The sequence below is a fragment of the Intrasporangium oryzae NRRL B-24470 genome (assembly GCF_000576595.1).
Taxonomy (GTDB): domain Bacteria; phylum Actinomycetota; class Actinomycetes; order Actinomycetales; family Dermatophilaceae; genus Intrasporangium_C; species Intrasporangium_C oryzae.
Genome location: NZ_AWSA01000037.1, coordinates 1 through 48,952, shown reverse-complemented (window position 1 = coordinate 48,952; position 48,952 = coordinate 1). Strand labels below are relative to the sequence as shown.

42 protein-coding genes, 1 tRNA gene, 1 pseudogene and 1 riboswitch are annotated in these 48,952 nt (G+C 70.8%); of the genes and pseudogenes, 26 read left to right on the top strand and 18 right to left on the bottom strand.

Features of this window, described 5'->3' with window-relative positions:
* Positions 1 to 7 precede the first annotated feature (7 nt).
* From N865_RS15650 to N865_RS23065, 3 genes are all read right to left on the bottom strand, one after another.
* Positions 8 to 1,501, bottom strand: coding sequence for an amino acid permease (locus tag N865_RS15650; protein ID WP_034807882.1), 1,494 nt, complete (start codon positions 1,499 to 1,501; stop codon positions 8 to 10).
* A 113-nt stretch (positions 1,502 to 1,614) separates the two neighbouring features.
* The gene (locus N865_RS21905) at positions 1,615 to 2,535 is read right to left on the bottom strand and encodes a PH domain-containing protein (RefSeq protein WP_051510711.1); all 921 of its coding nucleotides are present in this window, start codon (positions 2,533 to 2,535) and stop codon (positions 1,615 to 1,617) included.
* 24 nt (positions 2,536 to 2,559) lie between these two features.
* On the bottom strand, positions 2,560 to 2,727 hold the full coding sequence (locus N865_RS23065; RefSeq protein ID WP_169735754.1) for a hypothetical protein: 168 nt from the start codon (positions 2,725 to 2,727) through the stop codon (positions 2,560 to 2,562).
* Positions 2,728 to 2,875: 148 nt separating this feature from the next.
* Between N865_RS23065 and N865_RS15640 the strand changes: the two genes are divergently transcribed.
* Positions 2,876 to 3,925: a small ribosomal subunit Rsm22 family protein gene (locus N865_RS15640; protein WP_245603793.1), complete on the top strand. Its 1,050-nt coding sequence runs from the start codon at positions 2,876 to 2,878 to the stop codon at positions 3,923 to 3,925.
* A gap of 34 nt (positions 3,926 to 3,959) precedes the next feature.
* Here N865_RS15640 and upp read toward each other — a convergent pair whose 3' ends face one another.
* Entirely contained in the window at positions 3,960 to 4,598 is a 639-nt protein-coding gene (gene upp, locus N865_RS15635; RefSeq protein ID WP_034807878.1) for a uracil phosphoribosyltransferase, read from the bottom strand.
* Positions 4,599 to 4,615: 17 nt separating this feature from the next.
* Here upp and N865_RS15630 point away from each other — a divergent pair, with 17 nt between their 5' ends.
* The 3 genes and pseudogenes from N865_RS15630 (at position 4,616) to N865_RS15620 (ending at position 6,936) form a co-directional block, all read left to right on the top strand.
* Positions 4,616 to 5,110 carry a nucleoside deaminase gene (locus tag N865_RS15630; RefSeq protein ID WP_034807876.1) on the top strand — a complete coding sequence of 165 codons (495 nt, stop codon included), beginning with the start codon at positions 4,616 to 4,618 and terminating at the stop codon, positions 5,108 to 5,110.
* A 10-nt stretch (positions 5,111 to 5,120) separates the two neighbouring features.
* A tRNA-Ser gene (locus N865_RS15625) sits at positions 5,121 to 5,210 on the top strand.
* Positions 5,211 to 5,589: 379 nt separating this feature from the next.
* Positions 5,590 to 6,936, top strand: a pseudogene (locus N865_RS15620) (NAD-dependent succinate-semialdehyde dehydrogenase).
* Positions 6,937 to 7,026: 90 nt separating this feature from the next.
* Here the strand turns inward: N865_RS15620 and N865_RS15615 are convergent.
* Positions 7,027 to 7,710 carry a GIN domain-containing protein gene (locus N865_RS15615; protein ID WP_034807874.1) on the bottom strand — a complete coding sequence of 228 codons (684 nt, stop codon included), beginning with the start codon at positions 7,708 to 7,710 and terminating at the stop codon, positions 7,027 to 7,029.
* 66 nt (positions 7,711 to 7,776) lie between these two features.
* Here N865_RS15615 and N865_RS23745 point away from each other — a divergent pair, with 66 nt between their 5' ends.
* Positions 7,777 to 7,905: a hypothetical protein gene (locus N865_RS23745; protein ID WP_281173506.1), complete on the top strand. Its 129-nt coding sequence runs from the start codon at positions 7,777 to 7,779 to the stop codon at positions 7,903 to 7,905.
* On the opposite strand, the gene N865_RS15610 is transcribed toward N865_RS23745, so the two are convergent.
* Complete coding sequence (locus tag N865_RS15610) at positions 7,893 to 8,858, bottom strand: DUF1214 domain-containing protein (protein ID WP_034807872.1); 966 nt, start codon at positions 8,856 to 8,858, stop codon at positions 7,893 to 7,895. The two genes, N865_RS23745 and N865_RS15610, sit on opposite strands and share 13 nt — an antisense overlap.
* A 205-nt stretch (positions 8,859 to 9,063) precedes the next feature.
* Here N865_RS15610 and N865_RS15605 point away from each other — a divergent pair, with 205 nt between their 5' ends.
* Positions 9,064 to 9,513 (top strand): group II truncated hemoglobin, encoded by a 450-nt coding sequence (locus N865_RS15605; RefSeq protein ID WP_034807870.1) that lies wholly within the window; start codon positions 9,064 to 9,066, stop codon positions 9,511 to 9,513.
* Positions 9,514 to 9,558: 45 nt separating this feature from the next.
* Here N865_RS15605 and N865_RS15600 read toward each other — a convergent pair whose 3' ends face one another.
* Complete coding sequence (locus N865_RS15600; protein WP_034807868.1) at positions 9,559 to 10,272, bottom strand: VOC family protein; 714 nt, start codon at positions 10,270 to 10,272, stop codon at positions 9,559 to 9,561.
* Between the two features lie 198 nt (positions 10,273 to 10,470).
* Here N865_RS15600 and N865_RS15595 point away from each other — a divergent pair, with 198 nt between their 5' ends.
* A complete protein-coding gene (locus tag N865_RS15595; RefSeq protein ID WP_034807866.1) occupies positions 10,471 to 11,409 on the top strand; it encodes a TIGR03619 family F420-dependent LLM class oxidoreductase in 939 nt (312 codons plus the stop codon).
* Between the two features lie 18 nt (positions 11,410 to 11,427).
* Here the strand turns inward: N865_RS15595 and N865_RS15590 are convergent, their stop codons facing one another.
* On the bottom strand, positions 11,428 to 11,874 hold the full coding sequence (locus N865_RS15590; RefSeq protein WP_034807864.1) for a PNPOx family protein: 447 nt from the start codon (positions 11,872 to 11,874) through the stop codon (positions 11,428 to 11,430).
* A 181-nt stretch (positions 11,875 to 12,055) separates the two neighbouring features.
* Here N865_RS15590 and N865_RS15585 point away from each other — a divergent pair, with 181 nt between their 5' ends.
* From N865_RS15585 to N865_RS15575, 3 genes are all read left to right on the top strand, one after another.
* Positions 12,056 to 13,618, top strand: coding sequence for an AMP-binding protein (locus N865_RS15585; protein WP_034807861.1), 1,563 nt, complete (start codon positions 12,056 to 12,058; stop codon positions 13,616 to 13,618).
* Positions 13,619 to 13,707: 89 nt separating this feature from the next.
* A riboswitch (cobalamin riboswitch) is annotated at positions 13,708 to 13,935 on the top strand.
* A gap of 225 nt (positions 13,936 to 14,160) precedes the next feature.
* Positions 14,161 to 16,689: a ribonucleoside-diphosphate reductase subunit alpha gene (locus N865_RS15580; protein WP_034807903.1), complete on the top strand. Its 2,529-nt coding sequence runs from the start codon at positions 14,161 to 14,163 to the stop codon at positions 16,687 to 16,689.
* A 61-nt stretch (positions 16,690 to 16,750) separates the two neighbouring features.
* Positions 16,751 to 17,758, top strand: coding sequence for a ribonucleotide-diphosphate reductase subunit beta (locus N865_RS15575; protein ID WP_034807901.1), 1,008 nt, complete (start codon positions 16,751 to 16,753; stop codon positions 17,756 to 17,758).
* A 67-nt stretch (positions 17,759 to 17,825) separates the two neighbouring features.
* On the opposite strand, the gene N865_RS15570 is transcribed toward N865_RS15575, so the two are convergent.
* Both N865_RS15570 and N865_RS15565 read right to left on the bottom strand, forming a co-directional pair.
* Positions 17,826 to 18,527, bottom strand: coding sequence for a lysophospholipid acyltransferase family protein (locus tag N865_RS15570; protein WP_034807859.1), 702 nt, complete (start codon positions 18,525 to 18,527; stop codon positions 17,826 to 17,828).
* 82 nt (positions 18,528 to 18,609) lie between these two features.
* Positions 18,610 to 20,079 carry a carboxylesterase/lipase family protein gene (locus tag N865_RS15565; protein ID WP_034807858.1) on the bottom strand — a complete coding sequence of 490 codons (1,470 nt, stop codon included), beginning with the start codon at positions 20,077 to 20,079 and terminating at the stop codon, positions 18,610 to 18,612.
* Positions 20,080 to 20,158: 79 nt separating this feature from the next.
* Between N865_RS15565 and N865_RS15560 the strand changes: the two genes are divergently transcribed.
* Positions 20,159 to 22,621 carry a GcvT family protein gene (locus tag N865_RS15560; protein WP_245603792.1) on the top strand — a complete coding sequence of 821 codons (2,463 nt, stop codon included), beginning with the start codon at positions 20,159 to 20,161 and terminating at the stop codon, positions 22,619 to 22,621.
* 92 nt (positions 22,622 to 22,713) lie between these two features.
* Here the strand turns inward: N865_RS15560 and N865_RS15555 are convergent, their stop codons facing one another.
* Positions 22,714 to 23,880, bottom strand: a complete 1,167-nt coding sequence (locus tag N865_RS15555; RefSeq protein WP_034807857.1) for a S53 family peptidase — start codon at positions 23,878 to 23,880, stop codon at positions 22,714 to 22,716.
* A 454-nt stretch (positions 23,881 to 24,334) separates the two neighbouring features.
* On the opposite strand from N865_RS15555, the gene N865_RS15550 reads away from it, so the two are divergent.
* The 3 genes from N865_RS15550 to N865_RS15540 are packed head-to-tail and all read left to right on the top strand — an operon-like array spanning position 24,335 to position 28,047.
* Positions 24,335 to 24,868, top strand: a complete 534-nt coding sequence (locus N865_RS15550) for a DUF1269 domain-containing protein (protein ID WP_034807848.1) — start codon at positions 24,335 to 24,337, stop codon at positions 24,866 to 24,868.
* A gap of 59 nt (positions 24,869 to 24,927) precedes the next feature.
* Entirely contained in the window at positions 24,928 to 27,030 is a 2,103-nt protein-coding gene (gene pepE, locus N865_RS15545) for a dipeptidase PepE (RefSeq protein ID WP_157557726.1), read from the top strand.
* Between the two features lie 9 nt (positions 27,031 to 27,039).
* Complete coding sequence (locus tag N865_RS15540) at positions 27,040 to 28,047, top strand: type I asparaginase (protein ID WP_034807846.1); 1,008 nt, start codon at positions 27,040 to 27,042, stop codon at positions 28,045 to 28,047.
* Positions 28,048 to 28,154: 107 nt separating this feature from the next.
* Here N865_RS15540 and N865_RS15535 read toward each other — a convergent pair whose 3' ends face one another.
* Positions 28,155 to 29,141: a LacI family DNA-binding transcriptional regulator gene (locus tag N865_RS15535; RefSeq protein ID WP_245603791.1), complete on the bottom strand. Its 987-nt coding sequence runs from the start codon at positions 29,139 to 29,141 to the stop codon at positions 28,155 to 28,157.
* Positions 29,142 to 29,313: 172 nt separating this feature from the next.
* On the opposite strand from N865_RS15535, the gene N865_RS15530 reads away from it, so the two are divergent.
* The 11 genes from N865_RS15530 to N865_RS15480 all read left to right on the top strand — a co-directional run bounded on the left by N865_RS15530 (position 29,314) and on the right by N865_RS15480 (position 42,232).
* Positions 29,314 to 30,903, top strand: coding sequence for a sugar ABC transporter ATP-binding protein (locus N865_RS15530; RefSeq protein WP_084328284.1), 1,590 nt, complete (start codon positions 29,314 to 29,316; stop codon positions 30,901 to 30,903).
* A gap of 104 nt (positions 30,904 to 31,007) precedes the next feature.
* The gene (locus tag N865_RS15525; RefSeq protein WP_051510713.1) at positions 31,008 to 31,991 is read left to right on the top strand and encodes an ABC transporter permease; all 984 of its coding nucleotides are present in this window, start codon (positions 31,008 to 31,010) and stop codon (positions 31,989 to 31,991) included.
* The gene (locus N865_RS15520; RefSeq protein WP_034807843.1) at positions 31,988 to 33,028 is read left to right on the top strand and encodes an ABC transporter permease; all 1,041 of its coding nucleotides are present in this window, start codon (positions 31,988 to 31,990) and stop codon (positions 33,026 to 33,028) included. Before N865_RS15525 ends, N865_RS15520 begins: the two co-directional genes overlap by 4 nt.
* An 11-nt stretch (positions 33,029 to 33,039) precedes the next feature.
* On the top strand, positions 33,040 to 34,083 hold the full coding sequence (gene rhaS / locus N865_RS15515; RefSeq protein ID WP_034807841.1) for a rhamnose ABC transporter substrate-binding protein: 1,044 nt from the start codon (positions 33,040 to 33,042) through the stop codon (positions 34,081 to 34,083).
* 116 nt (positions 34,084 to 34,199) lie between these two features.
* On the top strand, positions 34,200 to 34,580 hold the full coding sequence (locus N865_RS15510; RefSeq protein ID WP_211244914.1) for an L-rhamnose mutarotase: 381 nt from the start codon (positions 34,200 to 34,202) through the stop codon (positions 34,578 to 34,580).
* Entirely contained in the window at positions 34,577 to 35,740 is a 1,164-nt protein-coding gene (gene rhaI, locus N865_RS15505) for an L-rhamnose isomerase (RefSeq protein ID WP_034807837.1), read from the top strand. Before N865_RS15510 ends, rhaI begins: the two co-directional genes overlap by 4 nt.
* 3 nt (positions 35,741 to 35,743) lie before the next feature.
* Positions 35,744 to 37,819: a bifunctional rhamnulose-1-phosphate aldolase/short-chain dehydrogenase gene (locus N865_RS15500; RefSeq protein WP_051510709.1), complete on the top strand. Its 2,076-nt coding sequence runs from the start codon at positions 35,744 to 35,746 to the stop codon at positions 37,817 to 37,819.
* Positions 37,816 to 39,324 carry a rhamnulokinase gene (locus N865_RS15495; protein WP_034807835.1) on the top strand — a complete coding sequence of 503 codons (1,509 nt, stop codon included), beginning with the start codon at positions 37,816 to 37,818 and terminating at the stop codon, positions 39,322 to 39,324. The genes N865_RS15500 and N865_RS15495 overlap by 4 nt, the downstream gene beginning before the upstream one ends.
* The gene (locus tag N865_RS15490) at positions 39,321 to 40,559 is read left to right on the top strand and encodes an alpha-hydroxy acid oxidase (RefSeq protein ID WP_034807833.1); all 1,239 of its coding nucleotides are present in this window, start codon (positions 39,321 to 39,323) and stop codon (positions 40,557 to 40,559) included. The genes N865_RS15495 and N865_RS15490 overlap by 4 nt, the downstream gene beginning before the upstream one ends.
* A 103-nt stretch (positions 40,560 to 40,662) precedes the next feature.
* Positions 40,663 to 41,163, top strand: coding sequence for an RNA polymerase sigma factor (locus N865_RS15485; RefSeq protein ID WP_034807890.1), 501 nt, complete (start codon positions 40,663 to 40,665; stop codon positions 41,161 to 41,163).
* Positions 41,156 to 42,232 carry a hypothetical protein gene (locus N865_RS15480; protein WP_034807832.1) on the top strand — a complete coding sequence of 359 codons (1,077 nt, stop codon included), beginning with the start codon at positions 41,156 to 41,158 and terminating at the stop codon, positions 42,230 to 42,232. Before N865_RS15485 ends, N865_RS15480 begins: the two co-directional genes overlap by 8 nt.
* A gap of 199 nt (positions 42,233 to 42,431) precedes the next feature.
* Here N865_RS15480 and N865_RS15475 read toward each other — a convergent pair whose 3' ends face one another.
* From N865_RS15475 to N865_RS22800, 6 genes are all read right to left on the bottom strand, one after another.
* Positions 42,432 to 43,505, bottom strand: coding sequence for a PD40 domain-containing protein (locus N865_RS15475; RefSeq protein ID WP_034807830.1), 1,074 nt, complete (start codon positions 43,503 to 43,505; stop codon positions 42,432 to 42,434).
* Complete coding sequence (locus tag N865_RS15470; RefSeq protein WP_245603790.1) at positions 43,498 to 43,965, bottom strand: RNA polymerase sigma factor; 468 nt, start codon at positions 43,963 to 43,965, stop codon at positions 43,498 to 43,500. Before N865_RS15470 ends, N865_RS15475 begins: the two co-directional genes overlap by 8 nt.
* A 188-nt stretch (positions 43,966 to 44,153) precedes the next feature.
* Positions 44,154 to 45,206, bottom strand: a complete 1,053-nt coding sequence (locus N865_RS15465; protein WP_157557725.1) for a hypothetical protein — start codon at positions 45,204 to 45,206, stop codon at positions 44,154 to 44,156.
* A 231-nt stretch (positions 45,207 to 45,437) separates the two neighbouring features.
* The gene (locus N865_RS15460) at positions 45,438 to 46,403 is read right to left on the bottom strand and encodes a hypothetical protein (RefSeq protein ID WP_051510705.1); all 966 of its coding nucleotides are present in this window, start codon (positions 46,401 to 46,403) and stop codon (positions 45,438 to 45,440) included.
* Positions 46,400 to 47,212 carry a cytochrome b N-terminal domain-containing protein gene (locus N865_RS15455; protein ID WP_245603789.1) on the bottom strand — a complete coding sequence of 271 codons (813 nt, stop codon included), beginning with the start codon at positions 47,210 to 47,212 and terminating at the stop codon, positions 46,400 to 46,402. The genes N865_RS15460 and N865_RS15455 overlap by 4 nt, the downstream gene beginning before the upstream one ends.
* Before the next feature lie 101 nt (positions 47,213 to 47,313).
* Positions 47,314 to 47,487 (bottom strand): hypothetical protein, encoded by a 174-nt coding sequence (locus tag N865_RS22800; RefSeq protein ID WP_157557724.1) that lies wholly within the window; start codon positions 47,485 to 47,487, stop codon positions 47,314 to 47,316.
* A 352-nt stretch (positions 47,488 to 47,839) separates the two neighbouring features.
* On the opposite strand from N865_RS22800, the gene N865_RS15450 reads away from it, so the two are divergent.
* Positions 47,840 to 48,676, top strand: coding sequence for a helix-turn-helix transcriptional regulator (locus N865_RS15450; RefSeq protein ID WP_051510703.1), 837 nt, complete (start codon positions 47,840 to 47,842; stop codon positions 48,674 to 48,676).
* Positions 48,677 to 48,952 lie beyond the last annotated feature (276 nt).

Below are 48,952 nucleotides of genomic sequence, written 5' to 3'. Positions count from 1 at the left end.
GGGGGGGTCAGGGTTCGAGGGCGGGGGAGCGGGCCGGTGACACCTCGCTCTCGCCGGTGGCGAGCTTGCTGTGCGAGCGCGAGTAGCCGAAGTAGATGACGAACCCGAGCACCATCCAGATGACGAACCGGATCCACGTCTCGATGCTGAGGTTGAGGATCAGGTAGAAGCAGGCGAGGGCCGACAGCCACGGGACGACCGGGTTGCCGGGGACGGTGAAGGCGCGCTTCAAGTCGGGGCGCCGCTTGCGCAGGACCGGGATCGCGAGCGAGACGAGCATGAACGCCGACAGCGTCCCGATGTTGACCATCTCCTCGAGCTTGCCGATCGGCGTGAGCGAGGCGATGAGCGCTACGAGGGTGCCGATGATGATCGTCAGCTTGATCGGGGTGCCGGTCCTCGGGTTCGTCACGCCGAGCGAGCCGGGCAGCAGGTGGTCGCGGCTCATGGCGAAGGTGACCCGGGTCGCGCCGATGAGCAGCGTCATGACGACCGTCGTGAGGCCGGCCACGGCTCCCGCCGAGATGAGGGTGGCGTAGCCGTCCTTGCCGACCTGGGTGAAGGCCGTGGCGAGGGCCGCCTTCTCGTCGATCTGCGAGAAGGGCTGCATCCCTGTGATGACGAGGGCGACAGCGACGTAGAGGACCGTGCAGATGGCGAGGGAGCCGATGATCCCTCGGGGCAGGTCGCGTTGCGGGTTCTTGGCCTCCTCGGCCGTCGTCGCGACGACGTCGAACCCGATGTAGGCGAAGAAGACGATCGCCGCGCCGGACATGATCCCGAGGATGCCGTAGGTCGAGGGCGTCACCCCGGTGAGCCACTGGAAGAGCGGGGTGGTCAGGCCTTCCGCGGCGGTCCCCGGCGAGGACGGCGGGATGAACGGCGACCAGTTGTCGCGGTTGATGAACCCGATCCCCGCAAAGATCACGAAGAGCACGATGAAGAGCTTGATCCCGACGAGGAAGAGGTTGACCCGCAGCGACTCCTTGATGCCGGTGGCGACGAGCGCGGTCAGGGCTGCGACGAGGACGAACGAGGGCAGGTCGAAGTGCGAGCCCGGACCGACCGACTCGGGCCACGTCACGCCGATCTGTCCGAGGAAGGTGACGAGGTACTGCGACCATCCTTGGGCGACCACGCTCGCGCCCAGCATGAGCTCGAGCAGGAGGTCCCAGCCGATGATCCACGCGACGATCTCCCCCAACGTGGCATACGAGAAGGTGTAGGCCGAGCCCGAGATCGGCACCGTCGACGCGAACTCCGCGTAGCAGAGGGCCGCGAGCCCGCAGACGATCGCGCCGATGATGAAGGACAGGACGATCGAGGGGCCGGCATACTCCTTGGCGGCCTTGCCCGTGACGGTGAAGATACCGGCACCGATGATGACGCCGATGCCGAAGACCGTGAGGTCGAGTGCGGTGAGGCGGCGTTTGAGGTGGTGGTCGGCCTCTTCGGCCGCGGCCATGGACTGCTCGATCGTCTTCGTACGGAACAGGCTCATGCGGACCTCCGGACGCGGGACGCGGGACTGGTCCCCACCCAAACTAGACCCGCTTCCGCCGTCGAGGCGAGATCTGGGCCGCCCCTGGCGGCCGACGGGACAGAGAGGGGTGGTCAGCCCTCGGACGACGTCGGCTCGGGTGGCGGACCGCCGACGGGCCAGATGGGGCCGGTGTCGGCCCCGCGCCGCCGGCGGCGGATGTCCTCGCTCGAGTAGAGGGACTCGCCGTCACGGGTCGGCTCGACGGCGGGCCGGTGGACCGGCTCGGACACAGGCCGGTGGACCGGCTCGGCCACGGGCCGGTGGACCGGGAGGGCCCGGGAGTACGAGTCGAGCCGGTCCTGGACAGGGGTGTGGATCGGGTTGACGTCGGGGTAGCCGGGCTGGCTGCCGAAGGGCGCGAAGGGGGTGCCGTCATCGCCGCCGTGACCTCCCGGGCCACCCGAGCCACCAGGGCCACCGAAGTCGTCCGGGCCGCCGAAGCCCTCCTCGCCCTCCTCACCCTCGAACTCGGGCTCGGGTGCGGGCGGGACGATGTGGAAGATCTCGGCGCAGATCGCGCGGTAGGTCTCGTCGGGGTGGGGGACGAAGTTGATCGTTCGGAGGGCCTGGTCCTGGCCGGCGCTCTCGAGGATGAAGCGGCCGAAGCCGAGGAACTGCCCGGTGATGCTTCGCTCGTAGCTCATGTCGGTGACCTTGAGGAGCGGCATCATCGCGACCTTGTGGGTGATGAGGCCGTAGCGCAGGATGAGGCGCTTGTCGGTCGCGACGAACCAGTCGTGACGCCACTCGAGCAGGATCCACAGCATCCGCACGAGCATGATGAAGAAGACCCACCAGAAGAGCGTGCCGAGCATCTGGCTCTTGGACGTCACGTTGGAGTCGATGAAGAGCGCGACGATGAAGGCGAGGATGGTGATGCCGACGTCCTTGGCGATCTTGGCCGGGTGGGAGTGGTTGGCCGCGACGATCGTCTCCCCGGGCAGCAGGACCGACTGGAGTCCTGCGGGGACGTCGTCTCGTCGGATCGCCATCGGGTGCCTGTCAGCCGCGCCGCATCAGCGGTTGAGGATGGAGTTGAAGAACGCGAGGATCGCGTTGAACCCGGCGACGATGAGGTCCCAGATGCTCACGACGATGTCGGCCGCCTGGGCGGGTGCGGTGAAGATCGCATACAGGAAGAACGCGAGCACCACGAAGAGGATGACTTTCTTGGCCTTGCCCATCGGTCCGGTGCTCCTCGAGTCGGGGTTCGCCGTCGGTCCGTCCCACCACGGACCCACGACACAGGGGTGGTGACAGTCTGCCGCAGTCCGGCCGCGTCCACCGTCAGGGGGATCCGCGTGTCGGTGGATGCGGCAGTAGTCTCCTCGCGTGTCCACCCTGCGGGAGCCTTCGGCCAGCATGTCGTATGCCGCTGCGCTCCGTTCCGCTCTCGAGCGGGCTGTGCGCGGGGTGCCGGAGCGCGATCTCGCTGCGGCAACGGAGTCGCTCGTGGCCCGCTACCGGTCGGTGGCCGCGGCGTCGGCGCCCATCCTCGCCTCGCCGGTCCACGTCGTGGCATATGCGGCATATCGGATGCCGGCGACGCACGCGGCCCTGTCGCGGGTGCTGAGGGACGTCGCATCCGCGCTGGCCGGCTCGGGGCTCGAGCCGCGCACGCAGCTGGACCTCGGGGGCGGGACCGGCGCGGCGGCCTGGGCTGCGGCCGGGGCGTTCCCCTCGATCGAGTCGGTCACCGTGCTCGACCAGGTGGGGGAGGCGCTCCGGCTCGGGCGCGACCTCGTGGCCGAGGCGCCGACGGAGTCGTTGCGGACGGCCCGCTTCGAGCGGGCGCGCGCCGGGGCGTGGCCGAACGTGTCGGCCGACCTCGTCACGGTGTCGTACGTCCTCAGCGAGCTCGACCCGGGGCAGCAGGCGGCCCTCGTCGCCGACGCCATGAGCCGTGGACGGGTCGTCGTCGTGGCCGAGCCGGGCACGCCGGACGGTTATGCCCGGATCCTGCGGGTCCGGGCCGCGCTGCTCGCGGCGGGCTGGAGGCTCGTCGGCCCGTGCCCGCACGAGCTGGCCTGTCCGCTGGGCGAGGGGGACTGGTGCCACTTCGCCGCCCGGGTCAACCGGTCCGCGGCGCACCGGCGGATCAAGGGCGGCGAGCTCTCCTACGAGGACGAGAAGTACTCGTGGGTCGCCGCGGTCGCGCCGGACGCGACGGTCGAACCGGACCCGGCGACCACGTCGAGCTCACTCAGCGCGGCGCGGGCTGCGGGTCGCATCCTGCGCCACCCGATGAAGCGCAAGGGTTTCGTGGAGTTCCAGGTGTGTCGCCCGGACGGTTCGGCCGGGCGCGAGGTCGTCTCCAAGAAGGCGGGCGACCGCTATCGCGCGGCCCGGGACGCCGAGTGGGGCGACGCCTTCCCGCGCTGAACCGCGGGACGCGGCCCAGCGGCATACGGGATGGTCAGACGACGCCGTAGAGGCGGTCGCCCGCGTCGCCGAGGCCGGGGACGATGTAGCCCTTGTCGTTGAGCTTCTCGTCGATCGTGCCGAGGACGACCTTGACGGGGATGTCGGAGTCGGCAAGCTCCTCCTCGAGGTGCTGGATGCCCTCGGGCGCGGCGAGCAGGCAGACGGCGGTGATGTCGCGGGCGCCCTTGGCCGTGAGGTAGTCGATGGCCATGACGAGCGTGCCGCCGGTGGCGAGCATCGGGTCGAGGATGAAGACCTGGCGGCCGGTGAGGTCGTCGGGGAGGCGGTTGGCGTAGGTCGAGACCTCGAGCGTCTCCTCGTTGCGGATCATCCCGAGGAACCCGACCTCGGCGCTCGGGAGGAGCTTGACCATGCCGTCGAGCATCCCGAGGCCCGCGCGGAGGATCGGCACGATGATCGGCTTCGGGTTGGACAGCTTGATGCCGGTCGTCGGCGCCACCGGGGTGTTGATCTCGAACGGCTCCACCCGGACGTCGCGCGTCGCCTCGTAGGCGAGCAGGGTGACGAGCTCCTCGGCGAGCCGCCGGAACGTCGGGCTGTCGGTCCGCTCGTCGCGCAGGTAGGTCAGCTTGTGGGCGATGAGCGGGTGGTCTGCGACATGGACGTCCATGGGTGGAAACTTAGCGCGTGAAGAAGGATTCCGAGACCCCCGCGGGAGGGTCCGTCGAGACGTATGCCGCCTGGCTCGGTGAGGCGCTCGCTGTGGCCTCCGAGGCCGCCTCGTCGGAGGACGTCCCCGTCGGCGCGGTCGTCGTCGACCCCGAGGGCGTCGTCATCGCCCGCGGGCGCAACGTCCGCGAGGAGCGTGGCGATCCGACCGGCCACGCCGAGATCGTCGCTATCCGCGAGGCCGCGGCCGCGCTCGGGACCTGGCGCCTCGAGGAGTGCACGCTCGTCGTCACCCTCGAACCGTGCGTGATGTGCGCCGGTGCGGCGATGGCGGCCCGGGTCGAACGGATCGTCTTCGGCGCCTGGGACCCGAAGGCTGGAGCGTGCGGATCGGTCTGGGACCTGACCCGCGACCGGCTCGCGACGCACCGCGTGGACGTCGTCGGCGGGGTCCGCGCGCAGGAGTCGGCCGCCCTCCTGGTCGATTTCTTCGAGAGCCACAGGGTCCGGTAACGTACCTCCCGGTGGCGTGTCCGAGCGGCCAAAGGAGCACGCCTCGAAAGCGTGTGTGGGGGTAACTCCACCGTGGGTTCAAATCCCACCGCCACCGCCAAATGAAGCAGGACCCCGACACGCTTTTCGTCGGGGTCCTGCTTCATTTTGTTGGACGCTGCGGGATTTGGGAGGAGGCCGGAGCGAAGCGGAGGCCGACGGTTCCCACCGCCACCGCCATGTGAAGTCTCATTGGATGAGTATGGGGACGCGGGTCCGGGAGCAAAGCAGGCAAACACGCAGAGCGGGAGGCTCGTGTCAGGCGTGGGTGAGAGTTCGGTGGTCCCCCTTGAGTCTCGAGCGGGGGGTCGAGACGGAATGCGCTGTGTTTTCTGCATGATCAGGATCACCCTTGACGCAGTGGACGGGCCCGTTGACGAGCGAGAACTCTGGGGAGCAGCGTGAAGCCAGCGATCATCTGCAGAGACAAGGAGAACAACGTGAGCCTCTACGCGGTCACCGACCCGGCCACCGGCGAGGTCGTCCAGCAGTTTCCCACCGCCACGGACGCCGAGATCGAGGCGGCCATCGCGGCCGCCGCGGCCGCCAGCAAGGGTTGGGCGCGAAGGACGACGGTTGCCGAACGTGCCGCCCTGGTGAGACGGGTTGCCGAGCTGCACACCGAGCGCAAGGACGAGCTCGGCGCCATCATCGTGCGCGAGATGGGCAAGCCGCTCGAGGACGCGGTCGGTGAGGTGGAGTTCAGCGCGGCGATCTACGAGTACTACGCGGACAACGCCGAGAAGCTCCTCGCGGACGAGCCGATCGAGCTGCTTGATGGCGACGGCTCGGCTCTGATTCGCCGGTCGCCCTACGGCGTCCTGCTGGGGATCATGCCGTGGAACTTCCCCTACTACCAGGTCGCCCGGTTCGCCGGACCGAACCTGTGCATCGGCAACACGATCATCCTCAAGCACGCGCCCCAGTGCCCCGAGTCTGCTGCCGCGATCATGCAGATCTTCGTCGACGCGGGCTTCCCGCCCGGGGCCTACGTCAACGTGTACGCCACGAACGAGTAGGTCGCGACGGTCATCGAGGACCCGCGCGTGCACGGCGTCTCGCTGACTGGGTCGGAGCGGGCGGGTGCCGCCGTCGCCGAGATCGCCGGCCGCAACCTCAAGAAGGTCGTCCTCGAGCTGGGTGGCTCCGACCCGTTCATCCTGCTCTCGACCGACGACCTCGACTCGACCGTCGACGCCGCAGTCAAGGCCCGCCTCGACAACACCGGCCAGGCCTGCAACGCAGCCAAGCGGTTCATCGTCACGGAGGACCTCTATGCCCCGTTTGTCGAGAAGTTCACCGCGGCCGTCAAGGCCGGCGCTGAGGGCATCAGCCCCCTGTCCTCGGTCGCTGCGGCCGACCGGCTCCAGCAGCAGGTCGACGCGGCCGTCGATCAGGGCGCCCACCTCGAGTCCGCGGGCGAACGCAACGGCGCATTCTTCCCGACGGGTGTCCTGACCGGCGTCACCCCCGACAACGACGTCTACCAGCAGGAGCTCTTCGGCCCGGTCGCCATGGTCTTCAAGGCCGCCTCGGAGGAGGAGGCGGTGCAGATCGCCAACGACATCCCGTTCGGCCTCGGCTCCTACGTGTTCACCACCGACCGGGAGCAGGCGGAGCGCGTGGCCGACAAGATCGAGGCTGGCATGGTCTTCGTCAACGGCGTTCTGCTCGACGGGGCGGAGCTGCCGTTCGGCGGCATCAAGCGTTCCGGCTTCGGCCGTGAGCTGGGTCGGTACGGCATCGACGAGTTCGTCAACAAGAAGCTCATCCGCGTCTTGAGGTAGCGGGCAGGCACGGGCCCCGGACATGCGGGGCCCGTGTCCCCTCCATCGTCGGGCGGCGCCAAGAACCTTGAACGGGAGCTTCGGCGCGCGTCAGGGGTTGCGCACGACGGCGCCGCCCGATGTCTCGACCTGGGAGCTCTTCGGCGGGGTCGTCAACGTGAGCACGACGCCACCCGAGGCCGTGCCTGTGAGGGAGTCGCTCACGGTGAGGGTTGCCACCACGCCGCCGCTGAGATCGACGGTGGCGTTCGTGGCGCGCAGCTCGCCCAGGTTGGGGATCGCCCCACCACTGGCCTTCAGGTCGAGGGTGCCTGTGGACCCCGACAGCGTCGCGCGTGCGCCTCCGGACATCTGGACCGTGAAGTCCTTCGAGGTCCCGGCCGAGCCCGACGCGCTGGCGCCACCCGTCAGCTCGATGCCGGTGAGACCCGGAGCGGTGACCTTCACGACGAGGCCGCTCGGAGTCACGTAGCCGCTCGTCGTGTCGACCGTGAGGCGCGATCCCGACACCTCGGTCGTCGTGATGTCGATGATGTTGGGCTGCGCGGTGACCTCGACGTGGCGCGGGCCGCTGGCGACCTCGAGCTGGATGCCGGCGTTGGCCTGCACCTCGGTGAAGGCGGCCACGCTGCGGGTCTCCGAGGTCACCGCGCCCGAACCGACCACGACGCCACCGGTCGACCCGAAGCCGCAAGCCCCCGTGAGGCCGACGGCAGCAACGGCGAGCGCGAGGACGCGCAGTCGAACGGATCGGGACCTCGTCGCTGTTCTCATGGTTGCCTCCAGCACCCAGCCTGCTCCCATCCAATTCACGGCAGGCAGGCCCAAGGTCCCCCTTTGGTGCGCCGCCCACCGACCATGCTGCTGGAACCGGCATACGACCTGACGACGCGTATGACGTTCGGCGAGTGGACGCTCGCCGAGCTCCGCGTGCTCGACAGCGTCCGCCGAGGCGCTCAGTCGGGTTGACCCGCAACGGACTTCGTGATCGAGGGCGTGGTCCACGAGCCGTCGAGCACCTCCGGCCGTGGCCGGTACAGCCGCACCAGGTAGTTCCAGCCCTCCCCGGGCACCGGGATCGTGTTCGGCCCGGTGACGGAGTCGTCGGGCACGAAACGGACGGTGACCGATCCGTCGGCGTCGCGCACGGCCGTGACGCTGTTGAGCGTGTAGCGGCCGGAGGCGTTCGGCTCGAAGAACCCGGCGGCGTTGTACACGCTGACCGACCAGAACGCGTCGACCGGGACGTCGCGGAAGGTCAGCTCGTAGCTCCCGGGGCCGACCTTGGGGTCGACCCCGAGATAGGCGGCCTCGCTGGTCGGCAGGCCTCCCCAGCCGGCCGCCGTGCCGATGAGGTGGCGCACCGGCTCGACCTCGTCGGCCGAGCCGAACATCCGGTCGAACCCGGTGAGGTTGCGAGCCAGCGACAGCAGCGCCGCGCGCGTCTCGTCGAGCGAGGTCGGGTCGTAGTCGGGGCCCTGGAACGGCTCGTTCGACGACGCGGTGAGCGTGATGCCGTCCTGGATGGCGGCCGCCTGTGCCAGGTCGGCGGGGTCGTTCGGGTCGACGAGCACGCGGACGGCGACGAGCACGTGCGCCGAGCCGGCCTCCTCCGCGGTGAGCCGGAAGGAGCCGGGGCCATGGAGGACCTGCGGCACGTGGTGGTCCTCGTTCACGATCATCGCCGACAGGTACCGGCCGTCGGTCGGTGGCAGCACGAGCTCCGCGGGCGTCGTCAGGTCGACGACGGTGAAGCTGTAGAGGGTGTCGCGGTTGAGCCGGATGACGGTCTGGTCGTCGATGGGTGCAGGCTCGCGACTGTGACGGAGCCGGTTGACGCCCCCGGCATCGCGCTGGATGTCGGTCAGCATCCGGGCCGTCTCGGCTCGGACGAAGTTGTCGACGTTCACCAGGAGGCTCATGCGGTCGGTTCCTCTCCCATGGGTGGCCGGGGACGGCGTACGCCGATGCTAGGAAGGGCCCCTCTGCTCGAGCCTCACTCTCCGAGGGTGATACGCGCGGGGTCCATGGGGTGCGGGAGACGTCGACTTATGCCGCTGAGCCCCCCGTCACCTGCCCGGCGCCGTCCGGCTGCGCGACGTCGGTGCGGTCTGCCATCCTCGGGAGATGCAGTCGGTGTACGAGGCCGCTGGCGGCCACGAGGGGCTCGTCCGCCTGGCACGCGCGTGGCACGAGCGGGTCATGGCCGACGAGGTGGTGAGCCACGCGTTCAGCCACGGCCTTCGCCCTGACCACATCGAGCGGCTCGCCGCCTACCGGTCCGAGGCCCTCGGGGGCCCGACGACGTACTCCGACAGGTACGGCGACGAGAGCTCGGTGGTCCGAACGCACAGTGGCAACGGCCCGCACGAGGAGATGGACCGGCGCGCGATCGCGTGCTTCGACCAGGCCCTAACGGACGTGGCTCTCTTCGAGGACGACCCGGTCAGGGCGGTCCTGCGCGACTACTTCGCGTGGGCAACGAGGACGACGATGTCGCGCTACCACGACTCCGCCGCCGACGTGCCTGCCGGGCTGACCATCCCGCACTGGTCGTGGGACGGCCTCATCGGCTGACGCATTCGATGCCCGCGTCCACCCGCACGCCACGCAGATCGAGGGTCATCGAGCGGGCAGCACGCAGAACTCGTTGCCGTCGGGGTCGGCCAGCGCCACGGCGCCTTCGGTCCCCGGGCCGCTGGCGACGCGGGTCGCCCCGAGGGAGAGGAGGCGGTCGACCTCGGCCCTCAGGTCGTCGGCGACCGATGGGGCCAGGTCGAAGTGCAGCCGGTTCTTCCCCGTCTTGGGCGGCAGCGGCGGACCGCCCCAGGCGATCTTGGTCCCGCCGGCCGGCGACTGGATCGCGGTCTCCTCGCCCTCGTCCCAGACGAGCGGCCAGCCGAGCGCCTCGCTCCAGAAGTGCCCGACCGCGCGCGTCCCGTCGCAGGCCACCTCTCCGAGGAAGCCGCAGCCCGCGAGGAAGCGGTTGCCCGGCTCGATCACGCAGAGCTCGTTGCCCTCCGGGTCGGCGAGCACGACGTGCTCCTCCTCCGGTAGCTGCCCGACATCGAGGTGCCGGCCGCCGAGCTCGAGTGCGCGCTCCACCGTCGACCGCTGGTCGTCGAGAGACGTGCTCGTCAGGTGCAGATGCATTCGGTTCGGGCCGGTCTTCGGCTCAGTCGTCGCGTTGAACCGGATGCCGAACCCGGTGCCGCCGCTCGGCCAGATCCCCCGGCCGTCGTCGGCGACCGGCCAGTCCAGGACGCCGCCCCAGAAACGCGCGAGCCCGTGGGGATCCTTCCCGTCGATACAGAGGGCGACCAGGATGGACGTCATCAGGCTCTCCGATCTGCCGCCGAGCCGCCGCGGACCCGGACCTTCGTGCGCGACGAGGAGTGACCACGCTAAAGCGCTCGGGAACCGGGCGGCAACGCAATTGCGGTGGCGTGAGCGGGCAGACCGCGCCGGTCCCGCCCGCCGGGCTGAGCGGCATACGGTCGCAGCGCCCCCACGGGGCTGGCAGAGTGGTGTCCCGTGACGGGTGAGCGGCCCCTGCTCGGGTTCGGGCTGCCGGTGTCGGGACCCTGGGCGACGCCGGACACGATGCGCCACGTCGCCCGTCGCGCCGAGGCGCTCGGGTACGCGTCCCTGTGGACCTTCCAGCGCGTCCTCTTCCCGGTCGACGGCGGCCTCGAGCCGTCGCACCGGGCCGTGCTCGACCCCGTCGTGGCGCTCGCGTACGTCGCCGGGCACACCGAGCGGATCGGGCTGGGGACGGCGACCATCTGTGCACCGTTCACCGCGCCCGCGCTCCTCGCGAAGGCGATGGCGTCCCTCGACGTCGTGACCGGCGGTCGGCTCACCGTCGGTCTCGGGATGGGCTGGTTGACGCAGGAGTATGCCGCTGCCGGCGTGCCCTTCGAGCGGCGGGGTGCGCGCTTCGAGGAGTACTTGCACTGCCTGGTGGCGCTGTGGACGCAGGACCCGGTGGAGTTCGCCGGCGAGTTCTTCACCGTGCCGCGGTCGCACGTCGGCCCCGCCCCGCTGCAGCGACCGCACCCTCCGGTGCTCCTCGGCGGGTCTGCCGCGCCCGCGCTGCGCCGTGCGGGCCGGCTCGCCCAGGGATGGATCGGCAGCAGCCAGCAGGACCTGACCCGGATCGGCGCGTGTGTCGAGACCGTGCGCGACGGAGCGCGCGAGGCCGGGCGTGACCCGGGGGCCGTTCGCATCGTCGTGCGCGGCGTCGTCGACCTCACCGCGGACGAGCCTGCAGGGCAGCGCCGCCCGTTTCACGGCACGCGCGAGCAGGTGCTGGCGGACCTCGACGCGCTGGGCGCCCAGGGTGTCACCGAGGTGTTCTTCGACCTCAACCTCTCGCCTCGGGTCGGCTTCCCGAGCGTCGACCCCGGGGAGGCGCTCGCGTATGCCGAGGACGTCCTCGACGCCTTCGCCCCGGCGCACTGGGGCCGGTAGCGCAGGGTTGGGCGGCGGTCAGGGGTGGTCGGGGGTGCCCGAGTCGCGAGCCGCCCAGCCGGTGACAGCCGCGACACGGAGCACGAGGACGCGTACGAACGGCTCGTCGCGGTACTGCGTGAAGCGCCGCGCGAGGAGTGCCGCGAGGCTCGCCTCCCGGCCTGGCGGCGGAGCGGGCTCGTAGCGCAGCCCGGCGCGCACCCACCACAGCCGGGACCAGTCCCGCGGGTCCCAGTGCTCGACGAGCAGGGTCGCCCGGGGGTCGGCCTCGAGGTTGCGCTCGCGCTGCAGCCGGGTGGACGCCTTCGGCTTCACGACGTCGACGGGGATGCCGACGAAGCCGTCGTCGTCCACGACGAAGACGACGGGCACCGCATCGACGCCGCGAACCGCGTGGATCGTGCACAGCACGCCGTGGTCGTGCGCCGCCAGCCGAGCCCTCGCCACCTCGGGGTCGAGCCTCATGCTTCCTCCTGGTGGGCGGCACCCGGCATCCGTCACGCCCATCGTAGGTCGGCCCCCACCGGCCGCGCCGGGACCGCCGCGGACCCGTACCGCTCTGGTCGGAGCCGACCTACGATGGGCCCGGTGCTGCGGTGCCTGCGCCGTCGCCACCTCGCCGTCACCGTCGACGTTTGGAGGGCAGATGAACCCCGCCGTGTGGGTCGAACGCCAAGGACGCCGCCGGCCCGACGCCCCCGCGCTGGCCGAGGGTGAGCGGGTCCACGCGACGTGGGCTGCGTGGGCGGCGCGCACGGCCGCCCTGGCGGGCGGCCTGCTCGGGCCGCTCGGCCTCACGCCCGGGGACCGGGTCGCGATCGTCATGCGAAACCGTCCCGAGTACCTCGAGGCGCTCTATGCCGTCTGGCACGCCGGGCTGGTCGCCGTGCCGGTCAACGCCCGCCTCCACCGCGACGAGTTCGCGTACGTCCTCGAGCACAGCGCCACGAGCGTCGCGATCGCCGACGAGGAGCACGCCTCGGACATCGAGTCGCTGCTCGGCACCGTCGACTCGCTGCGGGAGGTGGTCGTGGCTCCGGGGGAGAGGTGGAGCCGCCTCGCGTCGGTCACGTCCGCCGCGTCGGCGCCGCTCGCCGACATGGCGCCGGACGACCCGGCCTGGCTCTTCTACACGAGCGGCACCACCGGCCGGCCCAAGGGTGCGACGCTCACGGCGCGCAACCTGCTCATGGCCTCGCTCAGCTACTTCGCCGACATCGACCCCGTGACGCCGCAGGACTCCGTCCTCCACGTCTCGCCGCTCTCCCACGGCGCCGGTCTCTACGGCGTGCCCCACGTCGCCAGGGGTGCCGTGAGCGTCGTGCCCGCGTCGGGCGGGGTCGACGGCGACGAGATCGCCGCACTGCTGCGGCACTGGCCGGGCATGTCCTTCTTCGCCGCTCCGACGACGGTCAAGCGGCTGGCCGAGCACCCGGCCGTCGTCGCGGCTGCTCCGTCCCACCTCAAGACGATCATCTACGGCGGCGCCCCGATGTACCTCGCCGACCTCGAGACCGCGCTCTCGGCCTTCGGCCCCCGGCTCGCCCAGATCTATGGGCAGGGCGAGACGCCCATGACGATCGCCGCGCTGTCCAAGGCCGACCACGCCGACACCGACCACCCGCGCTGGCGAGAGCGGATGCAGAGCGTGGGCTTTCCCCGCACCGACGTCGAGGTGCGCGTCGTCGACCTCGACGACCGCGAGGTGCCCCTCGGGGAGACGGGCGAGGTCGTCGTCCGCGGCGACGTCGTCATGTCCGGCTACTGGAAGCAGGCGGAGGCGACTGCCGAGACACTGCGGGGCGGCTGGCTGCACACCGGCGACATCGGCAGCTTCGACGCCGACGGCTACCTCACCCTGCGCGACCGCTCGAAGGACCTCATCATCAGCGGCGGGATGAACATCTACCCGCGTGAGGTCGAGGAGGCCCTGCTGCGTCATCCGGGTGTCCGCGCCGTCGCCGTCGTGGGCCACCCCGACCCGGAGTGGGGCGAGTCCGTGGTCGCCTTCGTCGTCGCCACGGAGGGCGCCCCGCCCCCGTCGGTCGACGAGCTCGACCGGACCTGCCTCGACCACATCGCCCGGTACAAGCGGCCCAAGGACTACCGCTTCGTCGACGCGTTGCCGACGAGCAACTACGGGAAGGTCCTCAAGCGCGAGCTGCGCCAGCAGCTCCGCTCCGAGGACGAGGACGTCCTTCGGGGCTGAGGGCGGCGCGCGAGCGCCGGCTGCGGCCGCGCCGGCGTGGCGACACGCCCAAGATCTGGGGTGCGGTGTGCGCGTGCAGCCCAAGGGATAGTGTCCTGGCTGCAGCTGGTTCGGCGCCTCAGCCAGAGGTGTCGTCGTAAGAGGGAACCCGGTTCGAATCCGGGACTGCCCCGCAGCGGTGAGTGGGAACGACCGTCGTCACGAGCACTGGGCCCCAGGGCCTGGGAAGCGACGACCAGTAGGAGTCCGTCCGTCCGAACGTCCGGACGGTGCGCATGCCCACGAGTCCGAAGACCTGCCAGCGCACCGCACGGGACCCCGTGCGGTGGTCCGAACGGCCCCGAGGGAGGGCTCGTGGACAGCGGTCGACCCCGCGTGCCCTGCACCTGACGGTCGGTCGTCGCTCCCACGCCTCCCCGTCCGCTCGGACCGTTCGTCCGAGCTGCGAGGAGACAGCCGTGAACACGCCACTTCAGGACCCCACCCACCACGAGACAGCCGGTCCGTCGCGACCCGTCCCGACGCCCGGGACGCACGTCCGGGTGACGAAGCGCGACGGCACCCGCGAGCCCTTCGACGCCGACCGCATCAACCGCGCGGTCGAGCGCGCGACCGAGGGCCTGGACAACGCCGTCGGGCTCACCGTGCAGATCGCGTCCGAGCTGGCGATCACCCTGTTCGACGGGATCACGACCGAGGAGCTCGACCAGGCGGCCATCCAGGTCGCCGTCCAGAACGTCAAGGACGACCCCGACTTCGACCGGGTCGCGGCGCGCCTCTTGCGCACGACGATGTACAAACGCGTGCTCGGCGGCTACGAGAGCGGGCTCGAGCTGACCCTCCTGCACCGGGCGAGGTTCCCGGGGCACGTGCGGTATGCCGTCGAGCACGGCCTGCTCGACGCTCGTCTCGGGTCGGCGTTCGACCTCGAGCGCCTCGCCGACGAGCTCGACCCCGAGCACGACGAGCTGCTGACGTACATCGGCGTCGTCACGATGCGCAACCGCTACCTGCTCGCCGGACCGGACGGAACGGACGTCGAGGTGCCGCAGTACTTCTGGATGCGGGTCGCGATGGGGCTGTCCCTAAACGAGGAGGACGCGACCGGTGCGGCGATCCGGTTCTACCGGGCCATGTCGCGGCTGGAGTACCTGCCGGCCGGCTCGACGCTGGTCAACGCAGGCACCCCTCAGCCGCAGCTGTCGAACTGCTTCGTGCTCCAGATGGAGGACGACATCGAGCACATCGCCAAGAGCGTGCGCGACGTCATGTGGATCACCAAGGGCACAGGAGGAATCGGCCTCTCGGTGACCAAGCTGCGCGCCGAAGGGTCCCCGATCCGGAGCAACAACACGACGTCCACGGGTCCGATCCCCTTCATGCACACGATCGACTCGACGCTGCGGGCCGTCTCGCGCGGCGGCAAGAAGTTCGGGGCGCTGTGCTTCTACATGGAGAACTGGCACCTCGACTTCCCGCAGTTCCTCGACCTGCGCCAGCAGGCCGGCGACCCCTACCGCCGCACCCGGACGGCGAACACCGCCGTGTGGATCTCCGACGAGTTCATGCGGCGGGTCGAGCGGGACGAGACGTGGTACCTGTTCGACCCGCTCGAGACGCCCGACCTCGTCGAGCTGACGGGCGCGGCGTTCAGCCGCCGGTATGCCGACTACGTGGACCTGGCCGAGCAGGGGCGCCTGCGCGCCTTCCGGACCGTGCGCGCCCGCGAGCAGTTCACCGCCATCCTCGTCGCCCTGCAGACCGCTTCGCACCCGTGGCTCACGTGGAAGGACACCGTCAACCTGCGCGCGCTCAACGACAACACCGGGACGATCCATCTGTCAAACCTCTGCACCGAGATCACGCTGCCGCAGGACCGCGACAACTCGGCCGTGTGCAACCTCGCCTCGGTCAACCTCGCGCGGCACCTCAGAACGGACCTCACAACGGGCCTGCCGCAGGGGTCGGACGGGCCGACGGGTCTCGAGGCCGCCGTCGACTGGGAGCGCCTGGAAGCGACGGTCCGAACGGCGGTGCGGCAGCTGGACAACCTCATCGACATCACCCTGTCGTCGGTCCCGGAGTCCGAACGGTCGAACGAGGCCAACCGGGCCGTGGGCCTCGGGATGATGGGCTTGACCGACGTCATCGAGCGCCTCGGGCTGATCTACGGCAGTGACGCGTCGCTCGAGCTCGTCGACCGCGTCACGGAGTTCATCAGCTTCCACGCCATCGACGCGAGCGCCGACCTCGCCCGCACTCGCGGCAGCTACCCCCGCTTCGCGGGGTCGGGCTGGTCCCGCGGACGCGTTCCTCTCGACACCCTCGCCGACCTCGAGGCCGACCGTGGCGTCCCCGTCGACGTCGACCGGTCGGCCCGCCTCGACTGGGACGTGCTGCGGAACAAGGTGGCCGGGGGCATGCGCAACGCAACCCTCATGGCCGTGGCGCCGACGGCGTCGATCGGCCTGGTGGCCGGGACGACTCCGGGGCTCGACCCGCAGTTCTCCCAGCTCTTCAGCCGCACGACGAGCTCCGGCAAGTTCCTCGAGGTCAACCGCAACCTCGTGGCCGCGCTCAAGCAACGTGGGCTGTGGGAGCTCACGCGCGAGGACCTGCTGCGGTCGCAGGGCGACGTGCAGGGCATCGACGCGATCCCGGCGGAGCTGCGCGAGGTCTACCGCACGTCCTTCCAGCTCTCGCCCTACGCGTTCCTCCACGTCGCGGCGCGCGCCCAGAAGTGGGTGGACCAGGCGATCAGCCGCACCATGTACCTCGAGACGCGCGACCTGGGCGAGATGGCGAGGATCTACGGGGCCGCGTGGCGGATGGGCGTCAAGACGACGTACTACCTGCACGTCAAGCCCCGGCACACTGCCGAGCAGTCGACCGTCCGCGTCAACAAGGCCGCCACGACCGGACGCGCCACCGGAGGCTTCGGGTTCGCGCGACCGGCCGCTCCGGGCGCGGTGTCCGCGACGTCGCCCGACGAGACCGAGCGGGCCTCCATCGGCGGGCTCGTGTGCCCGACCGACCCTCAGGAGCGCCTCGAGTGCGACGCCTGCCAGTGACGCCCGTCCGCCGCGCCCCTGCTCGGCTCCAACTGCCACACCGAGGAGACCACCCGTGACCATGAACCCCGCCGTCCCCACCCTCGCTCCGTCGATCCTCGGAGCGGGCATCGCAGAAGGACTGCTGCTCAGGCCGATCCGCTACCCCTGGGCCTACGAGCTCTACGAGCAGGCCGTGGCCAACACGTGGTTCCCGCACGAGGTCCAGCTCGGGGAGGACCTCGCCGACTTCTCCCGGATGACCGACGAGGAGAAGCACGCGGTCACCTTCCTCATGAGCTACTTCAACCCGAACGAGCTGCTCGTCAACAAGGCCCTCGCCTTCGGCGTCTACCCGTACGTCAACGCGCCCGAGGCTCACCTCTACCTCGCCAAGCAGATGTGGGAGGAGGCCAACCACTGCGTCGCCTTCGAGTACGTCCTCGAGACGTTCCCCATCGACCGGCAGCGGGCGTATGCCGCTCACGTCGACACCCCGACGATGGCGGCGAAGGAGGCCTTCGGGGTCCACTACATCGCCCGGATGACCGAGCAGACCCTCGACATCACCACCGTCGAGGGAAAGAGGGACTTCGTGCGCAACCTCGTGGCCTACAACGTCATCCTCGAGGGCATCTGGTTCTACAGCGGGTTCATGGTCGCGCTCAGCTTCCGGCAGCGGAACCTGCTCCGGAACTTCGGCTCGCTCATCGACTGGGTCGTGCGCGACGAGAGCCTCCACCTGAAGTTCGGGATCAACCTCGTGCTCACCGTCCTCGAGGAGAACCCGGAGCTGCAGACCCAGGAGTTCGCCGACGAGATCCGCCAGATGATCCTCGACGCCGTCGACCTGGAGGAGCGCTACAACCGCGACCTGCTGCCGCACGGCATCCTCGGCATCAACGCCGACTACATCAACGCCTACGTGCGCTACCTCGCGGACCGGCGCCTCGAGGAGCTCGGCTTCGCTGCCCACTACAACGCGAGCAACCCGGCCAAGTGGATGGCCGCCGCCAACGACACCCTCGCGCTCGTCAACTTCTTCGAGGCGACGAACACGAGCTACGAGGTCGCCGCGCGGACGAGCTGAGAGAGGCAGCACCCGGAGGACGCCGGCGTCCTCCGGGTTCCGGCCGGCCCCGCACCACGGCGAGAGGTCAGTCCTCGGTTCCCGTGGCCCGGTCCCGGGCGGCCCGCTCCTCCAGCGTCGGGTAGCGGTCGGCATACTCCTGACCGGAGAGCCCTCCGATCCGGCGCATCAGCGTGTCGGTGGCCTCGCGCCACGCCGCCGGGTCGTCCCGACGGTCCTGCCACGTCGATACGTCGAGGGGTGGTGCGTAGGTGATGGTGACCCGGCCACGACGGGGCCCGGGCTGCCCGGGCAGGCGCACCTCACGGGTCCCGACGACGCCGACCGGGATCACGGGGACGCCGAGGGGGAGCGCCAGTCGCATGACGCCGGTGTGGCCGCGGTAGAGCCGGCCGTCGGGTGACCGGGTGCCCTCCGGGAAGAGCGCCACGACGCCTCCCGCGGAGAGGATGGCGCGCGCGGCGTCGAGGCCCGGACCGGCGGCATCCGCGCTCGCCGGGTCGATGGGGGCCTGCCCGATGGCGCGCAGGAACCAGGCGAGGGCCCGCCGCTTCGGGCTGCGGCCCGCGTAGTACTTCGTCTTGGCGAGGAACGTGACCCTGCGCGGCACGCCCATGCTGATCCCGACGGGGTCGAGCATCGTCATGTGGTTGGCCGCGACGATGAACGGGCCGGTGCGGGGGAGGTTCTCGCGCCCGACCCAGCGCAGCCGCAGGTACCACCGGGCCACGGGCCCGAGCAGCACGTACTTGAAGACCCAGTACCACACGCGATCACCGTAGGCCGCCGTCCAGCGCTCCGGTGGCTTCTTGCCTGCAGAGGCGTGCGCGGTCTCCCGTGCTGTCCGCCCGTCAGCCCCAGACGGCGAGCTCGTCCGCGCGGAGGCCGGTGACGACGCTCGACGCCTCGTCGAAGACCATGACGGCCGGGTCGTCGGTCGTCCACGGTCTCCAGCCCGGCTCACCGTCGCGGCCGAACGCCACCCAGGCGCGGTGCATCCCGTCGGCCAGCTGCTGGGGCGCGGCGTCACCCGCCATGAGGCCGCCGACTCCGAGCGTGTCGAAGACGAACGGCAGCTCGAGCCCGTGGCAGGCGCCGAGACCCCCGACCGGTGTCGCCCACGCGAACTCGTAGGCGTGCACGGGAGCCCAGGAGGACTGCGCGGCGGCCAACCGAGCGGACGGGACGCGGAACCCGACGTCTGTGAGGATCGCGGCGAGGACCTCGCCCGCGGACGCCTGGCCGCGGTTGCCGGCATACGTCGGCACGACCTGCTCGGGCCAGCCGTAGCGGGCCCCGAGGAGGGGAAGGGCCTCGCTCGTGACGCCCGCGGCGACGCCGGTGGGCACGAGGAACAGCCGGAACTCGTCACGGGTCGTCCCGATGAGCAGGGGCACACCGGCGGCAGACCCGCCGGCGATGCAGGTCTCCGGCAGGTCCGGGACCAGCTCGCCGTCGATGACGGGGAAGAAGCTCATGATCCCCTGGCCCCTGCGCAGGACCGACTGGCCCCAGCGCTGGGGGTCGGGGTCGGTCTGGAGCGCCAGCCCGACTGCCGTCTGCGCCGCAAGGACGGCCTCCGGGTCGAGCGCACCGAAGGCCTCGGCCGTCGCGGGGACGCCGAGCTGGGCGGCGACCTCGGCACTCACCTTCCGGGCGTCCTCGAGGGTGCACGCTGCGGCCCCGCTGCCGCTCTGGACGACCGCGCGGTGGAAGAGCCCCCGGGCGGCGGGCGAGGCCATGAGCGTCGCGACGCTCATCCCCCCGGCCGACTCGCCGAAGACGGTCACGTCGTCGGGGTTGCCGCCGAATGCGGCCGCGTTGTCACGCACCCACTCGAGGGCCGCCACCTGGTCGCGGATGCCGAGGTTGGTCGGCGCGCCGTCGAGGACTGCGAACCCCGGCACGCCGAGCCGGTAGTTGACCCCGACGAGGACGACGCCGTCGCGGCCGAACGCGCTCCCGTCATAGGTCGGCATCGAGTTCGCACCCCGGACGAAGGCCCCGCCGGGAAGCCAGACCATGACGGGGAGCCCGCCTCCCTCGGCCGGCGCCCACACGTCGACGTTGAGGTACTCGTCGCCAGGGTTCACCGTGCTCGGCAGGATCGCGCCTATCGCGGGCGGGTAGGGCGCCTGCGACGCCGTGGGACCGTGCTCGAGGGCGTCGCGGACCCCCTCCCAGGGCGCGACGGGCCGCGGCGCCCGGTAGCGGTCGGCGCCGACGGCCGCTGCGGCATACGGGATGCCGAGGAAGGAGCTCACCCCGTCGCGGCTCGAGCCGCGGACGAGGCCTCCGGTGACGCGAACGACAGGGTTCATGGCGTCATCCAAGCAGGCGGGAGGGCTCCTCGGTGCCTCTCGACCCGAGTCGTCCGCACCGGGCCGCTACCTTGTGCGGGTGACTGTTGAACTGCCCGACCGGGCGCGTGTCGTCGTCATCGGCGGGGGAGTCATCGGCTCGTCGGTGGCCTACCACCTGGCCCATGCGGGATGGACCGATGTCGTCGTGCTCGAGCGCGACCGGCTCACGTCCGGCACGACCTGGCACGCCGCCGGCCTCATGACGTGCTTCGGCTCCACGTCGGAGACGAGCACGGCGATCCGCCTCTACTCGCGTGACCTCTACGCGCGCCTCGAGGCCGAGACCGGGCAGGCGACGGGCTTTCGCCCCGTGGGCCTCATCGAGGCGGCCGCCGACCGGGACCGGCTGGAGGAGTACCGCCGGGTCGCGGCCTTCCAGCGCCACCTCGGGCTGGAGGTGCACGAGATCTCGCCGGGCGAGATGGCCGAGCTGTTCCCGTGGGCGCGCACCGACGACCTGCTCGCCGGCTTCTACGTCCCGGGCGACGGTCGGGTCAACCCGGTCGACCTGACGATGGCGCTCGCCAAGGGAGCGCGCGCGCTCGGTGTCCGCGTCATCGAGTGCGTGGCGGTCACGGACGTGCTCACCGCTCACGGCGCGGTCACGGGCGTCCGCGCAGCCGGCCAGACCATCGAGTGCGAGTACGTCGTCAACTGCACCGGCATGTGGGCCCGACAGCTCGGCGAGCGCAACGGCCTCGTCGTCCCCAACCAGGCAGCCGAGCACTACTACCTCATCACCGACACGATCGAGGGCATGGACCCCGACGCCCCGATCTTCGAGGACCCGTCGTCCTACGGCTACTACCGCGAGGAGGGCGGCGGCATGATGGTCGGCCTCTTCGAACCCGAGGCGGCCGCCTGGCGGGTGGACGGCATACCGGCCGACTTCTCCTTCGGCACGCTGCCGCCCGACTGGGACCGGATGGCGCCCTTCCTCGAGAAGGCGATGGCGCGGGTGCCGATCACCATGGAGGTCGGGGTCCGGACGTTCTTCTGCGGCCCCGAGTCGTTCACGCCCGACCTCGCGCCGGCTGTGGGCGAGGCGCCCGGCATCCGGGGGTACTTCGTCGCGGCCGGGATGAACTCCGTCGGCGTGCTCTCGGCCGGCGGCCTCGGCCGCGTCCTCGCCCACTGGATCACGACGGGCGAGCCCGACGTCGACGTGACCGGCTTCAACGTCGACCGGTTCCGCGCCGACCAGCTCGAGCCGGCCTACCGGGCCGCGCGGACCGCCGAGATCCTCGGCACGGTGTATGCCGCCCACACCCCGGGCAAGCAGCTGCACACCGCCCGCGGCCGCCTCCTCTCACCCGTTCACGACCGGCTCGTCGAGCAGGGCGGCCTCCTCCGCGAGGTGTCCGGCTGGGAGGGCGCCGACTGGTTCGCCGGGGCGGGGCAGACCCCCGAGGCCGAGCCGACGTGGGGACATGCTCCGTGGTTCGAGCAGTGGGAGCAGGAGCACCGGACGGTCCGCGAGGCCGTCGGGCTGATGGACATGTCCTTCATGGCGAAGTTCCGGGTGCGGGGTGCCGGCGCCGGTGCACTCCTCGACCGATTGTCCGCCGGTGCCGTGAACGGCGACCCGGGCGTCATCACCTACACCCAGTGGCTGGGCGACGGCGGCCGGATCGAGGCCGACCTCACGGTCACCAAGCTCGACGACGACGACTTCCTCGTCGTGGCGTCCGACACGGCCCACGGCCACGTGCGCGCCCGGCTCCAGCGCTTCGCCGACCCGTCGGTCTCGGTCACCGACGTGACGGCCGACCTCGCCCAGCTCAACGTCCAGGGTCCTCGCTCGCGTGACGTGCTCGCCGGCCTCACGGACGCCGACCTGTCGACGGAGGCCTTCGGCTTCCGCAGCGCCCGCTGGGTCGAGCTCGCCGGCGCGCGCCTGCTCCTCGCGCGCATCACGTATGCCGGTGAGCTGGGTTACGAGCTCTACGTCCCGCCCGCCGACGCCCTCGGTGTCTACGACGCCGTCCGGTCCGCCGGGGCCGCACACGGGCTGCGCCCGGTGGGTCTCAAGGCGCTCGCCTCGCTGCGGATGGAGAAGGCCTACCGGGACTTCGGCCACGACATCGACAACACGGACTGCCCGCTCGAGGCAGGTCTGGGCTTCGCGCTGGCGCTGGACAAGCCGGCGGCGTTCATCGGTCGCGATGCGGTCCTCGCCCGCAAGGCCGCGAACGCCGCAGCCGGCGGCCCTGCTCGCCGGATCGTCCAGGTGCGGGTCCGCGATCCGGAGCCGCTGCTCTTCCACGCCGAGCTCGTGCTGCGCGACGGTCGGCCGGTCGGGTACGTCCGCGCGGGGTCGTACGGCTGGACCCTCGGCTCGGCGGTCGGGCTGGCCATGGTCGAGGGCGACGGCGAGCCGGTGACGCCTGACTGGCTGTCGAGCGGTGCCTGGGAGGTCGACATCGCGGGGACGCGCTACCCGGCCGAGGTGTCCCTTCGCCCCCTGTACGACCCCACGAGCGCCCGCGTCCGCGTCTGACGAGCCCCGCAACACACCGGGCAGCGGTCAACCACGACGGTTGTACCCGCCGTGGTTGACCGCTGCCCGGTGTGTTGCGAGGGGGCCTGGGCTCAGAAGGAGCCGGCCCCGTTCGGGGTGCCGAGGCCGGTCGGGCCGTCCCAGCCGGTGCCCGCGGTGCACCACACCGACGGGGTGCACGTGCCGTTGGAGCCCGACGTGACGTCGTTCAGGCCCGAGGGGTGTCCCCACGTGTACGACGCCGGGTAGCCGGACGTGTTGCCCGAGAGGGCGTACACGCTGGCGATGATCGGCGACGAGGCGCTCGTCCCGCCGTAGACCTGCCAGCCCTTTCGACCCTGGTAGGACGTCGAGTCGTACACGGCGACACCGGTGTTGGGGTCGGCCACGGCCGACACGTCGGCGTTGGCCTTGCCCGAGCACTGCGTCGCGGACGTCTGCCAGGACGGCTTCGCGTTCTTCGTCGAGCAGCCGCTGCCGGCGCCGCTCCACGCGGTCTCGGTCCATCCGCGGGTCCCGCCCGAGCTCCTGAGGCTGGTCCCACCGACGGCGACGACGGTGTCGAAGGACGCCGGCGACTCGACGCCGTACCCACCGTCACCGGTCGAGGCCGTGATGGCGATGCCGGGGTGGTCGTAGGCCGAGGTCCCCGCGCTGTCCGACCCGCCGTAGCTGTTGCTGATCGCCGAGACGCCCTGGGTCGCTGCGTAGTTGACCCCGGTGCCGAGGTTGGCGAACGAGTTCGAGCTGGCCTCGACGAGCAGGATCTTGCAGTCGGGGCACGCCGCCGAGACCATGTCGAGGTCGAGGCTGATCTCGGTGGCCCAGCCGGCGTTCGCCCTCGGGTAGCTCGTGCCGCCGGTCTGGTTGACCTTGCGGAAGCATCCGTTGGCGGTGGTGCACGCCGGGAGGCCGAACTGCGACCGGTAGACGCCGAGGTCCGACTCCGCCGTCGGGTCGTCGTAGGCGTCGACGATGGCGACCGTCCGGCCGCCGCTGTTGAGGCTCGCCAGGCCGTACGCCGAACGGATGTCGGCCGGGCCGTACCCGCTCGGGGTAGCGGCGACCTGGGGCTTTCCGGTCGCGTCGAGCACGACCATGGCGTGGCAGCCGGCGGTTCCGGGCACCGGGACCGCGCAGACTCGCGCGGCGCGGTGCGTGGAGGCGGTCGACGATGGCTGGGCCATCGCGGATGTCGTGCCGACCATGAGCACCAGGGCGCCGGTCGCGGCAGCAAAGGACAGAGCCGAGCGTTTCACAGATCCTCCATGTGGGGTCGCGGACGCCCGGCGCAGCGTCGAGGTGGCATCGCCCCGCTCGCCGAAGCCTCCCCTGCCCGGTTCACGCGGCTTGTCTCGGACGTTACCCCCGTCGAGGTAAAGAGTTGGCAAGCCTTTGGGAAGACTTCGCCCTGTTCTCTGGGCGGCCCCTGAGAAATGACGTGTCCCGACGTGTAACGCCCGCGTCGCCACCGCGATGGAAGGGGTGAAAGAGGCGCCACCCGGACCCCCGAGCGGGTGGCGCCTCTTCCTCTGTCGCCAGCCGCCCGGCATTGCGTATGCCGCCGGGCCCGGTCCGCCCGGGCCCGCCCTTCCGCTCGTGCCACCTTACGACCGCCCGGGCCGTCACCGTTTCCGCTGCATCGCCGTGGCCGGCGCTGCGCAGGGCTAGCGTGGAGACGGTGACTCGTCCGATCCACCTGGAGGGCTTGAGATGGCATTCGACACGTACATCGTTCTCGCCGGCGTCTACCCCGACCTCGAGTCGGCCGAGGCGGACTACGACCTGGTGAAGGAGCTCCACTCCACGGAGGGGCTCATGGACGCCTACGACGCCGCGGTGATCCACCGCCGCGAGGACGGCAAGGTGAAGATCGCGAAGAAGCACGAGACCCCGACCCGGGTCGGTGGGGTGCTCGGCGGCGGTGCGGGGCTGGCGACCGGGCTGGTCATCGCCCTCTTCCCGTTCGCCGCGGTCGGGGGCGGGCTGCTCGCAGCCACCTCGGCAGGTGGGGCGATCCTCGGTGCCGTGGCCGGACATGCAGCTGCGGGGATGAGCCGCGACGACCTCAAGACGCTCGGGGAGTCCCTAGACCGGGGCGAGGCCGGTCTCATCGTCGTGGGCGTGACGGACATGGAGGCGAAGATCGAGGAGGTCATGCGCCGCTCGGAGAAGCTCGAGAAGAAGCACCTGAAGGCGGACACCGAGGCCATCGAGCGCGATGCGCGGGAGGCTGAGGCCGAGTAGCCGGCGGCTCACCTGCGGGGGAGGATGCCGGGGCCGTGGTCGCGAGCGACGGTGGACCCATGCGACTCCTGCTGATCAGCAACGCGAAACGGGACGGGACGGGCTACCTGGAGCACGCCGCGGGCGAGGTGGCCGACTTCCTCCCCGACGACGTCGAGCGGCTCCTGTTCGTGCCGTTCGCCGCGGTGACGCGCTCCGCCGACGAGTACCTCGATCTCGTCCGACCGGTGTTCGCGGCGACGGGCCGCGAGATCATCGGCATCCACGACGCGGCGGACCAGGTCGCGGCCGTCGAGCGGGCGGAGGCCATCGTCGTGGGCGGCGGCAACACCTGGGAGCTGCTCCGTCGGGTGCGGCAGCGCCATCTGCTCGAGCCGATTCGCGAGCGCGTCCGCGGTGGGGTGCCCTATGTCGGGTGGAGCGCCGGAGCGAACCTCGCCTGCCCGACGATCATGACGACGAACGACATGCCGATCGTGCAGCCCGGACCGCTCGACGCGCTCGACCTCGTCCCGTTCCAGATCAACCCGCACTACCTGCACGGCAACCCTCCTGGCTTCCACGGCGAGACCCGCGAGACGCGGATCGCCGAGTTCTGCGCGCTGCACCGCGGAGTCTGGGTGGCCGGCCTCCACGAGGGGGCGATGCTTCGCGTCGACGGCGACCGGCTCGAGCTGCGCGGGGACGCGCCGTGCCGGGTGTTCCGGTGGGGCGTCGAGTCCTTCGAGGTGGCCCCGGGCGGCGACGTCTCCTTCCTGGCCCGGCGTCGCATCGAGCACGACTCGCTCGGCGAGCGCGAGGTGCCGCACCACGCGTACTACGGCGTGCAGACCGTCCGGGCCCTCGAGAACTTCCCCCTGAGCAGGATCCAGCTGTCCATGTTCCCGTCGCTGATCACGGCCTTCGCCCAGGTGAAGCAGGCGGCAGCCATCACCAACGGTGAGCTCGGCGGACTCGACCCCGCGCGCCGTGACGCGATCGTGAAGGCCTGCGAGGAGGTCGCCTCCGGCGAGCACTCCGACCACTTCGTCGTCGACATGCTGCAGGGCGGCGCGGGCACGTCGACGAACATGAACGTCAACGAGGTGATCACCAACCGTGGGCTCGAGCTGCTCGGCCACGAGCGCGGCGACTACGAGCACCTGCACCCGATCGACGACACCAACCGGTCGCAGTCCACCAACGACGCCTACCCGACCGCGCTGAAGCTGGCGATCATGACGGCCGCGGACGAGGCGACCACGGGGCTGGAGCACCTTCAGGCGGCGCTCGTCGAGCGGTCGCAGGCCTTCGCGCACGTCATCAAGATGGGACGCACCGAGCTCCAGGACGCGGTCCCGATGACCCTGGGCCAGGAGTTCGCGGCATACGCGGTCATGGTCGGCGAAGGGGTCCGCGCGCTGCGCCACAGCGTCGACGACCTCCACTCCGTCGCGCTCGGCGCGACGGCCATCGGCACCGGCATCACCTCACCGCCGGGCTACGCGGCGCGGGTCACGGAGATCCTGGCCGAGCTGAGCGACCGCCCCCTGACGCTGGCCCACGACCTGGTGGAGGCCACGCAGGACTCCGGCGACTTCGTCAGCGTGTCGGCGGCGATGAAGCGGGCCGCCGTGCAGGTCTCGAAGATCGCCAACGACCTGCGCCTGCTCTCCAGCGGACCGCGTGCAGGCCTCGCCGAGATCCGGCTGCCCGCGATGCAGCCCGGGTCGTCGATCATGCCCGGCAAGGTCAACCCGGTCATCCCCGAGGTGGTCAACGTCGTCTGCTACCAGCTCATCGGTTTCGACGTCGCCGTCACGATGGCCGCCGAGGCGAGCCAGCTCGAGCTGAACCACACCGAGCCGCTCATGGCCCTCGACGTGCTGCACGGCCTCCACATCCTCGGCCGAGCATGCAGGGTGCTCGCCGACCGGTGCGTCGCCGGGATCGAGGCCGACGAGGACCGGTGCCGCCGCTACGTCGAACGGTCGACCGGTGTGGTGACCGCGCTGAACCCGGTCATCGGCTACGAACGGTCGGCGATGGTCGCCAAGGAGGCGCTCGCCACGGGCCGCCCGGTGACGGAGCTGGTCGTCGAGCATGGTTGGCTGACGGCGGAGCAGGTGTCCGACCTGCTGCGTCCGGAGCGGCTCGTGAACCCGCTCACCGTCGAGGACTGAGAGGCTGTCATGACGAGCACGGTGCTCGTGCTGCACACCGGCGGCACGATCGGGATGGTCGACACCCCCGACGGGGCCGCTCCGGTGGCGGGCGCCCTGGGACCGTACCTCGACTGGATCGTCGAGAGCTCGCGAGGTGAGCTGCCCCCGATCTCCTTCCTCGAGCTCGACCGGCCCATCGACTCGGCCAACGCCACCCCCGAGGACTGGTGCACCATCGCCCGGATCCTCCACGAGCGCCGCGACGACCACTCCGGGTTCGTCGTCCTGCACGGGACCGACACGATGGCCTACACGTCGTCGGCCCTCTCGTTCCTGCTGCCGTCCTTCGGCAAGCCCGTCGTCGTGACCGGTTCGCAGATCCCGATCGCCCGGATCCGCAGCGACGGCCGGCAGAACCTCATCGGGGCGCTCCAGGTCGCGGCGCGGCCCGACGTGCCTGAGGTGACGCTGCTCTTCGGGGAGGTCCTGCTCCGGGGCAACCGGGCGATGAAGATCGACGCCTCGGGTCTCGACGCCTTCGACTCGCCGCGCTTCCCGCCCCTGGCCCGGATAGGCATCGACATCGAGGTGAACGACGCCCTCGTCCGGCCGCGCGCGGGCGAGCCCACCCTGACCGCCGGGCAGCTGGGTGACGTCGCCGCGATGCGGCTGTTCCCCGGCTTCTCGGCCTCGACCCTTGCGAACCTGTGCCGGCCCCCGCTCCAGGGCCTGGTCCTCGAGGCCTATGGCGCCGGCAACGGGCCGTCCGATGACCGCGACTTCCTGGCCGCGGTCGAGGCCGCTACCGCCCGGGGCGTCGTCGTCGTCATCGTGACCCAGTGCGTTCGCGGCTCCGTCCAGCCGGGCGCCTACGCGACGGGGTCGGCCCTCATCCGCGCGGGCGCCGTGCCGGGCTACGACATGACGTCCGAGGCCGCCCTGACCAAGCTCGCGGTCCTGCTCGGCCGGGGCCTCGACACGGAGACGGTCACCCAGATGATGCAGCTCGACCTCGCCGGCGAGCTGACCGCCTGAGCACCGCGAGGGCTCTCGCGACCATCCGGCGCGCTCGTCTGAGCTCGTCTGGGCTCGTCAGGACTCTTCGGTGCTCGTCGGTGCTTCGTCGGTGACCATGGGGGCGCTCAACCCAAGGTCGAGGTCCGTGCCACGAGCTCGGGGGTGAAGGTCACCTGCGTATGCGTGTGGTCGGGGTTGGTGGCCTCGTCGACGACGAGCTCGGCGGCCGTCCGGCCGAGCTCCTGACGCGGCTGGCGCACGGAGGTCAGCGGCACGGCGGCCGCCGAGGCGAACTCGATGTCGTCGTAGCCGACGATGGCCAGGTCGTCGGGGACCCGGCGACCGCTGGCGATCGTCTGCTGGAGCAGCCCGAGTGCGACCAGGTCGTTGGCACAGAACGCGGCGGTGGGGCGTCGGCGGGCCGGCATCCCGGCGAGGCGCTCGCCGGCGCCTCGGCCCTCGGCGACCGTGAGCGCCGACGTGGTCAGCTGGACCAGGGCGTCCTGGGGCAGCCCGGCCTCGGCCCACGCCTGCTGAGCGCCGCGCCACCGGTCCTCGACCTGGCCGATGCTGAGGGGGCCGCCGACGAACGCGACCCGCGAGTGGCCGCGGTCGATGAGGTGCTCGACCGCGACCCGCCCGCCGAGCACGTCGTCGACGGCCACCGAGCACAGGGCGAGGTCCTTCTGGACCCGGTCGACGATGACGAGCGGGGTGCCTCGCCTCGCGACCTCGTTGAGGAAGTCGGCGCCGGGGTCGACAGGGGTGATGAGGATGCCCTGGACGCGCTGCTGCTGGAGCAGGTCGAGGTAGGCCTCCTCGCGGGTGGAGCTGTTGTTGCTGTTGCAGATGAACAGCGACAGCTCGGAGAGGTCGGCCGCGAGCTCGATGCCCTGGGCCACGTCGGTGAAGAAGGGGTTGCTCGCGTCGAGGACGACGTAGGCGAGGACTCGGCTCTGTCCCGCCCGGAGCTGACGAGCCGACTCGTTGCGCACGAAGCCGAGCTCCGTCATCGCCCGCTCCACCTTCGAGCGGGTCCGGTCGCTGACGCGGTCGGGTCGGTTGAGCACGTTGGACACGGTGCCGAGGGACACGCCAGCGCGTGCGGCCACGTCCTTGACGCTCACGGACCGCTGCGTCGGAGCGCTCAACGGAGGGCGCCGGGGCTGGGAGTTTTGAAACGAGACACAGCGGGAGTTTAGCCCCTAAGAAGGGGGTTGACACGGCATACCCCGGTCTCTAGATTAACCGCAGTTGAAACCTTTCAATGATGCAAGGGAAGCCATGAGACACGACTCCATCGGGGCCGCAAGCCACCCCACGCTGACGCTTCGCGACGTCGCCAAGTCCTTCGGGCCGGTGGTCGCGCTGCGGTCCGGGACCCTCGTCGCACAGCCCGGCTCGATCCACGCGCTCGTCGGTGAGAACGGCGCCGGCAAGTCGACCCTCGTCAAGATCGTCGCCGGCGTCCACCGCCGTGACGCGGGCGAGTTCCTCCTCGGCGGCGAGCCCGCGGACTTCGGGTCGACCGCCGAGTCGAAGGCGGCCGGGGTCGCTGTCATCTACCAGGAGCCCACGCTCTTCCCCGACCTGTCGGTCACCGAGAACATCTTCATGGGCCGCCAGCTCCTCGGCCGGGGTCGCCGGATCGACCGCGCGGCGATGTACGCCGAGGCGGCCCGCCTCTTCGCGGGCCTCGGGGTCCACATCGACCCGCGGCGCCAGGCGCTCGGGCTGTCGATCGCCGACCAGCAGATCATCGAGATCGCCAAGGCCATCTCGCTCGACGCACGCCTGCTGATCATGGACGAGCCCACGGCCGCCCTGAGCGGGGTCGAGGTCGAGCGACTCTTCGCCGTCGCCCGACGCCTTCGCGACGAGGGCCGGGCGATCGTCTTCATCTCGCACCGCTTCGACGAGGTCTTCGACCTCTGCGACACCGTCACCGTCATGCGGGACGGCCAGTACATCGCGACGAAGCCGATCGCCGACACGAGTGTCGAGGAGATCGTCGGTCTCATGGTCGGGCGTGAGGTCGCAGAGCTCTTCCCGAAGACCCCGGCCCCGATCGGCGACCCCGTCCTGCAGGTGTCCGGCCTGACCGCGTCCGGCGTCTTCCACGACGTGACGTTCGAGGTCCGGGCCGGCGAGATCGTCGGGCTCGCGGGCCTCGTGGGCGCGGGCCGCAGCGAGATCGCCCGCGCGATCTTCGGTGTCGACCGCTACGACAGCGGGTCCGTCCGGGTCAAGGGCTGTGAGGTCCCGCCACGCGACCCTGCCGCCGCCATCCGCGCCGGCATGGCGTTCGTGCCCGAGGACCGGCGCCGGCAGGGCCTCGTCACGGAGGCCTCGGTCACCGACAACATCACCGGGGTCATCCGTGGCAGCCTCGCGAGGTTCGGGCTGCTGACCAAGCGGATGGAGAACGCCGCCGCCGGGCCCTGGGCCGGACGGCTCGAGGTCAAGACCGGTGCACTCGACATGAACGCCAAGACGATGAGCGGCGGCAACCAGCAGAAGGTCGTCATCGCGAAGTGGCTCGCCACCAAGCCGACGCTCCTGATCATCGACGAGCCCACCCGCGGCATCGACGTCGGCACCAAGGCCGAGGTGCACCGCCTGCTGTCCGAGCTCGCCGGCCAGGGCATGGCGATCCTCATGATCTCCTCCGAGCTGCCCGAGGTCCTCGGCATGGCCGACCGCGTCCTCGTCGTCTGCGAAGGGCGCATCACCGCGGACCTTCCCCGGGACCGCGCGACGCCGGAGGCCGTGATGCACGCCGCCACCCACGCCCTCACGGGCGGCCACCACGGCCATCCGGGCGGCCACCACGGCCATCCGGGCGGCGCCCAGGACCAGCAGGCGGCGTCATGACCACCGCACCCGCACCGAGCAAGGAACCGACCGTGACCGTGCCCGACACCTCGACCGAGGTCCAGCTCCTCGTCGAGCCCAGCAGCCTGGCGCCGCGCCGCCGGATGGCCCAGAGCCTGCTCCGCTCGCGGGAGCTCTCGATCCTCGCCGTGCTGCTCCTCGTCATCGCCGCGGCCACCATCAAGAACCCGAGCTTCCTGCTGAGCAGCAGCGGCTGGCGCGACCTGCTCCTCACCCCGTCGATGCTCATCCTCCTCGCCGTCGGTCAGGCCGCCGTCATCATCACCCGCAACGTCGACCTCTCCGTGGGGTCCGTCCTCGGCCTCACGGCCTACCTCACCGGCCGCCTCTTCATCGACCACCCGGGGATCCCCGTCGTCGTCGTCTTCGCGGCCGGGCTCCTCGTCGGAGCGGTCCTCGGCCTCGTCAACGGCCTCCTCGTCGCGCTCGGCCGGGTGCCGGCACTCGTCATCACGCTCGGCACCCTCTACATCTACCGGGGGCTCGTCCTGTCGTGGGCGGGCAGCAGCCGGATCAACGCCTCCGACCTGCCGGCGGGGTTCCTCGCGCTGGGGACCCAGCAGATCCTCACCATCCCGGTCCTCTTCCTCATCGCCGTCGTCGTGCTGTCAGCCGTCGGCTACTACCTCTACACGGCCCGGAGCGGACGCGAGTTCTACGCCATCGGCTCCGACCCCGACGCGGCCGTGCTCTACGGCCTCAACGTCCGTCGACGCGTCATCGGCGCGTTCCTCCTCTCCGGGGCCCTCGCGGGGCTCGCCGGGGTCGTCTTCGCCGCGCGCTACGGCTCCGTGAGCTCGGACGCGGGGACGGGGATCGAGCTCCAGGCCGTCGCGGCCGCCGTCATCGGTGGTGTCGCGATCTTCGGCGGGAGCGGCACCGTGTGGGGCGCCGCCATCGGTGCCGTCCTGCTCGTGACCATCAACCGCGCGCTGCCCATGCTCGGCATCCCCGACTTCTGGCAGCAGGCGCTCGTCGGCGCCCTCATCCTCAGCGCCATCGTCCTGGACCGGGTGCTCTCCGCCCGCCAGTCACGCCGACTCGTCGAAGCGAGGGACCAGTCATGACCCGCACGTATGCCGCCTACGCCCACCCGCTGTGGAGGCGCCTCCTGCTCACCCGTGAGGCGGCGGTCGTCGCCCTCGTCATCGCGGTCTCGCTGTGGGCCTACAGCAACGTCCCGTACTTCGGCGACCAGCTGACCCTGACCTACCTGCTCCTCGACGTGACCCCGATCCTGCTCATCGCCCTGCCCATGACGCTCGTCATCATCACCGGCGAGATCGACCTGTCGGTCGCGAGCGTCGTCGGCCTGAGCAGCGTGCTCCTCGGGGTGCTCCACGAGCGCGGCTTCTCCATCCCCGTCGCGGCCCTGATCGCCCTCGTCGTCGGTGCCCTGTGCGGTGCCCTCAACGGGTACCTCGTCGCGCGGGTCGGCCTGCCGTCGCTCGCCGTGACGATCGGCACCCTCGCCCTCTACCGCGGCCTCGCGATCGGGATCCTCGGCACCAAGGCAGTGACCGACTTCCCGTCGGACTGGACCCAGCGCGCGTCCGAGACCATCGGCGGGACCGGCATACCGGCGTTCATGTGGGTCTTCCTCCTGCTCGCCGTCGTGTTCACGCTGGCCCTGCACTTCTCGCCCTTCGGTCGCGGGGTCTACGACATCGGGCTCGGGAGCGAGGCCGCGCACTTCAGCGGCGTCAAGGTCGAACGGACGAAGTTCGTCCTCTTCGTCCTCTCGGGGGCCGTGTCGGCGCTCGCCGGCGTCTTCTACACGCTGCGCTTCGGCAGCGCCCGAGGCGACAACGCCGCAGGTCTCGAGCTCCAGGTCATCGCGGCCGTGCTCCTCGGCGGCGTGTCCATCTTCGGGGGGCGCGGCAAGCTCGCCGGCGTCGTCGCCGGGGTGCTGCTCATCGGCATCATCTCGAGCGCCCTGCGCCTGCAGGGCATCACGGTCAACGTCATCAACATCATCATCGGCCTGCTCCTCGTGCTGTCCGTGATCTCCACAACTGTCCTGGCGTGGGTCTCCGACGTCGCAGCCAGGCGTAACCGGGGCGCACGCCCCACCAAGACGCCCGCCGGCGTCGGAACCCTCTGAAAGGAACCCGGATGACCCCCATCTCGCGCCGCTCCGCCGTCCTCGGTGTTGCCGCACTCTCCGTCAGCCTCGCCCTGACCGGCTGCACCAAGGCCGCCACGGGCGCCACGCCCTCGGGCTCGGGCTCGGGCGGCGCCGCTGCCAAGCTCAGCGTCGTCTTCATCCCGAAGAACCTCGGCAACCCCTACTTCGACACGAGCGACGCCGGTGGCAAGAAGGCCGTCGAGTCGCTCGGGGGGACCTACTCCGAGGTCGGCCCCCAGCAGGCCAGCCCGGACGGCCAGGTGCAGTACATCAACACGGCCGCCCAGCAGCACGTGAGCGCCCTCGTCGTCTCCGCCAACGACCCCAAGGCCATCGGCGACGCCCTCAACCAGGCGCGCAAGGGCGGCACCAAGGTCGTCACGTTCGACTCGGACACCGACCCGCAGTACCGCGACCTGTTCATCAACCAGGCCTCGCCCGAGGGCCTCGCCAAGGTGGAGGTCGACGGCATCACCAAGCAGATCGGCGACTCGGGTGAGATCGCCATCCTGTCTGCGAGCGCCAACGCGACGAACCAGAACGCGTGGATCGACCTGATGAAGAAGGACCTCGCGGCCAACCACCCCAACGTCAAGCTCGTCGACGTCGTCTACGGCAACGACGACGACCAGACGTCCTTCGACAAGACGGCGGCGCTCCTGCAGACCCACCCCAACCTCAAGGGCATCATCTCGCCGACGACCGTTGGCATCGCCGCCGCCGGCCGCTACCTGTCGACCTCGGACAAGAAGGGCAAGGTCGCCCTGACCGGCCTCGGCACGCCCAACCAGATGCGCGAGTACGTCAAGAACGGCACGGTCAAGGAGTTCTACCTCTGGAACCCGGCCGACCTCGGCGCCCTCGCCGCGTATGCCGCGGACGCCCTCGTCAAGGGCACGATCACGGGCAAGGAGGGGGACACGTTCACCGCGGGATCCCTCGGGAGCTTCAAGGTCGGCGCCAACCAGACCGTGCTGCTCGGTGACCCGTTCGCGTTCAACGCCGGCAACATCGACCAGTTCAAGTTCTGAGCGGCAGCGCCCGGCCGGCGACACGCCCGCCGGCCGGGCGACCCCCGCGTCACCTGGACGTCCCGTGGGGTCGTCCCGCCCCGACCCCCGCACTGCCCAACCGTCCCGGAGTGATGATGCGCGTCTGCTTCCAGCTACAGGTCCGGCCCGACCGGATCGACGAGTACCGCACCCGGCATACGGCGGTGTGGCCCGAGATGCTCCGGGCGCTCGCCGAGAACGGCTGGCACAACTACTCCCTCTTCCTGCGTCCCGACGGACTGCTCATCGGCTACGTCGAGACCCCGTCGCTCGAGGACGCAGTCGAGGGAATGGCCCGCACCGACGTGAACCGCCGCTGGCAGTCGGAGATGGCCGAGCTCTTCGAGGAGCTCGACGGACTGCCGCCCGACCAGGCCTTCCTGGTCCTCGAGGAGGTCTTCCACCTGGAGGACCAGCTCGACCGCACGACCGCACCCACTGACGCACCGACGCAGCCGAGAAGTGATGAGAGATGACGACATTCAGCGAGATCGCCACCCTCCTCGAGGGCCAGGCCATCGAGGTCCCGTCCTGGGCCTACGGCAACTCCGGGACCCGGTTCAACGTGTTCGGCACCGCCGGTACGCCACGCACCGTCGAGGAGAAGCTGGCGGATGCCGCGACGGTCCACCGGTTCACCGGGCTCGCGCCGCTCGTGTCCCTCCACATCCCGTGGGACCTCGTCGACGACTTCGCGGCGCTGCGGCGCTACGCGGAGGACCTCGGCGTCGCGCTCGGCACGATCAACTCGAACACCTTCCAGGACGACGACTACCGGCTCGGTGCGCTCACGCACACCGACGCGAAGATCCGGCAGAAGGCGATCGACCACCACTTCGAGTGCATCGACGTCATGCACGCGACGGGGTCCCGCGACCTCAAGATCTGGCTCGCCGAGGGGACGAACTACCCCGGGCAGGGCGACCTCCGGGGCCGCCAGGACCGCCTCGCCGAGAGCCTGCGCACGATCTACGACCGCCTCGCCGACGACCAGCGACTCGTCCTCGAGTACAAGTTCTTCGAGCCGGCGTTCTACCACACCGACGTCCCGGACTGGGGTACGTCCTACGCCCACGTCGCGGCCCTCGGCGAGCGGGCCTTCGTCTGCCTCGACACGGGTCACCACGCGCCCGGCACGAACATCGAGTTCATCGTCGCCCAGCTCCTCCGCCTCGGGAAGCTCGGCTCGTTCGACTTCAACAGCCGGTTCTATGCCGACGACGACCTCATCGTCGGGGCGGCCGACCCCTTCCAGCTGTTCCGGATCCTCTTCGAGGTCATCCGCGGCGGCGGGTACGGACCGGACAGCCAGGTCGCCTTCATGCTCGACCAGTGCCACAACATCGAGGCGAAGATCCCGGGCCAGATCCGCTCGGTCCTCAACGTCCAGGAGATGACGGCGCGGGCCCTGCTCGTCGACTCGAGTGCCCTTGCGGAGGCACAGGAGTCGGGTGACGTGCTCCTCGCCAACGAGATCCTCATGGACGCCTTCTACACCGACGTCCGGGCCGACCTCGCCGCGTGGCGAGAGGAGAGGGGGCTGCCCGCGAACCCGATGCGCGCCTACCTCGAGAGCGGCTACCAGCAACAGATCGAGGCGGACCGCATCGGCGGCACGCAGGCAGGATGGAACTGACCGATGAGCGACACGAACGACCTGAACGGCACGACCCCCACCGTCCGGCCGAGCACCGCGGCCGAGCTGGTCGCCCGCTCCAACCGGCTGGGTGCGGACCCGAAGAACACGAACTACGCCGGGGGCAACACCTCCGCCAAGGGAACCGTCACCGACCCGGTCACGGGGAAGCCGGTCGAGCTGGTGTGGGTGAAGGGGTCCGGGGGAGACCTCGGCACCCTCACGGAGAGCGGCCTGGCCGTGCTGCGCCTCGACCGCATGCGGGCCCTTGTCGACGTCTACCCGGGCGTCGAGCGCGAGGACGAGATGGTCGCGGCCTTCGACTACTGCCTGCACGGAAGGGGCGGCGCGGCGCCGTCGATCGACACCGCGATGCACGGACTCGTTGACGCCGCACACGTCGACCACCTCCACCCCGACAGCGGCATCGCCATCGCGACCGCGGCCGACGGTGAGGCGCTCACCGCGAAGATCTTCGGCGACAAGGTCGCCTGGGTGCCCTGGCGCCGTCCCGGCTTCCAGCTCGGCCTCGACATCGCCGCGATCAAGGAGGCCAACCCGCAGGCCGTGGGCTGCATCCTCGGCGGTCACGGCATCACAGCCTGGGGCGACACCAGCGATGAGGCGGAGGCCAGCTCGCTGTGGATCATCGACACGGCGGCCGCGTACATCGCCGAGCGCAGCAGGCCCGAGCCCTTCGGGCCGACCCTCGAGGGGTATGCCGCCCTGCCGCAGTCCGAGCGCCGAGCGAAGGCCGCGGCGCTCGCCCCGACGATCCGCGGCATCGCGTCGCACGACCGGCCCATGGTCGGGCACTTCACCGACTCGGACGTCGTCCTCGACTTCCTCGCGGCGGCCGAGCACCCGCGCCTGGCCGCGCTCGGGACCTCCTGTCCCGACCACTTCCTCCGCACCAAGGTCAAGCCGCTCGTCCTCGACCTGCCCGGGATGGCGACCGTCGAGGAGTCGGTGGCGCGGTTGGAGGAGCTCGCCGTGGCCTACCGCGAGGACTACCGGGCGTACTACGACCGGCACGCGACTCCGGACTCCCCGGCGATCCGCGGGGCCGACCCCCTCATCGTCCTCGTCCCGGGTGTCGGCATGTTCAGCTACGGCAAGGACAAGCAGACCGCACGCGTGGCCGGGGAGTTCTACGTCAACGCGATCAACGTGATGCGTGGCGCCGAGGGCCTGTCCACGTACGCGCCCATCGACGAGGCCGAGAAGTTCCGGATCGAGTACTGGGCGCTCGAGGAGGCCAAGCTCCAACGGATGCCCAAGCCCAAGCCCCTCGCGACCCGCATCGCGCTCGTCACCGGGGCGGCGAGTGGCATCGGCAAGGCCATCGCGACGCGGCTCGCGGCCGAGGGCGCGTGCGTCGTCGTCGCCGACCTCGACCTCGACAGGGCGCAGGCCGCGGCTGCCGAGATCGGCACCAGCGACGTCGCGGTCGGCGTCCGGGCCGACGTCTCGGACGAGGACCAGGTCCAGGCGATGGTTGATGCCGTGGTGCTGGCCTTCGGTGGCCTCGACCTCGTTGTCAACAACGCCGGCCTGTCCCTGTCGAAGTCCCTGCTCGACACCACGGTCGCCGACTGGGACCTCCAGCACGACGTCATGGCGAAGGGCTCGTTCCTCGTCTCACGCACGGCCGCACGGGTGCTCATCGAGCAGGGCCTCGGCGGCGACATCGTCTACATCTCGTCGAAGAACTCGGTGTTCGCCGGACCCAACAACATCGCCTACTCGGCCGTGAAGGCCGACCAGGCCCACCAGGTGCGGCTGCTCGCCGCCGAGCTGGGGGAGCACGGGATCAAGGTCAACGGGGTCAACCCCGACGGAGTCGTGCGCGGGTCGGGCATCTTCGCCAGCGGGTGGGGTGCCAACCGGGCCGCGGTCTACGGCGTCGAGGAGGACAAGCTCGGCGAGTTCTACGCGCAGCGCACCCTCCTCAAGCGCGAGGTGCTGCCCGAGCACTGCGCCAACGCCGTCTTCGCCCTCTGCGGCCCCGACATGACCCACACCACGGGCTTGCACATCCCGGTCGACGCAGGCGTGGCCGCAGCCTTCCTGCGATGAGCCCGCTGCGTCTCGCTGCCGTCGACCTCGGCGCCACGAGCGGCCGGGTCATGGAGGCGGTCGTCTCCGTCGGCACCGGCGCGGATCGACTCGACCTCACCGAGGTCCACCGGTTCCCCAACGCGGGTGTGCCGATCGGCGAGTCGCTCTACTGGGACGTCGTGGGCCTTCACCGCGAGGTGCTGGCCGGACTGCGCACGATGGCGCGGTCCGGCCCGGTCCACGGCATCGGGATCGACTCGTGGGCCATCGACTACGGGCTGCTCGACCGTGACGGCAGCCTGATCGGCAACCCTCACAGCCACCGCGACCGCCGCACCGACGGCGTGGCCGGGCAGGTGCTCGAGCAGGTGTCGGCGGAAGAGGTGTATGCCGTCACGGGCCTCCAGCAGCTACCGTTCACCACGATCTACCAGCTCGTCGCGTCACGGGGCTCGGCCGCGCTCGAGGCCGCGGAGACGATGCTGCTGCTGCCGGACCTGCTCGGATACTGGCTGACGGGCGAGATCGGCGCGGAGCGCACCAACGCCTCGACGACCGGCCTCTTCGACGTCAGGTCTCGGACGTGGGCGTCGGGGCTGGCCGAGAGGGTGGGCATCCCGTCGGCCATCCTGCCTCCCCTCCGCGAGCCCGGTGAGCGGGTCGGGTGGGTCACGCCCGCTGTCGCGGTCGGACTCGACCTGCCGCAGGACGTGCCGGTGATCGCGGTCGGCTCGCACGACACCGCCTCGGCCGTCGTGGGAGTTCCTGCGGCGCAGGACCAGACCTTCGCCTACATCTCCTCGGGCACGTGGTCTCTCGTGGGCCTCGAGCTCGAGCGGCCGGTCCTCACCGAGGCGGCCAGGGCCGCGGACTTCACGAACGAGGGCGGTGTCGACGGCACGATCCGCTTCCTCAGGAACGTGATGGGCCTGTGGGTGCTGTCGGAGTGCCTGCGGGCGTGGCACGAGCAGGGGAGCGGCGCCGACCTGGGGACGCTGCTCGCCGCGGCTGCGGATGCACCCGCCCTGCGCACGGTCATCGACATCAACGACCCGTCGCTGCTGAGGCCGAGCACCCCCGGCGACCGGATGCCCGAGCGGCTCGTCGAGCTGGCCCGGCGGTCCGGGGAGCCGGTCCCGGACGATCGCGCGACCCTCGTCCGCAGCATCCTCGACTCGCTCGCCCTCGCGTATCGACGCACCGTCCGAACGGCTGGTCAGCTTGCCGGCCTCACTGTGGACGTCGTGCACGTCGTCGGTGGTGGTTCGCAGAACGAGCTGCTCTGCCAGCTGACGGCCGACGCCTGCGGCCTGCCCGTGTTGGCCGGCCCGTCCGAGGCCGCCGCGCTGGGAAACGTCCTGGTCCAGGCCAGGGCGCTGCACGCCGACCTCCCCGACCTCGCCGCGATGCGTGCGCTCGTCCGCCGCACGCACTCCCTGCGCCGGCACGAGCCCCGCAGCGGTCTCGACTGGGACGCCGCCGAGTCGCGTCTCGCCTCCACGAAGGATGGATCCACCCCATGAAGCGGCAGCTGCCCAAACCCCACGACCTCGCGCCCCTGCTCGTCTTCAAGAGGCCGACCCTCTCGCCGCGGGACCGCCGGCTCGCGGCCGCGCTCACCATCGAGGACCTCCGACTCATCGCGAAGCGGCGCACGCCGAGGGCGGCGTTCGACTACACGGACGGCGGAGCCGACGGGGAGGTGTCCCTGGCCAGGGCCCGGGAGGCCTTCGGCGACGTGCAGTTCAACCCCTCGATCCTGCGCGACGTCTCCACCGTCGACACCTCCCGCGAGGTGCTCGGAAGCCGGGTGTCGCTGCCGTTCGGGATCGCCCCCACCGGCTTCACCCGGATGATGCAGGCGGAGGGAGAGATCGCCGGCGCAACGGCCGCGGGCGCTGCCGGCATCCCGTTCTCGCTCTCGACGATGGGCACGACGAGCATCGAGGAGGTGGCCGCGGCGAACCCCGTCGGCAACGGTGGCCGCAACTGGTTCCAGCTCTACATGTGGAAGGACCGCGACCGGTCGATGGCGCTCGTCGACCGCGCCGCGAAGGCCGGCTACGACACCCTGCTCGTCACCGTCGACGTCCCCGTGGCGGGCGCCCGGCTCCGTGACGTCCGCAACGGCATGACCATCCCGCCCACCCTCACCCCACGCACCGTGGCCAACGCGATCCCGCGACCCGCGTGGTGGTTCAACTTCCTGACGACCGAGCCGCTCGCGTTCGCGAGCCTCGACTCGTGGTCGGGGACGGTGGCCGACCTGCTCGACACGATGTTCGACCCGACGGTCACCTACGAGGACCTCGCCTGGATCCGTGACCAGTGGCCGGGCAAGGTCGCGGTCAAGGGCGTGCAGAGCCTGGCCGACGCGCGCCGCCTCGCCGATGCCGGGGTCGACGCGATCGTGCTGTCCAACCACGGTGGACGCCAGCTCGACCGCGCCCCGGTGCCGTTCCACCTGCTGCCGTCCGTGGTCCATGAGGTCGGCAGCGAGCTCGAGGTCCACCTCGACACCGGGATCATGTCGGGCCAGGACATCGTCGCCGCGCTCGCGCACGGCGCGCACTTCACCCTCATCGGCCGGGCCTACCTCTACGGCCTCATGGCAGGCGGCCGTGCCGGCGTCGACCGGGCCATCGAGATCCTGACCGGTCAGGTCGAGCGCACGATGCGACTGCTCGGAGTCCAGACGCTCGACGAGCTCGAACCCAGCCACGTGACCATGCTCCGGAGGCTCGCGCCCCTCGGCTGAACGCGCGGGCAGCGTCCCGTCCCCCGGTCGCATGCAACCAAACGCTGCACTCAGGTTTCGTTCAGGTGGAAGCATGTGACGGGCGATGGTGGAGGGTGACGCGATGGAAGTCGAAGACCCGATTCGGGTTGTCTACGACGCCTCCTATCCCGTCCTCGTCGCGCAGCTGCTCGCCATCTGTGGCAACCATCTCGAGGCGGAGGAGGTCGTGCAGGAGGCGTTCATCGCGGCGATGACCCACCGCCGGGAGTTTCTCGAGGTCGCCAATAAGGAGGCGTGGCTTCGCACGACGGCGGTCAACGTCATGCGCAACCGGTGGCGCCGCGCTCGCATCTTCGGTCGGATCGTGCCACGCCTGCGGCAGGACGTCGCGTTCGACGTCGGTCCCGATGCGAGGGCCGACCATGTTGCGATCGTTGCGGCTCTGGCCCAGCTCAGTGCACCCATCCGGGAGACGGTGGTCCTCTACTACATCGTCGACCTGCCCATCGTGCAGGTGGCCCAGGAGCAGGACATCCCGGTCGGAACCGTCAAGGCACGCCTCGCCCGGGCCAGGACCCAGCTGGCCGGGCTCCTCGGGGAATGGGAGACCGACCATGTCTGACCTGAAGGCGTTCGCCCGCGAGGCCGCTGCCGCCGTCGTGCCTCCGGCCTATGAGCGCCTGGTCGCGGAGGAGCGGCGGCGGGCGCGACGCCGGACGGCAGCCCTCGCCATTGCCGTGGTGGCGGTTCTGGTCGGAGCGACGGCGGCGATCGGCCTGCTGGGCCGGGCCAGAGCTGACCGGGCGCCGGCGGTGCCCCACCCGACCTTGACCTCGGTGACCGTCCCTCCCTGGACCGCGGCCGAGATCGTGGGCAACCCGGACGCCAAGGTCACCGGGCAGTTCGCGTCGGCGACGGACCACACCGTCACGCTCACGGTGTGGAGGCGGTGCATCACGCCCGCCCCTGACCACGACTGCTACGGGATCGAGGCCTTCTCCGTGGTCGACGGTGCGGGACACCGGCTGCTCGTCCGCGGGGGGATCGTCCATTCGAGCGCTCAGGCGACCCTCGACAACCCCGGCGTGCTGCGCGAGGTCGACGACGGGGTCTGGTACTGGGCCCACCAGGATCCCGGGCCGTACCTCCTCTCGGCGACGTTGCCCGAGCCGGCCAGGGTCACCGTGATGGACCGTCCCGTGGCGCCCAGGTACGGGACGTCCACGGTCGAGTGCGCCAACGGCGACGGGCTGTGCCACCTGGACGTGCGCGCGAGAACCCTCGAGCGCCTGCAGCTCCCCAGCCTCGTCGGCATCCGCTGGGCCAGCCCCACGACGTGCGGGTTGTGGGGGCTCATGGGTGCGGGCCAGAACGTGAAGCTCGTCATCCAGCAACCGGACGACTCGTTCACCACAGTCGGGCTCTCCGACCGGGCTCATGCCACGACGATGGCGGAGGGCGGCAGGAACTGCGAGATCGCGGTCTACCAGTCCGTCACGGACTACCAGGCGCAGCTGCTCGTGAGCCTCGACCACGGCCGGACCTGGCAGGTGCGCTCGACGCCGTTGCCACAGGGAGCAGGCCTGTACGAGCAATACCCTCACCTGCGCGTCCTCCTGTCACCACAGTGGGCCCAGCTGCCCACGACGACGAGTCCCATCGGGATGCCCGGGCCCCTGACCCCGCTCTGAGCCCGGGCCACGGCGTCCGGCCGCCTTCGCCCGGCACCGAGCCCAGCGGCATACGGTCGTCCGGCGGGGATGGTCCCGCTGGTTGGCGGGCATCGTCACCCCCCTCCAGGGGTATGCCGTGCCCACGTCGGTGACACCTACCCGTCCTCGGGTGGCATCGTCACGTATCTGCTCAAGGGCTAGAACCCGGCCGGGCCGATCAGCCGACCTTGACGTAGCCGCCCACCATCACGTTGCCGATGCGGTCGACGACGGCGGCAAAGGCGCCGGTGGCAAGGTCGATCTTGCCCACCTGGTCCTCGTCGGGGAGGGTCTTGATGACGGCATAGACCGAACGGCTGTCGTGGGACCACGTCGGGGTGAGGAGCCCGCTGCCGGTCGGCAGCCGGGTGACCTGTTTCCGCTCCGAGCCGTCCGGACGGACAGTCACGAGGTTTCCCCCGGCGTCGTAGTTCCGGTCCGGGGCGTCGACGTAGGCCAGCCGTGAGCCGTCGGGGCTCCACGCCACGTCATGCGCGTTGTCGCCGCCGGTGTCGATGCGGCGGATCGACGGCGTGCTCGCCGTGAGGTCGACAATGGCGATGTGCGCGTCGGGGGTCCCTCCGGCATCTGCGCTGCCCACCGTGAGAGCGAGGTAGCGACCGTCGGGCGACCACACGGGGCCGAAGTAGCTCTGGGGCACAGGGATCGATCTCGTGCCGGCGCCCGTGCGCGCGTCGACGATCCGCAGCTCATTGCCGTTCGCCCGGTCCAGTCCGAACACGACGTGCCTGCCGTCCGGGGAAAAGGCGGGGGTCTCCGTGTTCGTGCAGGGAGCCGAGCAGTCGACGAGTCGGCGTTGGCTCGACACGGACCCCTTCACCACGTCCGCGACCCAGACGTCCCGACTCAGGTCCGGCTCGATCGTGACCCACGCGACCCGAGAGCCGTCAGGCGCCCAGCTCAGGTCGTGCGGGTTCTTGTCCAGCCTGTCGAGAAGGACGTGCCGGTCGCTGCCGTCGGGGTGAACGATCTCGACCCCGAAGGGCGATTCGAACGAGAGCCAGGTGGTGGACGGGTTGACGCCTGGACTCGTCGCGGGGATGGGTGCCGCATGGTTCTGCCAACCGGAGGACACGGCGGCCAGGACGGCGACGATGACGGCGAGGCACCCCGCCGTGGCGACGATGAGACGGTTCCGGGTCCGTTCGCGGCGTCGGGCGACGATCGTGTCGAAGCTCGGCAGCACCACCGAGTGCTCCGTCTCGCGGGTGAACTGGCGCACGTCAGGCATGCTCGGCTCCCTCCGGGTCGGACAGCAGCCCGGCGAGCTGGACCCGACAGCGCGAGAGCCTCGCCTTCACCGTCCCCTCGGGCACCTCGAGCTCCGCGGCGATCTGCGAGACGGGCAGGTCGGCTACGTAGAAGAGGACGAAGGTCTCGCGCATCGCCTGGCTCACCTGTCCGAGGGCCGTGACGATCGCGATGTGGTCCGGGGTCGCTTCGGCGCCGAGCTGGGGCCCGGATTCTCGGGCGATGCGAGGCATCACCCTCCGGACCACGGCCGCGCGGCGCCACTGCTTGCGCAACCGGTTGAGGGCGACGGTCCGGAGCCAGGCCTCCTTGTTGGCGACGCCCTCGAACTCCCGTGCATGCGTCAGCGCCGTCATGAAGGCCTCCTGGACGAGGTCCTCGGCCTCGGCGCGGTTGCCGCAGAGGGCCACCATCTGGGTCACGAGGCGGGGGTAGGACACGGAGTACACCTCCCTGATGCGCCCGTCGTCCATGTCCTACCCCCAGTCCCCCTGCGAACCGGACGGGGTCGTGCTCCGTCCGGTGTGAGATCCCCCGAGCCGAGATCCCCCCATCGTCCCCCTCCCAACGAACCTTCAGACGGTGTTCAGGTTGCATCGGATGCTCGACGAGCTCTCGTTGTCCCACTTCAACCGTGCCGCGGTGCCCATGTCCTCCAGTCGCTGGGCAGCGTCATCGCGTCCGTTGAGCCGATTCTCGTCGTGGCCAGGACGGCCCCTGCCGGGACCTCGCGCACGTTCCACGACCGGCCGTCGTCCGTCGAGTAGACGAGCTCGCCGGCTCGTGAGTCGCTGGCCGGCCGCGTCCGGTAGACGGCAAGAAGTCCGTAGGGCAGGTTCGCGACCGGCATGATCGTCCGGTCGCTGGCTGCGACCTCCGATCCCACGAAGGTCCCGTCGTCCTGCATCACGACGGCCTCGAAGGCCCCGGTCTCCGGGGATCGCCGCGTGCCCCAGAGCGGCTGGCTCGGCGACTCGTGCCAGACGTCGAGGTCTGGCGTGGCGATCCTGATGAGCTGCCACGTGCTCTCGTCGACGAGGCAGACCGCCGGACGGCTGTCGGCGTCGATCCGGGTCCACCCCTGGGAGGGCCACACGGAGTCGGGACACGGAGCGTGGATCATGTCCGGTCGGGCTCCGACGACGATGTCGGATCGCACGACGAGGGGGTGGGGCACCGCCATCCGGGCAGCCACCACGGCTGCGTCCCGGTACCCCGTGATGAGCCACTGGCCCTGCCCCAGGTAGCCGACGCGGTCCCACCTGCCACGGTTGACGACAAGCCTGTTGCCGAACTCGTCCCGGAACCGGAAGGCGAAGACGACGTCAGACCGCGGGCAGGCATCGACGCCGTAGCCAGCCTCCCTGCACCTGGCCCACTCCTCGACGCCGAAGCCGGTGCCCGGGATCTCACGCGAGGAGGTGAGCATCGACCTCGCGCCGCCGATGATTCCGTCCGGCGGCGGCCCCGCCCGCCAGGGCAGGGGGCCCGCCGGAGCGGTCCTCGTCGCGGCGGGCGCTCCCGCATAGTCGTGCGGCGCCCCACCCGCGCCACTGGAGGCCGGGTCGGTCGCGGGCCGGCTGATGCCCCCGAAGACGAGGACGAGCGCCACCAGGGCCAGCCCGGACACCAGGCGGCCCGTGCCGAATCGCGGCCGCGTCGCCCCTGCTCCTCCATCCATCTCTGCCCCCCTTGACTCGATGGACCCAACTGGGACGAACCCTGAGAGGCAGGGTGGGTTGCACGAAGGGGGCGCCGGATTTCTGCGCGCGCAGTCACACCCGGGCAACCTTCTCGGCTCGGCCGCTGTCTGGACGTTCGCCGGGCGTGCGGGGCCAGCGCTCAAGCCCGGGACACCCGACGTGCGACCGGGCTCGCCCGGGGGGGAGGAGCGAGCCCGGCGCGACCCGGGTCAGCGGCGGTAGTTGCGCCAGATCAGCTTGTGGACGCCCAGGTGCTTGGGAAGGGTCCGCAGGCCGGGAATCCAGGGGATGCAGATGAACCCGATGCTGAGCAGGACCATGATCGCCCAGACCTGGATGTCGGCATTGTCGGAGGTCGAGAACGGTGGCACCTGGTACCAGAACGAGTAGAGCCACAACCACGGCTGCCCCGGGTAGTTGCCCGTCTCGTTCATGATGCCCCACTGGTCGCCGCCGAGGTTCTGCGCGCGAGCCTGGTCCTCGAGGTAGGAGCCGTCGGCGAGGAGCATGAGGGCCTTCGTGCTGTCGACGCCGAAGAAGCTCGTCCGCGACGTCAGCAGGCCTTCGAGGGCTCCGCTCGCCGCGAGTCGCACCTCTGCCTGCGCGAGGTCGGGCACCGGCCCGTAGTCACCGGACGCGACCTTGGCGGGATCGCCGTCAGGCGCCTTGGACAGCGCGTCGGCGTAGGCGTTCGCCCACTTCGCCTGCTGGTCGGCGCTGGCGCCGTTCCAAGCCTTCACCGCAGCGGCGACCGTCGGGTCACCTGTCACGGTGCTGAGCGGGTCGATGACGAAGTCCTTGGCCGAGTCGATCGGCAGCGTCACGCCGGGCAGCTTCTGCAGGCTGAGCGGGCCGAGGACCTGGCCGTCCCCGTTGGTGTTGAAGGGCGGCCCGTAGCCCGCGCTCGTCGTCGTCCCGGCGAGCTCGCCGGCGGCGGTGGCCACGACGTCGTTGGGCGCCTGCTTGGCCCACTCCTGGAGCGTGATCGCCGGGTCGTCGGGGGAGGAGAAGACGATCGCGGCGATGACGGCGAGGAGCGTCATGACGCCGAGCGCGATGACGAACTCCTTGACGAGGTCGTAGCGACGCGTCGGGAAGTCATGGGAGTCGGGCGCCCACGTCGCGCCGCGACGCCCGGTGCGGGACCGGCCGGACGGGACCGTCGCGGTGCTCACGGGGTCACCTCCTGGTTCAGCGGAGCGACGTCGGCCTCGGTGTGGATCGAGCGCGACGGGACAGGCTGGGCGGGCTCGCCCGGTTCCGGCCCCACCGGCGCGGCAGGCTCGGGCGCCGCGGGTGCGGCGGGCTCAGGTGCCGGCGGTGAACCGGGCGCGACCGGCGTACCGGGCCCAGCGGCATACGGACTGGCGGCCGTCGGCTCCGTCGCGGACGGCTCGGTCTCCAGTGGCTCGGCCGCGCTCGGCGTCTCGGCGCCGATCGGCGGCACGACACCCTTGCGCCGGACCAGGATCAGGTGGATCGCGACGATGATGCCGACGACGAGCGGCATGAGCGAGACGTGCCAGAGCACCATCTGGCCGACGTTCATGACGTTGAAGTAGGCGCCGATGGCCGCGGCGTTGAGGCCGTCCTTCGCCTGCGTGGTGATCCACTGCGAGTCGAAGTTCGTCTGCATGAGGTAGCCGGTGAAGGCCGTCCCGAGCGAGCCGAAGAACGCCAGCGCCCCTGTCGCCCAAGTCATTCCACGATGGCCGCGCCATGCCGCCATGAAGAACTTCCCCCAGAGGTGGATGACCATCGTCGCGAAGAAGAGCTCGACGCTCCACAGGTGGATCGAGTTGAAGAAGTGGCCGACGCTGCTCGTGTGCCACCACGTGATCCCGCCCAGCGTGAGCACGAGACCCGAGGCGATGATGACGACGAGGCTCGCGAGGCAGGCGACCCCGAAGACGTAGATCCACGACGCGACGTACGCCGGCTGTCGATCGGGCAGCCACTGGCCCTGCGGCACAAGGCCGCTCACCCAGCGTGTCACCGCGCCGGACCAGCTGCCTGCCGTGGGAGCGCCAGCCCGTCCGGTCGGGGCCGTTTGGCCGCCAGGGGTCACCCCCGACTGTGGTGTGCTCATGACTGGTCGTCCTCCCTCGCGCCCGGGAAGGGCAGCAGGATGGCGAGGACGAACACGACGATCATGGCGAGGATGACGATGAGGTTGGCCACCGTGATGGTGAGGAAACCCCACTGGACGACCGCCCCGGCCGGGACCGGGTGGGTCAAGCTGCTCAACTGACTGGTCATGAGTGCCTCCGTCGAAGAAGGTGTGAGTGCTCCTGAGCCAGTCGTGCGGATCTCCCGCACGACTCAACCGTAGGTCTACGGACGCGAGCGTGGAGCGTTTCGACGAGATCCGTTTCGTCCGCCCTGTCTCCTCCACGGGCATCGGCTGCCGCTGAGCGTTCTGTCCCGATGGTCACGGATGCCGGGGGCCGATGCGGGATCTCGTGGCATGCCCGACGGTGGGCTCGGCCACGGATCCACCGTGGTCGGAAGCGTCTTGGTGGGGACTCGCCTGCAGCGGGACCGGGCGATCCTGGCAAGGAGGTCGGCGGCATACGACAGAGGGGGTCCGCTGCGCTGGCAGGATGGGCGCATGACGAGCGACGTACCCCTGCGCGTGCGCACCCCGTCGCCGCTCGGCGACTACCTTCGCGCCCGCCGCCAGGCGCTCGCGCCGGAGGACGTCGGCATCAAGCGCGCCAAGGGTCGGCGGCGCACCGGCCTGAGGCGCGCCGAGGTCGCCGAGCTCGCGCACATCTCCGTCGCCTACTACTCGTTCATCGAGCGCGGGCGCGACCTGCGACCGAGCAAGGGCGTCATCGACAGCCTCGCCCGCGCGCTTCGCCTCCCGAGCGACGAGCGCGCCCACCTGCACTCGCTCGCCAACGGCGGCGCCGCCCGGCGCGCCAGCGAGCCCGAGATCCTCAGCGAGGAGCTCGAGGAGCTCATCGACTCCATCGACCCCAACCCCGCCTACGTCGTCGGCGCCCGCTGGGACGTCCTCGGCGCGAACCACATGGCCCGGCAGCTGTTCAGCGACTGGGAGGGCAAGCGGACCAAGCGCGAGCGCAACCTCCTCTGGTTCTACTGCTGCGACCCCGCCGCGCGGACCCTCTTCGTCGACTGGGAGCAGGAGGCCGCCGACCAGCTGGCGCTCTTCCGCGAGGCCTACGTGCGCCACCCCGACGACGCGTCCTTCAAGCGGATCCTCGACGAGATCTTCCGGACCAACCCGGCCGCCGTCGAATGGTGGGAGCGCCACGACACCGACCCGACGCGCGGCCGGACGAAGCGGATCCGCCTCGACAACGGTCAGGTCGTCCAGCTGCGCCAGCTCGTCCTGCAGGTCGTCGACGAGCCCGACATCCGGGTCATCAGCTACTTCGCCGACGCGGACGGCGACCTCGACGACGTCGAGCTCGACCTGTAGCCGCGACCGCCGCCCGCATGCCGTATGCCGTCGGCCGGCGCCCGCCCGTAGGCCGCCTGCCCGAGCCGGTTTGCACTCCACCTTCTCCGCCCGGGCGGACTTGTGGTGGTGGTTCGGCGCGTTCGGTCCGGATCTTCTTCGCCCCGGCGGAGTTGTGGTGGTGGTTCGGCGCGTTCGGTCCGGATCTTCTTCGCCCCGGCGGAGTTGTTGTGCGGTCAGACGGGGCGGCGGGGTGGTGGTCTGCGTCGGGGGCGGGCAGGGAGAGGGGCCGGCAGG

Bases quoted from the DNA above. Each gene is read 5' to 3' on its own strand.
- N865_RS15495 (WP_034807835.1), top strand. From the start codon at position 37,816: ATGAGCCCGCTGCGTCTCGCTGCCGTCGACCTCGGCGCCACGAGCGGC.
- N865_RS15615 (WP_034807874.1), bottom strand. From the start codon at position 7,710: ATGAGAACAGCGACGAGGTCCCGATCCGTTCGACTGCGCGTCCTCGCG.
- N865_RS15480 (WP_034807832.1), top strand. From the start codon at position 41,156: ATGTCTGACCTGAAGGCGTTCGCCCGCGAGGCCGCTGCCGCCGTCGTG.
- N865_RS22800 (WP_157557724.1), bottom strand. From the start codon at position 47,487: ATGACCAGTCAGTTGAGCAGCTTGACCCACCCGGTCCCGGCCGGGGCG.
- N865_RS15465 (WP_157557725.1), bottom strand. From the start codon at position 45,206: ATGGATGGAGGAGCAGGGGCGACGCGGCCGCGATTCGGCACGGGCCGC.
- N865_RS15565 (WP_034807858.1), bottom strand. From the start codon at position 20,079: ATGAACCCTGTCGTTCGCGTCACCGGAGGCCTCGTCCGCGGCTCGAGC.
- N865_RS15490 (WP_034807833.1), top strand. From the start codon at position 39,321: ATGAAGCGGCAGCTGCCCAAACCCCACGACCTCGCGCCCCTGCTCGTC.
- rhaI (WP_034807837.1), top strand. From the start codon at position 34,577: ATGACGACATTCAGCGAGATCGCCACCCTCCTCGAGGGCCAGGCCATC.
- N865_RS15525 (WP_051510713.1), top strand. From the start codon at position 31,008: ATGGCCCAGAGCCTGCTCCGCTCGCGGGAGCTCTCGATCCTCGCCGTG.
- N865_RS15650 (WP_034807882.1), bottom strand. From the start codon at position 1,501: ATGAGCCTGTTCCGTACGAAGACGATCGAGCAGTCCATGGCCGCGGCC.
- upp (WP_034807878.1), bottom strand. From the start codon at position 4,598: ATGGACGTCCATGTCGCAGACCACCCGCTCATCGCCCACAAGCTGACC.
- N865_RS15510 (WP_211244914.1), top strand. From the start codon at position 34,200: ATGCGCGTCTGCTTCCAGCTACAGGTCCGGCCCGACCGGATCGACGAG.
- N865_RS15585 (WP_034807861.1), top strand. From the start codon at position 12,056: ATGAACCCCGCCGTGTGGGTCGAACGCCAAGGACGCCGCCGGCCCGAC.
- N865_RS15540 (WP_034807846.1), top strand. From the start codon at position 27,040: ATGACGAGCACGGTGCTCGTGCTGCACACCGGCGGCACGATCGGGATG.
- N865_RS15550 (WP_034807848.1), top strand. From the start codon at position 24,335: ATGGCATTCGACACGTACATCGTTCTCGCCGGCGTCTACCCCGACCTC.
- N865_RS15590 (WP_034807864.1), bottom strand. From the start codon at position 11,874: ATGAGGCTCGACCCCGAGGTGGCGAGGGCTCGGCTGGCGGCGCACGAC.
- N865_RS15610 (WP_034807872.1), bottom strand. From the start codon at position 8,858: ATGAGCCTCCTGGTGAACGTCGACAACTTCGTCCGAGCCGAGACGGCC.
- N865_RS15575 (WP_034807901.1), top strand. From the start codon at position 16,751: ATGAACCCCGCCGTCCCCACCCTCGCTCCGTCGATCCTCGGAGCGGGC.
- pepE (WP_157557726.1), top strand. From the start codon at position 24,928: ATGCGACTCCTGCTGATCAGCAACGCGAAACGGGACGGGACGGGCTAC.
- N865_RS21905 (WP_051510711.1), bottom strand. From the start codon at position 2,535: ATGGCGATCCGACGAGACGACGTCCCCGCAGGACTCCAGTCGGTCCTG.
- N865_RS15530 (WP_084328284.1), top strand. From the start codon at position 29,314: ATGAGACACGACTCCATCGGGGCCGCAAGCCACCCCACGCTGACGCTT.
- N865_RS15475 (WP_034807830.1), bottom strand. From the start codon at position 43,505: ATGCCTGACGTGCGCCAGTTCACCCGCGAGACGGAGCACTCGGTGGTG.
- N865_RS15500 (WP_051510709.1), top strand. From the start codon at position 35,744: ATGAGCGACACGAACGACCTGAACGGCACGACCCCCACCGTCCGGCCG.
- rhaS (WP_034807841.1), top strand. From the start codon at position 33,040: ATGACCCCCATCTCGCGCCGCTCCGCCGTCCTCGGTGTTGCCGCACTC.
- N865_RS15485 (WP_034807890.1), top strand. From the start codon at position 40,663: ATGGAAGTCGAAGACCCGATTCGGGTTGTCTACGACGCCTCCTATCCC.
- N865_RS15605 (WP_034807870.1), top strand. From the start codon at position 9,064: ATGCAGTCGGTGTACGAGGCCGCTGGCGGCCACGAGGGGCTCGTCCGC.
- N865_RS15520 (WP_034807843.1), top strand. From the start codon at position 31,988: ATGACCCGCACGTATGCCGCCTACGCCCACCCGCTGTGGAGGCGCCTC.
- N865_RS23065 (WP_169735754.1), bottom strand. From the start codon at position 2,727: ATGGGCAAGGCCAAGAAAGTCATCCTCTTCGTGGTGCTCGCGTTCTTC.
- N865_RS15600 (WP_034807868.1), bottom strand. From the start codon at position 10,272: ATGACGTCCATCCTGGTCGCCCTCTGTATCGACGGGAAGGATCCCCAC.
- N865_RS15450 (WP_051510703.1), top strand. From the start codon at position 47,840: ATGACGAGCGACGTACCCCTGCGCGTGCGCACCCCGTCGCCGCTCGGC.